Source organism: Streptococcus milleri, from assembly GCF_900636525.1.
Taxonomy (GTDB): domain Bacteria; phylum Bacillota; class Bacilli; order Lactobacillales; family Streptococcaceae; genus Streptococcus; species Streptococcus hominis.
The window spans coordinates 1,349,628-1,390,000 of sequence record NZ_LR134288.1; the positions used below are offsets into that span (position 1 = coordinate 1,349,628).

Sequence of the window (40,373 nt, forward strand, 5' to 3'; positions counted from 1 at the left end):
AAAAGTAAGAATGATTGCACAAGGTCGCGTGCAAGGAGTTGGCTTTCGTTGGGGTGTTTACACACTTGCCACAGAAATCGGCGGTATCACAGGGCGTGTCTGGAATAATGAAGACGGGACCGTAGAGATTTTAGCACAAGCGAAGAATCCTGCCCTCATGGCAAAATTTATCCAAGAAATCCGCAAAGGACCAACGCCATTTTCAAAAGTCAGCTATTTAGATGTCACAATGGCTAATTTTGATTCCTATTCAGATTTTAAAATTGCAAATTAGGTCCCAAGAACTATTGTATATTTAGGAAAAAAACAGTAGAATAGAAAGGTATTATTTTTTAGAAAAAGGAAACAAACACGTGAAAAAATTAAATCGTATTTTATTCTCAGGATTAGGGTTATCTATGCTTCTGCTGCTCTCAGGATGTGTGCAAGTAAAAGATGGTAAGCCTGCTGGGTTTGTCTGGGATATCATTGGAAGACCAATGAGCCTTGCCATTCAGTATTTTGCTAATAATATGGGACTTGGTTTTGGTATGGCCATTATCATCGTCACCTTGATTGTGCGCTTGATTATCCTTCCACTTGGACTTTATCAGTCTTGGAAATCAACTTATCAATCTGAAAAGATGAATTACTTGAAACCTATTTTTGAGCCAATCCAAGAACGCATGAAGAATGCGGAAACACAAGAAGAAAAACTGGCTGCTCAACAAGCTCTCATGGCTGCTCAAAAAGAAAATGGTGTCAATATGCTCGGAGGTATCGGATGTCTTCCTCTCCTGATTCAATTACCATTTTTCTCTGCCCTTTATTTCTCTGCTCAATACACTGAAGGAGTGGCTAAGAGTGTCTTCCTAGGAATTCCACTCGGAAAAGCCAGCATTCTCCTTACCGTTATCGTCGGAGTTTTGTATTTTATTCAATCTGCTTTGACCCTTGTCGGTATTGACGAAGTTCAAAAAGAGCAAATGAAGAAAATGATGTACATGAGCCCGCTCATGATTGTCATCTTCTCGTTCACGGCTCCAGCAGGTGTCACACTTTATTGGGTAGTCGGTGGTTTCATCATGATTATCCAACAATTGATTATCAATCATTACATCCGTCCTCAGCTCAGAAAACGCGTAGCTGAAGAATACAAAAATAATCCGCCTAAAGCCATTAAAAATTCTGGTCGTAAAAAAGATGTGACACCTCAAGCACAGGCCGTTATTGAAAATAGAAAACAAAATAAAAAGAAAAATCGTAACGCTGGAAAACAACGTTCAAGATAAGCAAAAAAGCTGGAACAATCATTCCAGCTTTTTGCTTGCCGTTCAATTTAAATGTTCTCATTCAAAAATAAAATTACCAAAATTCGCGAACAAAATCATTTTCTAAACGTTCACTATAAAACAATTCTGACAACGATTTGTCATCAAAAATACGTAGCAAATTTTTTAAATCATAAGCCAATTCGAGAGTGTCCAACTCTTCACGCGCCACCCACTTAACTTCACCTTCTTCTGATGAACGAAGATGTCCTGAAAATTCATTTGCGCGATAAAGAAAGACCAGATAACGAATGCCTTCTGCCGTGTACCAATGTTTCATACCAACCAGTCTAGGATGATGGATTGTTAGTCCCGTTTCTTCATAAATTTCACGCACAACTGCTTGGTGGAGGCTCTCCTTTTCTTCTATATGTCCGCCGGGTAAGGCTGCTCCTGACCAAGAATACATCTTGGGATCACGAATCTGCATGACAATGCGATTTTGATTATCTTCAATCAGACACATATTGGTTAAAATTACTTGAGACTTACGAGCCATATTTCTCTCCTCTATGTTTTGCAGAGACAACCCCCGTGGTACTATTACAATCACGGGGGCTCATCTTACTCATTTTTAATTATGCCGTTTTTTCGACTTTTAGGATTTTTACATCATAACTGCCAACAGGTGTTTCAACAGTAGCTGTATCGCCTGTTTTCTTGCCAATTAGAGCTTGTCCAATAGGGCTTTCATTAGAAACTTTTCCTGCAAAAGCATCTGCTCCTGCTGCACCAACAATCATATAGACTTCTTCGTCCGTTTCGCCAACTTCTTGAATTGTAACAGTCTTACCAATAGCGACTTCATCTTGCGCCACTGCATCGCTATTTACAATTTCAGCATAGCGAATCTTAGTTTCCAGACTTGAGATTTGACCTTCAACAAAAGCCTGCTCATCTTTGGCTGCTTCATACTCACTGTTTTCTGATAAGTCACCATAAGAGCGAGCAATTTTAATACGTTCTACCACTTCTGGACGACGAACTAATTTAAGTTCTTCTAATTCTTTTTCAAGTTTTTCCTTTTCTTCAAGGGTCATAGGATAAGTTTTTTCTGCCATTATTTTTTCTTCTTTCTATTTTTAAAATAAAGAGGGAGTGGGACAGAACTCATCTTGAAAATTTTAGTTCCTAGTCTCACCCCCGCAGGGTTGCTCAACAGTCTCCCAGACTGTTGAGGTGGTGGATAAAGAAAACAAAGTTTTTGTCAAAAGTGTTCTTCCGAACTTGAAAAGCAAACAGCTTTGAGATTTGCTTTTCAAGTTCTATCCGCCACCTCAAAGCAATGCTTTGAGCAATCAGCAACTGCGTCGTTGGTTTATTATAACTATATACTTTATACTTTGAAGCTGGGAACTTTCGTCCCAGCTTCTTTTTAATATTCGCTTGCTTTGCAAGGTGCATTCTTCATCTAGTCTAAAATACACTTGTAGCAATCTTTTTAGACTTATACATCATTGCTCAGAGATGAAACAAAATCGAGTTCTAGGAGTTACGATTTTGTCCCGCTTCTTTAATTCGAACTACTTGATTGTGTCAATTTACTATTAACATGTTCTTGAACATTTTTTTCATGTTCTTCATAGGTATTTGCGAAATAAACATTTCCTGTTTCTGTATTAGCTACGAAGTAAAGATAATCCGTTTTAGCTGGATTAACAGTCGCTTCAATAGCAGAAAGACTAGGATTATCTACAGGACCAGGCATTAAACCGGTATTTTTATAGACATTGTAAGGCGAATCAATATTAGTATCAATCGCAGCGTCTTCTGCTAGGGTTGTCTTTTGACCAAGCTTCCCTTGAGCATACAAAATTGCAATATTACTTTGCAAAGGCATGTTTTGATTTAAACGATTGTAAAAGACACTTGCAATGTTTTTTCGGTCTTGATCTGTTGAACCTTCTTTTTCAACCAAGGACGCAATTGTCAAAACATCATGCACAGTCAAGTTCTTTGAGGCTAAAACATCATAATATTGCGACATGGTTTTATCCATTGCTGCTAACATTTGGTCAATGAGCGTTTCAGATGTTGTGCTATCGGTCACATTGTAAGTAGCAGGGAAAAGATAACCTTCTAAGCGATACTTAACACCGCTCTCTTTTTTCGCTAAGTTGCCTAATAAATTTGGATATTTTGCAACTTCCTGAGTGATAAAATTATCATCTTGCACTTTCTTTAAGAACGTATCCGAAGACAATTTACTTTTCTTCAACTTCGCAATCGTTTTTGCAATTTGGTCAATCGTATATCCTTCGGGAATGGTTAATTTTTCCATTGAGGGATCCTGCGGAGTGTCCGTTCCACCTTGCTGTAGCTTTTTAGCAATCGTATCCAAACTCATGCTCTTTTGCAGATTATAATAACCCGATTGAAAATCTGCATAGTTATTAAACTTAGCATAATAGCTAAAAATCTGAGCATTTTTGATCAAACCAGCTTTTTCCAAGACCGTTCCAATTGCTTTGGTGCTCGATCCAGTCGGAATCTTAACCGTCACATACTTTGTATTTTTCGCATCAACTGGTTGTAAAGCTGATGTAACATAGCGATAAGCAAAGAAACCAGTTAAACCAATCCCTAAAAGTAGCAAAATTAAGACCGTTTTGACGATTTTTCCGGCGATTTTGTTTTGACGCTTCTTCGTGTTAATCGTTTGAGCAGTCCGATTTGAACGAGAAAGTTTCTTTGTGTCTTGCTCTGTTCCGTAAACTGCAGGTTGAACCAATTCTTCCGGAGCTTTACTTTCTTCAACCGCTTGATTGGTTGGGTAAGAAACAGGAACTTTCGTTGTATGAGTATTAAACTCTTTCTCTTCCCTAGCTGCCGTTTCGGCTTCTATTTGTTCAACGGTTGGAAGGGGACTTTCTAAAGGAGCTGGCTCTGGTTCGCCACTTTCTTCTTTTTGAACTTTTGGTATATCCGTTTCAGAAGCAGTTGTTTTCTCCTCTTCCTGTGCAGAAGGAAGCACAGATTGACCCAAACCTAACTTTTCCTGCAAGTCATTAGATTCTTCTACAGGTTTTGGTTGTTCAGTTCCCTTTGCTTTTGCCAAGTCGCGCAGAATCTGCTCTTTAAAACTCAGCCCTTCTTTTTCTTGTGAATCTTCAGCCAAATAGTTGACCTCCTTGTTCAATATCCCTACTATTATATCTTAAAAGGTAAATAAAAGCAATAAGAGAATGCCTTTCTTTCAAGCATTCTACAGAATAATCAATTCTTTTCTCCACTATTGGGAGTTTTCCAAAGCATATCATACCAAACTTCACCTGCATAGGTAGATTGGGATACACCCTCATTGATAAAACCATGTTTTTCATAGTAAGCGACCAAATAATCATGACAGGTTAAGTTGATCCCCAAACGCTGGTCGCGAACAGCAATATCCTTCATTGCATTTAACAAACTTCGACCTAACCCTATATTTTGAGCATTTTTAGCAATAGATAAACTGGTCAACGAAATATAATGGTCTGTCAAATGACTATAATCTTCTACCTCAGAAGTAAAGGATTGGTCTACTAAATGGCGCTCAGGACGAACAGGTCCTTCAAGGTAGCCTAAAATCTGACCGTCTCGTTCAGCGACTAAGAAACTGGTTGTTAGTTTTTGGATATGGGCTTCTAAAATATCTCTACTCAGAGCTTCTTCTGGTCCAAAGTTTTCCCATTCAATAGTTGTAATAGCATCCAAATCTGCTAAATTTGCCTGTCTAATCTTCATTTTCCCTCCTTAAAATATGGATTTTCCCAAACGAATTCATGTAAAATAGCATGGCTATCTCCCCTTTCAGAAATTCCTTCATTTATGAAAGCATTCATTTCGTAGTAAAAAATCAAATCATCTGAACAAACTAGCTGAAGACCTTTCTGATTTTGTGCAACAGCTATTTCTTTGCAAGCAGCTAAAAGCAAAGTTCCCAGCCCTTGACCTTTAAACTCTGGATGAATGGACAAGCGCTGAATCGTCATAAAATCAGAATCTTGCTGCTGTTTTGACGAATTATCTATCATTTCATTTGTCAAATGATGTGAAAAAACGGCTGGCCCTACAATGTAGCCAGCTATTTTCTCATTTAATTCTGCTATTAAAAAGTTCGTTTGACCCTGTTCAATCCATTTTTGGAGCGTTTCTGCACCAGCTGCTTCTGTGGAGAAATTCGCCTCCTCAATCGCAACGATTGTCTCCCAATCTTCCGAAGCAGCTTCTCGAAAGGTAACTTGTGTGACTTGTGGTATTAGATTACTGGACATTGCTTGTCAAATTAGATAGCAAACGTTCAAAAGAATATTCATAAGTCTGAATATCCCCAGCTCCCATGAAAACATAAACAGCATTTGGGTGTTCTAACAATGGCGAAACATTGTCAACAGTAATAATTTCTGCCTTTTTGATAATTTTTTCAGCCAAATCTTCTACTTTGACATCTCCGTGATCCACCTCACGCGCAGAACCATAGATTTGCGCCAAATAAACAGCATCGGCTTGATTCAGGGCTTCGGCAAATTCGTCCAAAAGTGCAATGGTTCTAGTAAAAGTATGTGGTTGGAAAATCGCAACAATTTCTTTACTTGGATATTTCTGGCGAGCTGCATCTAAAGTTGCAATGATTTCAGTAGGGTGATGAGCAAAGTCATCAATAATTGTCGTTCCATTGACCACTTTTTCAGTGAAGCGACGTTTCACACCACCAAAAGTGACTAAATGCTCCCGAACTAAATTCAAATCAAATCCAGCGGTGTATAACAAACCAATGACTGCTGTTGCATTCATAATATTATGACGACCAAAGCTAGGAATCTTAAATTCTCCTAATTCTTCGCCATGGAAAGAGACTTTAAAGCTAGAGCCTGTCGTAGAACGGAGTAAGTCATGAGCGATAAAGTCATTGCCTTCCTTAAAGCCATAGTAATAAATAGGAGCGTTAGCTGTGACCCGGCGCAATTCTTTGTCTTCACCGTAAACAAATAACCCTTTGCTAACCTGCTTAGCATAATCATTAAAAGCATTGAAAACATCTTCTAAGCTGGTGAAATAATCTGGGTGATCGAAGTCAATATTCGTGATAATTGAATATTCAGGATGATAAGGCATGAAATGACGCTCATATTCATCTGCTTCAAACGCAAAATATTTCGCATTTGCAGAGCCACGTCCCGTACCGTCACCAATCAGATAACTGGTATCCGTAATGTTTGACAAAACGTGTGCTAACATACCCGTCGTTGATGTCTTTCCATGTGCCCCTGCCACTCCCATGCTGACAAAATCACGCATAAAGGTCCCAAGGAATTCATGGTAGCGCTTATAAGAAATTCCATTGGCATCAGCGTAGGCAATTTCAATATTATTATCTGGACGGAAAGCATTTCCCGCAATGACTTCTACATCTGCTTGAAGATTTTTTTCGTCAAAAGGCAGGATTTTAATCCCTGCTTGTTCTAAGCCACGTTGTGTAAAATAATATTTCTCCACATCGCTTCCCTGAACGTGATGTCCCATTTGATGCAGCATCAATGCTAAAGCACTCATTCCAGAGCCTTTAATCCCGATAAAATGATAGGTTTTTGTCATAATTTCTCCTTAAATGCTAAGAGCGTTAAATTTAGTGAAACCAAGTTCACACAAAAATATTTGGCTCTTGTCAACGTTCGATTATTTTTCTTCCAGCCGTGTTAAATTTAGCTCTTGCGCTATCCGGCGCTCTCTTTGGCTTTGTAATTCTTTTTTATTGTAAATTTGACTTGTCTTTAAAAAGTCATAATTATTTTTAGCTTTTTTGGGCAATTCATTTGGTTGATGTACAGAAGGCTCCGTCTTGATATCTGCCAAAATATATTGGTCCTGTTTCAAATTCCGACTGTATTTTGCCAGTTCACTACCATTTTCCTTTTGGAAAAATGCTGTTGGTTGATGTGAAATAGCTGTGTTACCATTCGTAACGGCAGGATAGGAGCGCTTTTTAGCAGTAAAATCCGATGTCAAATAAGCTGCCGAACGTTTCTTTTTCAAATCCGCTCTGGCTTCTTCTCTAGCCAATTCTGCATAACTTTTTGAAGCAGACTTTTTGTCTTTGACAGATTGAACAGCTGAAGTCGCTTGATAAGACTTTGCCTGTCCTTCTTTTACTTGACTGTCTGCAATTTTCTTTACAATTGGTTCCCATTCTAAATAATTTTTATCGACATAGTCACCATTAATATTGCTGATAAGATCGCTTTCATCATAAAGGTTCATACGCGGCATTTCTGATAGCATGACTTCATCGTCAGAAATCAATGGAAAAGATTTTTCTTTCATTAGCACATTCCTTTCAACACTTCATTATAACCTATTGATGCTATTTTTCAAGTGTTTCTGGAGAAATTCCTAGAATTTCTCGTATTTCAGCAACGGTTAGGCTGCTGCGCGACTCCGTTCCGTCTAGGATAGTTGACACGAGATGGCGCTTGCTTTCTTGCAATTCTTGAATTTTTTCTTCAATTGTGCCTCGCGTAATCAGGCGATAGACTTCTACATTTCTTTCTTGTCCCATACGGTGAGCTCGACCAATTGCCTGAGACTCTACTGCTGGATTCCACCAAAGGTCAACTAGAATAACGGTATCTGCACCTGTCAGATTTAAGCCAACGCCACCAGCTTTTAGGGAGATTAGAAAAGCGTCTCCTTCTCCATTGTTGAAAGCATTTGTCATCTCTTGACGATCTTTTGCTGGGGTGGAGCCTGTAATTTTAAACGTCTCCATTTTCATCTTTTTCAATTCTTTTTCGATAATATCGAGCATGCCTCGGAATTGAGAAAAAATGAGCACACGGTGGTTTCCTGTCTGAATCTGCTCTAATAGTTCCATCAAGCTTTCTAGTTTGCCACTCTCGCCATGATAATCTTCCATAAAGAGTGCTGGTGTATCACAGATTTGTCGTAAACGCATCAAGCCAGATAAGATTTCCATTTTGCTGCGATTGAGTTCTTCCTCTGTAGAAGCAAGCACGCGCTCCCGCATTTGTTTTAGCTGCGCTAGGTAGATAGCCTTTTGACTATCTGCCAGTTCATTGCGATAAGACACTTCGATAAGATCTGGCAATTCTTGCAAGACATCTTCTTTCTTTCGCCGCATGACAAATGGTTTGATAAAACGAGCGACAGTTTCTGCAGGCAATTTCAAAAAGTTCTTTTTGCTAGGTAATAATCCTGGTAAAACAATTTGAAAAATAGACCATAATTCGCCGAGATTATTTTCAATCGGCGTTCCAGAAAGAGCAAAGGTATTTTTGACCTCAAAATTTCGTAAATGATGAGCAATCTTGGTCTGTGCATTTTTCATGACCTGCGCTTCATCTAAAAAGAGATAATCGAAGTTCAATTGACTATATTCTTCAACATCTTGACGGAAAGAAGCATAGCTTGTAATCATCACCTGATGACTTTCTGCAATCAAGTTATCTCTGACTGGTTTTAATCCATAAATGACCGCTACATCCATTTCTGGTGCAAATTTCGCAAACTCATCCAGCCAATTGTAAATCAAACTAGACGGAGCCAAAATCAAGACATTGATCTCTTTTTTTAGCTGACTACTTAAAAAGGCAATGGTTTGAAGGGTTTTTCCCAACCCCATATCATCTGCTAAAATACCACCAAATCCGTAATGATGAAGCATAGACATCCATTTGACACCAGTTTCTTGGTAATCACGCAAAGTTGCTTCCACTTTTAATGTAGGTAGCGCAAACTCCTCTGGATGCGTCAAGTCAAAGGCTAAATGGCGGAACTCCTCTGAAAAGCTAACTTTTTCTTGGTCTTTAAACAATTCAGATAGCTGATAAGCAGCAATCTTCTGCGTTTGGAAAATGCCGTCTTTTCCTTTTTTAGCTCGTAAATCCTGTAAGGTTTTGCTGACTCTTTTTGTTTCTTCGTCAAAAACGAGCACCTTGCCAGAGCGACTAATGAAATAATCATTAGCCGAAAAAAGAGCTTCTAACGCATCGTCCACTTCTGTCTGGTCAATACTTGTAAAGTCAAACCCGATATCCAACAAGCCACCATTTGTCTGAACAGAAACTGCTGGTCTTTCCACTTGGTACAAGGTTGTCAGGTTTTCTGCCACAGATACCCTTCCCAAGCGTCTAAAATGAGGCAGAGCCACTGTGAAAAAGGAGTAGATTTCTTGTGGTTGCAATGGCGGACGGGTGCTTGTGAAATCTGCTTCAAAACCAGCAGACAGAGCTTGTTGAAAAACCTTTTGTTCTAACTGGAAATCGCTGGCAAATGGCAATTCTTCCAATTCAAGACGAGTATCCACAACACAATTTCCATAGTCAAACTGGATTTTGAGACGAATTTCCTGAGTATCCAATAATTCGAAATCAAACAGCGGAGTAAAAGTATGAATCACCAAACTTTCTGGTGCTTGAATAGAACCGACTTTACCAAATTCTAATAGTCCTGAAGCCAGTTTGGCTTGATCGCTTGTATCAAATTGAAGGCGTTTTTTGCGATCGGTATCCACAGGTAATTCTCGAATCACCTGAATCATCCGCTTTTGTTGCTCCGTCAGTTGATAAAAATGATCTCCATAAAAAATAAAGTCACCACCATATAAGATTTTATAATTTTGCTCTGTAATGATGAGCTCAAAATAATCCGAATTTTCCTCTACTGTAAAATCATAGATGCCTACTTCAGCATGCAAATCTTGAAAAAAGATTTTGTCATAGTCATAAAGACTGTATTCTAAGCGGAAATGCGGCAAATTCATAAGTCGATTCACGCCTTCTTCAAACAGACTAGACGGAAAATAAAGATGTCTAGCTGCATTTGGAAAGATAAAAGAAGCATCTTGATCATGCTGATAAGAAACAAGTCCTCGTAAAAACTGAATCACCTCTTGGCTAGCTTCATCGAAAGCGGCTAATTGCATTTTTTCATAATAGTGCTTGCCGATTTGATAATAATCGCCTTTTTCAACAATCTTTAAAAAAGCACGAATATCTCGGATAACATAGGAGCGCTCATCTGGTAAACGACTGATACGCAAGGTCCACAAAAATTGTCCTGTATAATCATCTTCTTGCCCGACAGCAGACAGTTCATAGCGAACGGCTACATCTTCTGTCTGGAGGATTTTATCCAAGAAGAGACTGCCAAATGAGACCTTCGTTTGAGTTTCTTCTGAAGTTGTCTGCTCCTCTTCTAGATTTGCCAAAACGACTTTCCCTTCAGGATCATTTTTTAGAAAATATTCTAAGCCTGCTAGATGAGCACAGTATTTCTTTTTTTGAAAAAAATCACAGGCGCAAAAAATGGCTTCATCATCCAAGCTATATCGCAGATTGTGATTTTCCACTCGGCTGTAAATCATCTGATCTTTCACTTTGAGAATTTCAATTTTCCCTGCTTCGTAAAGAGCAATTCCTTCTGTCCGAATCTTTCCAGGAATCAATTTTGCCATAAGTACCACCTTTATTTTATCTATTCATTATACCATATTTTCAGTATAAAGAAAAAAAGCAAGGTTCGCCTCGCTTTCTTTTAGAAAATATCCTTGTTGAGCTTTTTATAGTGCTTAGTGCGTGCAATCAACACTTTCATAAAACCGACTAGCAATATTGTATTTCCTATTACTAAGAATACTAAAAGGAGCCAAATTCCCAGTAAAAGTATAGAGAATTTTGTTATCATAAGCCAAATGACGCCCAATGTTATAGCAGCCAAGAAAAGATGTGCAATTCCTACAACTATCAGACTAAAAAGTGATAACCAATAGCGAAAACCAAACGGTTTGTACTTTCTATCATCATAGTGAATATTCACATAAGCTGCACTTGCAATTCCAATGAGCACCACTTTAGCAATATTTATCCAATTCATATTTCTTTCTCACATAAGTACATTAGACTAGTTATCTTGTACTGTACCACTTCTACTATTTTTATGTTCAGCCTTATTTAGCTAGCTCCGCCCTACTTCCGCTTTCTGGCAATGAGATGAATTGGTGTCCCTTCAAATACGAAAGCCTTGCGGATTTGATTTTCTAGGAAACGCATATAAGAAAAGTGCATGAGCTCTTCTTCATTGACAAAGATGACAAAGGTTGGTGGTTTTGTCGCAACTTGTGTCGCATAGAAGATTTTCAGCCGTTTGCCTTTGTCGGTCGGTGTCGGATTAATCGCAATGGCATCCATGATGACGTCGTTGAGAACAGCTGACGGAATGCGAGTATTTTGACTTTGACTAATTCTCTTAATCATGCCTGGCAATTGATGCAAACGTTGCTTAGTCAGAGCTGATACAAAGATAATCGGGGCATAAGACAAGTACTGGAACTGGTCTCGGATATCGGCTTCCCAATTTTGCATGGTCTTGTTATCTTTTTCCAGCGTATCCCACTTGTTAACAACGATAACAATTCCTTTACCTGCTTCATGAGCAAAACCAGCAATCCGCTTATCATACTCGCGAATGCCCTCTTCAGCATTGAGCACCATAAGCACCACATCAGATCGGTCAATCGCTCGCATAGATCGCATAACAGAATACTTCTCTGTATTTTCATAGACCTTGCCTGACTTGCGCATACCTGCTGTATCAATCATGGTAAATTCTTGTCCCTCATTGTCCGTAAAGACCGTGTCAATCGCATCACGAGTAGTTCCAGCCACAGGACTAGCAATCACACGGTCTTCTCCTAAAATCGCATTGATTAAGCTAGACTTGCCGACATTGGGACGACCGATGAGGCTGAATTTAATCATGTCTGGATTTTCAACGGCTTCTTCATTAGGGAGATTTTCAACAATGGCATCTAAAATATCCCCCGTTCCAATCCCATGAACAGAAGAAACGGGATAAGGGTCACCCAAACCAAGCGCATAAAAATCAAAAATTTCACTACGCATCTCTGGGTTATCTACTTTATTAACCGCTAGAATAATCGGCTTGTGGGTCTTGTAGAGCATACGAGCCACATATTCATCCGCATCTGTAATACCTTCTTTTCCAGACACCACAAAAACGATGACATCCGCTTCCTCCATAGCAATCTCTGCTTGGTGCTTGATTTGCTCCATAAAAGGCGCATCTACATCATCAATCCCGCCTGTATCAATCATGCTAAACTTGCGATTCAGCCACTCAGCCGTTGCATAAATACGGTCTCTGGTCACTCCTTCAACATCCTCAACAATCGAAATCCGCTCCCCGGCAATCCGGTTAAAAAGTGTTGATTTGCCGACATTAGGACGGCCGACAATGGCAATAGTTGGTAAAGCCATAGTGTTCCTCTTTCTATTCCAAGAAGCTGGGACAAAATGCTCAGCTTCACTTGTTTATGTAGTTATAATTACAGGACGCAGCGATTTGGAGAAACTCTGTTGACTTTAGTCAATTTAGAATTTCCCATGCACAATTGATTAGCACCTTAGTGCCAATCAATCACTGCTAAGTGGGGGCTAATGTGCTGATAAATCAGCTTTTACAACTCTTTTGACGTCAAGTTTCACTTGACTATTTCCAACTTCGAAAGATTCCCCAAACCTTTCGAGCTGTGCGGGGTGAACCAACAAAATCGAATTGCTTCGAAATGACTGTTTTTGGTCTCACTTCCTTTACTTTATAATAATTTCTTGTCTTGTAATAGATTCTGGCTAGCAGGATTGGGATTTTGAGCAAATTGATTCGTCAACCGCTCGCTCCATGTATCAGTTGCTCGATCTCCAGCATAGTCTGCCTGAATCTGATTATAAGCCTGAATAACAGACGCATCCTGTTCTTGATAATCTTCCTCAAAAACGACTGTTTCATACGGCAGGCGTGGTTTAACAGCATGGTGCTGAGCTGGCTTTCCCAAAGCCATTCCAAAAATAGGATACGTATAATCTGGTAAATTAAACAGCTCTGCTATTTCCCTAGAAGCATAGCGAATCAAGCCAATGATGACCCCGCCATATCCCAGACTTTCAGCCGCCAAAAGAGTATTCTGCGCGACCAGACTAGCGTCAACAGAACTAATCAGAAGATTTTCCACTCCTTGTGGGTAAAAGGCATTTGTGTGAAGTCGCACACCTTTCTCAGCTCGATTGAGGTCTCCGATAAAAAGAAGAAAAACAGACGACTGACGAATAGCCTCCTGAGGCACCAAATCAAACAAGGCTGCTTTCTTTTCCTGACTACGAACAACGATAATCGAATAAGACTGGAAATTCTTCCAGCTGGAGGCTGCCCGACCAGCATCAATAATCGCTTCCAAATCCTCATCTGAAATCTGCTCCTCTGTAAAACGACGAACAGAAGTATGTTTTTTCATCAAATCAATCGTTTCATTCATCGGCGATTTTCTCCTTCCAGACGAACTTCCTCTGCTAAAAATTTTATTCTTTCCATGACTCGACGAGCCTGCCAAGTTTCATCTCCGTTTTTGGATGTCGCAAAATGCCGTTCCAAATCCGCAAAATTAAAATTCGATGTAAAGAAAGTTGGCAAATTTTCCTGCATCCGGTGCTGCAAAATAACCTGCAAAATCTCATCTCGCATCCACGGACTTGATTGCTCCGCACCAATATCATCCAAAATCAATACTTGCGCTACTTTTACTTCATCAATCTTTTCCTTAACTAGACCGGAAGAAATAGCATTCTTTACATCCAAAACAAAACTAGGATAATGAAGCAAGGTCGTAGAAACACTACGTTTTTCCGACAAATCATGTGCCAAAGCCGCCATCATGTAACTTTTCCCTACGCCAAAATCACCATAAAGGTAAATCGCTTTTTTGTAGTTTGGATAATCTGCCACAAAATTCGTCAGCAACTCAAAAGCCTTGTAACGACCAACATCGTCCAAATCCACTTTTGCCAAACTAGCTTCCTTGAGACTAGCAGGAAGACTAATCAAGTTTAAACGTGCATTGATGGTTGCCTGTTTCTGCGCTTCAACTAATTCTGGAGTTTCTTCATAAGAAACATCCGCATAACCCTCATTTTTCACCAAGATTGGCTTATAGCCCTTAGCAATATACGCTTCATCTCCCAGTAAGAATCGATTGCGTTCAGAAATATACTGATTAAACTTAGAAATGCTTCGTTTGATTTCAGCAGGTGTTAATCGCTCAGACTGGATAAAAGCCACTACATCTGGATCGGCTACGATTTGCTTCACCAACTCTTCATAGTTAAATTGACGAGCTTGTTTCCTATGCGCCATCGTTTGTCCAACACTCTCCATCTAGTCACCTCCTTGGTCTAATTTCGCTAAAAGTTTTCTCTTTTGCTCCTCTAGCTCAGCCTGCTTTTCAGCACTTGTTTCATTCTTATAGTCAGGATTGCTCCAGTCGGGAACATTGCTCTTTGAAGTAGCCGTTTGATTTGCTTTTTTGCTTGGTTGTTGATTTCGCTCACGAATTCGCAAAACTGCCTCTTCTGCTGATGTCACTTCTTGATATGAAAAATCATTTGCTACTTTCAAAGCGTATTTTTCATTGAGATTAGCCGAATCCACTTTGTTAAAAGTCAACAGCAAAATCACATTAATCACTTCATCTAACAGTCCCAAATTTGCCAATTCTTGCAAACACTGACGTTCTCCTCGTGTGATTGTCGCATACTTAGTTTTTTTAATTTCTGCTAAAAACTGCATGGCTGACTTACTCTTAGCCTCTCGAATAATCGTTTGTTCAGCGTTAGAAAATCCGCTTGCAGCAGGCTTTTGATTTAATTTTTGCTTCATTCGCTTGGTTGAAATCACATGACCGACAGCCGTCTCCTTAGCCAACAAGTAGGTCTCATACCAAGTCCAATTTTGTTGCTCTGAAATAGCAAAAAGTACCAGCAAATCTTCTTTTTCGTTTTCAAAACGCAAGTTTTCTCGCGCCATCAATTGTTTAAAGTAATCCAAGTCAAAATGATTCTGTTTTGATTGCGTCTCTGCCTTTGCATCTTCCACTTGAAAAATCTCTGACAGCTTCACATCTTGCTTCTCACCATTTGGGTGACTAGGTAACAAAGCCTCTACCGCAGCTTCACCAATCTTCTTTTCTAGCAGGCGCTTGTAAACAGGATTGCTTAAAAATTCACCAGACGATAGTGTGGGCTGCAAATAGACCTGAAAATGATTCTCCGTATGATAAAGCTCTACTAACTGCATAGCAGACAACATTTCTAAACTTTTTTGCAAGGCATTCATCCCCAGATTGAGATGATTCAAAATGTGCCCAAAGGTGTAAGATGATTTCCCATTGTCCCAAAAAGCAAGAAAATACTGATAGATAGAGGTCGCTTCAAGCCCTAAAATTGGCAAATACAGACGAATCAAATTGGTGCTGTCCTGGCTAATCAGATTATTCTTCACAAAAGAAAATTGATCATTCGGTTTCATCTATTGTTCCTTTTTCTTTTTCGCTGTTTTTGTAATCTGTTTCAAGAGGTTTTCCAACTCGCTCACATCTTTAAAGCTACGATAAACACTAGCAAAACGAACATAAGTAATTTCATCTAAATCCGCTAACTCTTCCATTACTAAACCACCGATATACTCGCTTGCAATCTCGTTTTCATTGCTGCTGCGCACTTTTTGCTCAATTCTGCTGACAATTTCCTCAATCTCATCACTAGAAACAGGACGTTTTTGCGCCGAACGAATGATTCCATTAAAGATCTTGTCTCTTGAAAATTGTTCCCGCGTGCCATCTTTTTTAACGACAACGAGCGTCCGTTCTTCTACACGTTCATAAGTCGTAAAGCGATACTGACATTCATCACACTCACGACGACGACGAATTGTATTACCATCTTCTGCTTGCCGACTGTCAATAACACTTGATTTACTACCACCACACTTAGGACAACGCATCTGCTTCCCTCCTGAATTCTTAATACTTCATTATACCATGTTTTAAGAAATAACAAAAGATAGGACCTTCCTCACGAAAACATATAATAATCCGTTATCCTATTTACTTCTCTCGAGAAATTTTATATAATAAATTGTAAACGTTATCATTTTAAGGAGAATTATGATGAAAAGATTTTTTTCTGTTGCCTTTTTTAAAGACAAAAAGAATATCGCTATTCTAACGCTAGTAGTTCTTTTATTGGGATCGTTTTCTGCCATGGGAAACCAGCAGAAGGACGAGAAAGAATATAAGGTACAGATTCAAAAATTAACAAAAAGCAATGAAGAAGCCGCGAAAGACTACAAAACATTAAAAAATGAGTTTGACTCCTACAAAAAAGAAAACGAGCAATATATTGCTCTAGGTAAAAAAGAGGAACAGACAAAGAAAGAGAAAGCCGCAGAGGAAAAGAAGAAAAAGGAAGCGGAAAAAGCTAAGCAAGAAAAAGAGGCTGCAGAAAAAGCAGAAAAAGAACAAGAAATAGCTAGACAAGCAGAAGAAAAACGAAAACAAGAAGAAGCAGCTGCCGCTCAAGCGCAGCAACAACAAGAGGCTGCTACAGCACAAGAAGCTCAACAGCAGGAACGAACCGTTTATGTAGCTCGTAACGGAACTGCTGATGTTTATTGGTACAGCTTAGATAATATGCCACGCAATACACGGTTTGACAGAGTAGTCACCATGACCGAGGCCGACGCTATCAATGCTGGAAAACGACACACCTCTAAAGAATGACAACCAAAAACGGGAAGTTTTATCTTGAACTTCCCGTTTTTGGTTGTTAAAATGCAACTTCTGCTTCTAACCCAAAATGGTCACTAACAACAGGTGTTGCTTTGCCGTCAAAAACAACAGCAGATTTTTCAATGTTGAAATCTTTACTTGTAAAGATATAATCAATTTTTAGAGCTTCCTTATTTCCAGCCCAGCCAGCAATATCGCCTTCAACCGTTGCTGTACCAACGACTGTGTCAGCAACAGCATGACTATCTTGCAAAGCAAGTGGACTTCTTAGAATGTGCTGATAGCCTTCATAACCGACAGGATTGTTAAAATCTCCCATCAATACCAAAGGCATGTTGCATTGTAACAATTCTTCTTCTATCTGTGCCCACTCTTCTTGGAAGCCTTTATTCCACCAGGAAAGATGACAGGAAGCCACCGTTACAAGCCGTCCATCAACTTCTGTTTCCGCCAAAAGTACTTTTCTAGTGTGATAATCCGTTGGATCGTTGGCATTTGAAACCAATAACTCCCTTGGTTTCAATGGATTTAAGGATAAAATAGCAACTCCCTCATGAAACCGATCAAAACCAATATGATTATAAGCCCAAGACCAATGATAAATAAGACCTTTCTCTACCAATCTCTCCACAAGACAATGTGCAAAGTGGTCTTTATGAATCGCAATGGCGCCATCTACCGCATGATAAAATGGAGCCTGAACAACCTGTTCAGACTCCATTTCTTGATTGACTTCCTGCAGGCAAATGACATCATATTTTTCTTGAAGAATCCGCTCAGCTAGTTGATCTAGCTTTTTTCCTTGCTCATCTTCCATCCAACTATGAGTATTTAAAGTCAGGAATTTTGCCATGATTTCTCTTTTCTATTTACAATTCTACTTTAGCAACAACCGTTTTCACTGCTACTTTGCCGAATGTTTCAACCGTTACAGATTTAATAGCTTGTGCATTTGTGAAGACAACAACTGTTGAAGTTTCACGACCTGCCGCTTTGATAGCTTCTAAATCAGCTGTCACAAGAAGATCACCTGCTGCAACTTTTTGTCCTTCTGCAACATGTACTTCAAATGGTTTACCTTCAAGACTGACTGTATCAAGTCCGATATGAACAAGCACTTCAAGACCATTATCAGTCAAGAGACCAAGAGCGTGTTTTGTAGGGAAAATGCTTGTAACAGTACCTGCTACTGGTGAGTAGATATTCCCATTTTCAGGTTCAACTGCAAATCCGTCACCCATCATTTTTTGTGAGAAGACAGGATCTTTCACATCAGAGATAGCAATGACTTCACCGTCAGCAACCGTTTCAACTTCTTCTGTTACACCTTTGTAGCTCACTTCCGCAGCTTGTGAAGCTGTCATTTGACTCGGAAGAGTTTCGGGAATCACTTCACCTGAGTCAAGTAAGTCTTGAATATCAGATTTCAGAACGTCCGCTTTCGGACCATAAATCGCTTGAACACCTTGGCCTTTCATCACCAAGCCCATTGCTCCTTCAGCTTTCCATTGTTCTTCTGTACCAACTTTTTCAGCATCTTTGACAGTTACACGGAGACGTGTCATACAAGCATCTACATCAACGATATTTGCGCGTCCGCCAAGAAGGTTAACGATATTTACAGCTTGGGATGCTTCTGCTACTTTGCCACCAGCTTGAGCAGATGAATCACTATCTTCCCCATCAGCTGTTTCATAGTTACCATTACGTCCTGGAGTTGCGTAGTTAAATTTCTTAATCATGAAGTTGGCAATAAAGTACATTCCAACTGCAAAGAGAACTGTTACCCAAATAAAGTTAATGATATCCATACCCAAACCAGCGTTGATTGCAAGTGGGGTACGAGTCAAGAATTCAATCGAACCAAATGAGTGCATACGCAAGTGAACAATATCTGCCATAGCAAAGGCTAACCCTTGCACAACAGCATACACCAAATAAAGAGGTGTTGCAACAAACATAAACATGTATTCAATTGGTTCTGTAACACCTGTTAAGAAAGTTGCAAGTCCTGTTGCAATCATCATCCCTTTGTATTTATGTTTCTTATCATCATCTACATTTCGATAAATTGCAAAGGCAACCCCCATCAAAATACCAAATGAACCAATCATTTGCCCAACTTTAAAACGAGCTGGAGTAATACTATTTAGAAGATGTTGATATTGGTCAGCGTGTGAACCTTTTAAATTAACAAGGTCTGTTACCCAAGCCAACCATAATGGATCTTGACCAAATACAGTCGTTCCTTTAGCAGCCCCTGTCAACACTTCATATGTCCCACCTAATTGAGTATAGTTGATTGGAATTGTCAACATATGGTGAAGTCCAAATGGTAAAAGAAGACGTTCTAAAGTACCAAACAAGAATGGTGCGAGAATTGGAGCTGTCTTTTGAGAGTTAGCAATCCAAATACCAAAATTGTTGATCCCAGTTTGAACAACTGGCCAAAATACTGCAAGAATCAAAGCCACAATTGTAGAACGCAAAATAACAACGAATGGCACAAACCGTTTACCATTAAAGAATGAAAGCGCATCTGGTAATTTACGGTAATTATAATATTTGTTGTAAGCAGTTGCTCCAACAAAACCGGCAATGATACCAACAAACACCCCCATATTAAGGGCAGGAGCTTCAAGTACACTTACAAAATAATCAGCCACCTTAATGGTTCCACCAAAGACAGTTTTTACAGTAGCTCCTTGTTTTGTAAGAAGGTCTGAAGTTACTCCAAAAAAGACCCCTGTAATACGGTTAATTAAAATAAATGAAAGTCCGGCCGCAAATGCACCACCAGCACGTTCTTTTGCCCAGCTACCTCCAATAGCTAATGCAAACAAAATGTGAAGGTTTCCGATAACTCCCCAACCAATTTGCTCAAGAATACCGCCTGTTGTAACAAGAGCAGCTACATTTGGATTGATCATTGGAATGGACTTACCAATACTGATCATCAAACCAGCCGCAGGCATTACTGCGATAACGACCATCAGAGCTTTTCCGAATTTTTGCCAAAATTCGAAACTGAATATGTTTTTGAATGTCTCTTTCATCATTCATATCTCCTTATAAAAATTCCACAAACGTTTTACGAAAACGTTTGCATTTATTTGACTCTTTAATTATATCATATATTTCTATTTTGTAAAGCGTTTTTATATAATATTTTAAAAATTTTTCCTATTTCTTGCTTGCAAATTGTAATAGACTAGGGAAATACGCCCATTAGAAAAGTGCAGAAAAACGATATTTCCTGCACCTCAGAGTTATTCTTGCATAGCATAACCAACACCACGCACGGTTTTTATATAACTTTTTTGCCCCGCTATATCAATTTTACTACGAAGATAACGAATATAAACATCGACAACATTTGTTTCAACAGCTCCTTCGTATTTCCACACGCGTTCTAACAACTGTTCACGGCTTAAAGCCTGATGACTTCCCATCAATGTTGCTAATAAATCATACTCTCTTCGAGTCAAAGCAATCACTTCTTCACCTCGATAAACTGTATGATTTTGCACATCAATCCGAAGATTCCGATAAGATGTTGGAACTTTCATCTGACTACAATGCTGGTCAATAAAATCACGCCCACGAAAAATGGCAGAAATTTTTTCAACTAAGTCCGTCACAATGAATGGTTCTACCATGTAAGCAACAGCAAAGCGTTGGATTTCCTCAGTATATTGAAGAATATTATCACGATTATCCAATACAATGATGACCGAAGCAGGCTTTATCACACTTAATTGTGCGGCAAATTCTGTTCCTGTCATATCGTCAAGCATAAAATTCAACAGGAATAAATCGTATTGATTCGCTCGCACAGACGCCAAAGCATCTTTTCCCGTTTCGAAAAGATCAACCCGATAACCTTCTTTTTGTAATTCTAAGCCAATAAATTGCGCTAATTTTTTTTCTTTCTCAACTAATAAAATCCGCTTCGCCATAGCCTATCCTATTTTTCATCATACCAAGAATAGTGGTAAATTCCTTCTTTGTCCTTGCGCTCATACGTATGCGCACCAAAGTAATCGCGTTGCGCTTGAATTAAATTGGCTGGCAAGTTTTCTGCACGATAGCTATCAAAGTAAGCAATCGCACTAGAGAACGTTGGTACCGGCACACCTGCTTGAACAGCCAACGCCACTACATCACGAACAGCTTGTTGGTATTTGGCAGTGACGTCCATAAAATATTCGTCAAGCAGTAAGTTTGCAAGATCTGGATTACGTCCGTATGCATCTGTAATTTTTTGCAAGAAACGAGCACGAATGATACAACCAGCACGCCAAATAGAAGCAATTTCACCAAACGGAAGATTCCAATCCTGTTCTTTAGATGCTACACGCAATTGTGAGAAACCTTGTGCATAAGACATAATTTTCGAGAAGTAGAGGGCTTGACGAATTTTTTCAATCAATTCAGCCTTGTCTCCTTCAAATTTAAATGCAGCTGGTTTTGGAAGAACCTTGCTTGCAGCCACACGTTCATCTTTATAAGCAGAAATATAGCGTGCAAAGACAGACTCTGTAATGAGCGGAAGCGGTACACCAAAGTCAAGAGCTGATTGACTCGTCCATTTACCAGTTCCTTTATTTCCAGCCGCATCCAAAATGTAATCAACGATTGGTCCATCTTGACCTTCATCATCTTTACGAGTCAAAATATCAGCAGTGATTTCAATCAGATAGCTATCCAACTCACCTTTATTCCATTCTGTAAAGATGTCAGCCATTTCTGCTGCTGAAAATCCAAGCAAGTGTTGCATTAAATCATAGCTTTCCGCAATCAATTGCATATCACCATATTCAATCCCATTGTGAACCATTTTTACATAATGACCTGCACCGTTTGGACCGATGTAAGTCACACATGGCGCACCGTCTTCTGGTGCTTTCGCTGAAATTTCTTCCAACACATCTGCTACTAATTCATAGGCTTCTTTTTGCCCACCAGGCATGATAGACGGTCCTTCAAGCGCACCTTTTTCGCCACCAGATACACCTGTTCCAATGAAATTGATTCCTGAATTTGCCAATTCTTCTGAACGACGAATGGTATCTTTATAGAAAGTATTTCCACCGTCAATCAAGATATCTCCCTTATCAAGGAAAGGTAAAAGTGCCTGAATCGTTGCATCAGTTCCTGGTCCAGCTTTGACCATGAGCATGATACGACGTGGTTTTTCGATAGAATTTACAAAACTTTCCACATCATAACTTGGAACAAAGTTTTTTTCAGGGTGAGATGCAATCACATCTTCTGTTTTATTCGCTGAGCGGTTGTAAATTGCTACTGTATAGCCACGAGATTCAATATTAAGGGCAAGGTTACGACCCATGACGGCCATACCAACAACACCAAAATTCGCTTTTGTCATTTTGTACTCCTCTTTTTAGTTTGTTTTATTTTATCATTTTTATGCGTGAAAATAAAGGATTTGTTATTTTACATGAAACTATTTGCTAGCATAAATAGAAAAACATATAAGTAAAATAATTCTTAGAGCCTGTCCCCGCAAAGATAGTTTTGTCAGACGAAGATTCACTCCTCAGTTAATCTAGATAAAAATTTGCAAGAATACTGAATATATTTCAAAAAACTTTAATAACGGACGAGTGACGGAGAATAGTCTTTTATATATGAAAAAGTTGTCTATAGAATACAAGCCCTTATATTTATATATGTGTGCTAATGAATTTACTAGCTAATTGATAAACCTGTCGCTCTGCTTTATTGGTTCCCCACGTCTTGAGTTCCGATTTTACAAGTTCTGGAAATTTTTTACTAATATCTTTTAAAGCATTCCCTACGGACTTTCTTACGTATTCACTAGAGTCTAATCTTAAGTTCGACAATCTTTTTATCGCTTCCTGAGGATTCTCATTAAAATAAGGTCTGCTAGTCCATATTCTTAAACCTTCTGTTACTGCTCTTCTTGTATTTGGCTGTTCTGCATGTAGCCACTCATCAATTATATCTAGAGATTGCTCATATCCAACTCTTTTGCAATACTCATCAAAGGATTTTGCTAGAATTTCCTGAACTCTCCAATTCTTATCTTTCGACACTTCTTCTTTCATAAAATGCAAAACTGCCTTATCATCAGACAAATATCCGAATAAAAAGACAGCATACATCCGAACTTGATATACCTCTGATTGATAAGCTAATTTAGCTAATGCACGCACTTCTTTTTCTTCATAACTTTCAAAATCTAACTGCGCTCTTTTCTCAAATTCTTTAAAACCATTTTTTATTTCAGAAAAATCATGCTCTAATCTTTTTATGTATTTTTGCATATTCTGCTCCTTTTTCCAATAAAAAATATGGCAAACAAAAATTAGATTTTTCACTCCTCATCAAATAGACCTTGCAGGCTAGCAAAAGGACTGTTCTTCTCTTTTTGCTCTTGTTTACTTTGCTGATACTCTTCTTCGGTCATGACCTGCCAATCATTTCCTGAAGGCATGCTATCACTCGCTTCCTCCTCGGCTGTCAGCACTTTAAGAGGGATATGCAATAAAATATTATCTGCCACACTTTCAGCTAAATCGATTTCTTCATTTTCAATCGGCAACACCAAGTCATCCGCTATCAAATCCTGATCTACTTTTCCACTATGCGCATCGGCAAAAACTTCATTCACCAAGTAGCTCTCTTTTTGCTCTACCGGCTCCATACTACGACTTGACGCCAGTGTAATGGTATAAGACAAATCATAATCTAAAAAGTAAAGACCGTCCTCATATTGCACTCTTCCACTTGCAAAAATATCTTGGACATTTAAAATTTCAGGATTGCGCACTTGCAATTCTTGTGTCAAATCAAATCCTTGCTCAAAAGCAAGACCATCTGGATTTTTACGAATTTCTTGAATATGTAACATCATTTCCTCATTTGTATTTAAATTTCTAGATTTATTATACCATTTTTGAGATGATAAATAGGAGAGAAACTATTATTTTGTTATAATAATAACAATCAAAAGGAGGATTGCGATGGATAATTTAGGTCGTATATTTAAATCTTTCCGAGAAGCTAGACATATTTCATTGACAGAAGCAACCGGAGGAGAATTTTCAAAGTCTATGCTGTCACGTTTTGAAAATGGTCAGAGTGAGCCTTCTGCTCAAAAATTATTTACAGCTCTTGAAAACATCCACACAGATGTGAAAGAATTTACTCTAGCAGCTCATGGACATCAAAAAAATTCCGAACAACAACTAATTGACACCCTTCAAGAACAGTCTGATAATCCAGATTTTATCGAAGCTTTTTACTTAGAAAAACAAGCTCTATATCAAAAATCCAGAAAAAAAGAAGATATGATTGAAGCTATTATTGTCAAAGATTTTCTTTGTGCCCTAAAAGATGGAGTTACAGCTTCCACAGAGGAAAGTAACTTTCTTCATAATTATCTCTTTTCTGTGGATATTTGGGGTTTGTATGAACTTAAACTTTTCGCCTTTTGTACAACTATTCTCTCCTCAAAACTTTATACACAATATACAAAAGAAATGGTCAACAGAAAAGATTTTTTAGGCTTATTTGAGAGCAATCGTTATACTATTCATACCATTTTTATAAATGGCTTCTTTCTAGCTATTGAATCAAGACACTTTGCAAAAGCTACTTTCTTCGAAAACTGGATTAAAGCTCATTTTTATAAGGAAAATGAAGCCTATCTACGAATCGTTTTTAAATTCGCTCAAGGAGAACTCCTATTCCTTCAAGGAAATAAAGAAAACGGATTGAAACAAATGAAGCAAGCTGTCCATATCTTGCAACTATTAGATTGCCAGACTAGTGCCGAATACTATCAAAATGGAATTGAAAAGCTCCTCAAAGAAAATTAACTTTTGTTGAATATGTGCAACGTTTTGCTAACGTTGCCTTTTTTCATTTATACTAAAATACATAAAGTTTGCTTGCAAGTTACTTTTCCATATCGTTCACTTACTTAGGATTTATTCCCACTTGCGAAAAGGTTATTGAATTTACTATTTTGCTTGTTATAATCATTGCAACACATATAGGAGGTTATCATGAAACTTATTTTGAGAAATAAAGTATTTGCTTTTATTAGTCTGTCACGCATATTCAATATCTTGGGCTCTTCCATTTATAATATTGTCTTTGTTGTTTTTGCTTCTAGTCTGCCACATCCAAAGTTTGCTGTTGGAATTGCTAATTTTATCGTTCTCGTTCCAGTATTTTTTACTATCTTTGTGGGAATGAAAGCTGATCAAACAGCCCATAAAGCTCGTTGGCTCATTCACATGGGCTATCTCCAAGCCCTGCTTTTTGTCTTTGTAGCATGTCTAACTCGCTCAACTTCTTATCTAGCTTTTTCTGTCGTTTGTTTGCTAAATATCGTATCAGATATGATGAGTGATTATCGTAGTGGCCTGCAAATGCCTATTTTGAAAAAGAATCTAGCAGAGGAAGAGATGATGCCGGCTTTCTCCTTTATGCAACTAATTGCTTATCTCTGTAATCTAGCTGGACAAGCATTAGGTGTTTGGCTTCTTGCTGTCAGCAACCAACAATTTGCGTTGGTCGCCTTCATCAATGCCTTAGCTTTCCTACTTTCTTCCACTACTCTTTATTTTGTTCGTCATAAACTCACCCATGACCCAGTCAAAGAAAATGAAAATCCTCTTCCTCTCAAACAACAATTCCTAGAAATGTATCAAAGTTCTAAATTAATTTTTGAGCAAAACGGAGATAGCCATTTTTTGACTTTACTCTTTCAGATACTAATACTCAATGCACTCGGCGGCTCTATTATGGCCATTTACAATCTTTATTTATTGGATCATCCTTTATTTGGACTCCCTTTCGGCCAATCTCTTCTCATTTTTGAAACAACAATCATTCTAGGAATTGTTTCTGCCAGCCTGACTCCCAATGATTATTTTAGTAAACTTTCCGTCAATAAAATTGCTTTTTGGGCTACTTTAACCATTGCTCTAATTGGCTTCATAAATCTTCTCCAGCTACCTGTTTTCCTTACTATTTTTGCTGTTTTCTTTATCATGTATCTTTCCGGAAAAGTCAATCCAAAAATCAACAGCATGCTCCTCAGCAAACTTCCATCAGATATCTTAGCACAGACTTCTAACTTTCTGAGTTTGCTATTTAGTTTTTCTGTCCCATTTGGAACAATGATCTTTACCAGTCTCGCTATTTGGAATATGAAAGTTACTTGGATTGTGTTTACAATCTGTGGCGTGCTATCTCTCTTACTCTCATTCCAAAAACAACATAGATAAGGCTATCGTAACTAAAATTTATATGGTGAAATACAAAAAAAGATTGGGACAGACAGTCATGATTGCTGCACAACCATATAGTCTATCTCAACCTTTTTACATTTTTCTTAAGCGCTCTACTCGCTCTGAAATCGGCGGATGAGTATAAAATAACTTTTGAAGTCCACCTTCTTTTTTCGGATCATTGATATAGAGAGCTGCACTAGCGTCATCTACTTTATGGTGCATCGGCTCGCTATTTTCCAATTTCAAGAGAGCGTTAATCATCCCTTGTGGATTGCGAGTTAATTCTACACTTGAAGCGTCTGCCAAAAATTCACGCTGACGAGAAATCACCAACTGAACTAAAGTAGCTGCTAAAGGAGCCAAGATAATCGCAATAAGCGACAGAATCAGCATCAAAATCCCTAAACCGTTGTCATTATCTCGACTATCACGCCTGCGACCACCGCCACCAAACCACATCATACGCCCAGCTAAGCTAGATAGCATGGTCACTGCACTAGCAAGTGCTACCGCAATCGTTGAAATCCGAATATCATAATTACGAATATGGCTCACTTCATGTCCAATAACAGCTTCCAGCTCTTCACGGTTCATTAGATTTAACAGCCCTGTCGTTGCGGCAACTGCTGCATTTTCAGGCTTTGAGCCCGTCGCAAAGGCATTAGGCGATGAATCCTCTACAATATATACCCGTGGCATCGGAACTTGCGCTACCATCGCCATATCTTCTACCACATGGTACAAATCAGGTGCTTCAGCTTCAGTGACTTGTCGAGCACCGTTCATAGACATGACAACCTCAGTAGACTGAAAAATCATGCTAAAAGCATAAATGCCGCCAATGATAAAGGCAATTATCACACCACCGAGAGTTGAATCTAACCATAAATACCCTACCGCAGCACCAATAATCGCTAACAGAGCAAAAAAAGCAATTAAGAGAACCCTCGTTCGTCTTTTATTACTAGCAATTTGATCAAAGAGCATATTAGTCACCTAGACCGCTAAAATCAACTTTTGGTACGGATTTTTCTTCTTCTGGGACAGCTAAGAAATCTGCCGGCTTAAAGCTAAACATTCCGGCAATAATATTACTTGGAAATGTTTCCAGCTTCACATTGTAATTGCTTGTTACACTATTATAAAGTTGACGAGAATACGAAATTTTATTTTCAGTATTGGTCAATTCTTCTTGCAATTTTACAAAGTTGGCACTTGCTTTTAACTCTGGGTAATTTTCTGCAACAGCAAAAATTCCTGAAATCTGACGCGTCAAGGCATCACTTGCTTTCATAGCTTCTGCTGGAGTTGTTGCAGCAGCCACCTGCCGACGCAGTTCTGTTACTTTTTCAAACGTTGATGCTTCATATTTGGCATACCCTTTGACCGTTTCAATCAAATTTGGCAGCAAATCATTTCGACGTTTTAACTGAACATCAATTTGACTCCAGGCTTCTTTGGTTTGCATCCGACTTTTCACTAGACCGTTGTAACTAGCAATCACAAACAATATCAGTACCACAACAATGGCTAAAATAATCATCCACATAATCATTCTCCTTTAAATTTATTATAGACATTATACCAGAAAAATGAAAAGAATAAAAATTTAGACTTCTTCAAAAGAGAAATTTTGAAGATTCTCTTCTGATTATCTGGTATAATAGAAACAAGAAGATACAAGTAAGGACAAATGATGACACCCGAAGAATTTTATGAACTCTTAAAACAACACCAGATTGAACTCACAGACCGACAAAAGCAGCAATTTGAACGCTATTTTGAACTGCTCGTTGAATGGAATGAAAATATCAACCTGACAGCTATTACTGACAAAAAGGAAGTTTATCTCAAGCATTTTTATGATTCCATTGCGCCAATTTTACAGGGATTGATTGACAATAAAGGCATTAAACTGCTGGACATTGGAGCTGGAGCAGGTTTTCCGAGTCTTCCGATGAAAATCCTCTATCCAGCGTTAGATGTGACGATTATTGATTCTCTAAACAAGCGTATTCTATTTTTAAATCACTTGGCTGACGAGTTAGGTTTGGAAAAAGTTCATTTTCATCATGGTCGGGCAGAAGATTTTGCTCAAGATAAAGACTTTCGCGCCCGGTTTGATATTGTCACTGCACGCGCTGTTGCTCGTATGCAGGTCTTAGCCGAGCTGACCATTCCCTTTCTTAAAGTTGGTGGTCGCCTTTTAGCACTCAAAGCCAGCAATGCTCCTGAGGAATTAACGGAGGCTAATAATGCTCTTTCTCTTCTTTTCAGCAAAGTCGAAGAAAACATTCACTACCAACTTCCCAATGGCGACCCGCGGTATATCACGGTTGTTGGCAAAAAAAAGAAACTCCCAATAAATACCCGCGCAAAGCAGGGATTCCTAATAAACGACCGTTATAAAAAGAAAAGCCAACCATTTTTAATTGGTTGGTTTCGTTTTTATCTGCCAACTTTTCGGCTGCGATGTTGGTAATGCTTGTAAAGTGCGGCATAGCGTCCGTGGTATTCTGTCAGCCAAGGCTTATCTCGACCGCAAAAGTGAAGAAAAACGGTGTTCTCAATCACCCAATCCAAGTCCCACTCTCCTTTACTCCGAGCATAATACAGCACATTGTAGCGTGCATCATAATTATACAATTCATCTGGAATTTGAATTGTCAAATGCCCATATAAGGCATTTAGCACATCTTGATCCGGTAAAAAGAGTTTAAAACTATTTTGAGCAATGTATTCTAAAATCTTTTCTCGTTTCACTTCTTTTCGAATGGCGGTCAAATTCATAAGCAAAACGCCTGAATTATAATAACTTTCTGCCTCAAAATTTTGTAAGCGCAGCTTATTGACTAAATCTGTCATATTGTCATCTGATCCATGACTAGCCGCAGCATACAAAGAAGCTCCCAACTCCATTTCATAAAGAGGACAAATGTCGTTCAAACATAAAATATCTGCATCCAAATAAAGAATCCGATCCAAATCTTGAGGAAGGTATTCATGTGCCAGCAAGCGATAGTAGATTGTTTCTGGATACCGATCAGTACTTGGAGCATCTTCAAAAGCTTTTTCACCAATCACGACTGGTTCATAGATGATCCCTAGTACCTCACAAAATTCCTCAATCTCCGCATTCTTTTCTAACAATTGTTTTTGCAAGACAAATACATGCAGCAAAGTTGAAGGTGTATTCAAATAAACTGAATACAAAGTCGTTTTAAATTGCTCTACATAGCGATCATCAATTGAAAACAAAAGGTTTATTTCTGTCATACTCTCCTCATTCTATCTCATCTATTCTTCTCGAAAAACAGGCTGCGCTCCAAACGTTTGTGAAACAGGCATGATTTCAATCCGGTTGATATTGACATGAGGAGGCTGTCCAACAATCCAAGCAACAGTATTGGCAATATCAACTGGCTGAATAGCATGAGCTCCTTCATACAATTTTTCAGCTCGTTGATCGTCCCCTTTAAATCGGACATTTGAAAATTCTGTTCCCTCACAAAGGCCGGGTTCAATGTTAGTAACACGAATATGATGTCCTGCCAAATCAGCACGTAAATTCAAAGAAAATTGCTTCACGAATGCTTTACTAGCTCCATAGACGTTGGCACCTGGATAAGGAACCGTTCCAGCAGTCGAACCTAGATTGATAATCAATCCGCTATCTCGCTCTACCATTTGCGGTAGGATCTGACGTGTTAGATAAACCAAACCAATAATATTGGTCTGAATCATCGTCAGCCAATCTTGCATATCTGCCTCATAAGCCTTGTCTAAGCCCAATGCCAGACCTGCATTGTTGACCAAAATATCAATCGTTCGCCAATCCTCTGGCAAACTTTCTAAGGCTTGATCCACGCTTTTTGTATCCGACACATCCATTTGAAGCGGATAAAAATTTTCAAGACCTAATTCCTGCTGAAGTTGTGTCAGCTTTCCCAATCTTCTCGCTACTCCAATCACTCGGTGACCTTCTGCCACCAAACGGCGACAAATAGCTTGACCAAAACCAGCTGAAGCTCCTGTTACCAATGCAATCATTTTCTTCCTCCTATGTACATTTCAATTCTCATTTATAACCAAGGGTTGTAAAAGCGACCGTGATTGACAAAAAAGAGTAGGAAGCTCAGCAGTAAAAATAAAATAGCCAGCAAAATCACTTCAATATCCAACCTCTGAAAAGCCTGATAAGTGTACCAAGTCCGCTTTTTATTTTTACCAAAACGCCGCAATTCCATGGCTGTTGCAATCGTATCAATCCGCTCCAGTGAGCTAAAAATCAATGGAATAATGATTTGCAGGTTCCCTTTGATGCGCTGGCTTAATTTTGCTTTTTTGGACAATTCCAGTCCACGCGCTTCTTGCGACATTCTAATTAGGTAAAATTCCTCCTGCAGGTCAGGAATATAGCGCAGCGTCAAACTGACAGAATAGGCAATTTTATAAGGAATTCCGATTTGATTCATACTGGACGCAAACTGACTAGGGTGAGTGGTCATTAGAAAAATAACTGCCAAAGGAATGGTACAGAGATATTTCAAGAACAGATTAAACAGATAAAAGATTTCCTGCGCAGTTACGGTATAACTGCCCAATCCGCTGAACCAGACCGTTTGTTGGCCATAAATCTCCACTCCGTACTGTGGAGCAAACAGATAGACCATGATAAGATTCAAAGCGGCAAAAACACCTGCAAAAGCCAAAACAAACGATACATCTTTAAAATGAATGTTCGAAACTCTAAAAAGAAAGAGTGAGCCAATCGCAATGACCAACAGCAAGCGAGTATCGTAACTAATCATCGCTGCAGTTGATACCAAAATGAAAAACAGTAACTTACTCGCTCCGGATAGGCGATACAAAAAGGTCGTTCCCGCATGGTAACCAATAAGTTTTTGCTGATTAAGCATGGCTTTCCTCCCTTTCTTGCATATAAAATTCTGTTAAAGCTAGTGGATCAACGTTTAATTTCTTAGCCAAGGAAAAGATAGACGTTTCCTTAAGGTTCGCTGCATGAATCAAAGTCTTATCTGTCAAAACTTCGGCCGGTGTTTTGTCTGCCAAGATCTTTCCGTCTAACATCACAACCGCACGGTCAGAATAATCCAGCATCAGCTGCATATCATGCGTAATCATGATAATCGTATGCCCTTTTTGGTTCAACTCATCTAAGAAATTCATGATTTCTGTATAATTGCGTTGATCTTGGCCAGCCGTTGGCTCATCTAAAAGGATAATCTCTGGATTTAACACTAAAATCGAAGCAATGGTCACCCGCTTCTTTTGCCCAAAAGACAGAGCAGAAATGGGCCAATGCCGAAATTCATATAAACCACAGGTTTTCAGCACAGCCAATACACGCTCTTTTATCTCATCTTCTGCAATCCCACGCAGCTTCAAGCCCAAGGCAACCTCATCAAAAATCATGGTCGTAGAAATCATCTGATTTGGATTTTGCAAAACGTAACCAATCCGTTCTGCCCGCTCCTTAATGGAATCGCCTTTGATGTCTCTTCCCTGCCAAGTATAGCTTCCTTCTGTTGCGATAAACTGGCAGAGCGCTTTGGCTAACGTGGATTTTCCAGCACCGTTTTTCCCGACAATGGCAATTTTTTCGCCTTTAGAGATTGTAAAATTAATATCTTGTAAAACCTTTTTCTCACCGTAGGCAAACTGGACATTTTTCAACTCTAGCAAATCATCCTGTGCCTGTGATTTTTGAATAGAAACTTTTTCACCCAAAAACTGAATATCAGAGACATCGATCTGTGCTAAATTTGCCAACTGTGCAGAGTTCTCTAGCTGAAAACCAAGCTGCCGCAAGGTTGTCAGATAAAGCGGCTCTCGAATCCCATTCTCAGCTAACAACTGCGTATGCAGCAGGTCATCAGGACTGCCGTTAAAGAGAATTTGCCCGTCATTAATGAGGACAATCCGATCAATAGACCGATACAGCACATCTTCCAGACGGTGCTCGATAACAATCGTTGTCGTTCCTGCTTCCGCATGGATCTGGTCAATCAGCTCAATCGTATCCTGTCCCGACTTCGGATCTAAGTTTGCCAAAGGTTCATCAAAGAGCAAAATCGGACTTTCGTCAATCAGCACCCCGGCCAAACTGACCCGCTGCTTCTGCCCACCAGATAAGTCTTGAGGACGTTGGTGTAACAGCGATAACAAATCCAATTTCTCCGCCCACAAATGAACCTTTTCTCTCATCGTCGGCAAATTCACCATGTCATTTTCCAAAGCAAAAGCCAAATCTTCTGCAACACTCAGCCCGATAAATTGACCGTCTGTGTCTTGCAAGACGGTACTGACAAGATTGGACAAGTCATAAATGCTGCTGCCAAACGCAGACTTCCCTTGAATCCACAGATTCCCAGTCATTTCTCCATGATAAATAGTTGGAATAATGCCATTTAAGCATTGTCCAAGAGTGGACTTTCCCGAACCAGAAGGGCCGACTATCAAGACCTTTTCGCCCTCATAAATCGTCAAATCAACATTTTTCAAGGTTGGTTCTGTCTGCGCTTGATACTGAAAACTAAAGTTTTCAAATTGAATAATTGGTTTTTTCATAGCATGTTCTCTATAAATCAAGGGCGAGCTGAATCGCCAAGTTAGCCACTTTGTCTTTTTCGTCTAGGTCTGCATGATTGGCTAAATTGCGCATATCCCAGGCTTCTTCTGACAAGTGATCCGCCGCATAAAAGAAATGGCAAACGGAAATCTCACGAAAAGCTGCCAAAGCTGCAACTGCTGAACATTCCATGTCTACACAAACAGCACCCATTTCTTTTCGCTTACGGAGTTTCGCAGCCGTTTCCCGATAAATACCGTCTGTCGTCCAAACTTTTCCAACTGTATGAGAAATTCCTTTAGCAGCTAAAAATGACCGTAAAAAATCCCACAAACCGACATTTACTTCTATCTCATCAGAAGCCGGCAGGTAATGATAACTGGTCCCTTCATCACGAATCGCAGTATGGGGCACGATAATAGACGTTTCCCTAATCGTTTCATCTAAAACACCACATGTTCCAAAAAGAACCAGCTTCTTCATTCCAAAGGCAATCAAATCTTCCAAAATCGCCACACAAGCAGATGCCCCGACTGGTGCATTAAACAGAGCTATTTCTCTTTCTTCCACAAAAACCTTGTAAATGGGAATCTCAATATTTGCCATGGAAGTGGAGGTCAATAACTCATGCTGAAAATCAGCCAGCATGCGCTTAAAGGTCTCACGGGTAAAGCAAGACACCACTATTTCTGGAAAATCTGGCAACGCCTCAACCAAATCTTCTGGATTGATAATCGCCTGACGGTTTTCATCAAATTCCTCTAAAATCATCCACTTCTCCTCTTGTACTTACTCATTCTATTGTAGCATAAAAGAAAATAAGATGAAAATCAATTTTGAAGTCCGCTAACACTGCCGCAAAATTAAACCTTGAACGTGAAAAAAATCTGACCAAACAAGAAGCGTTCAGCTTCCTGCCAAACCCTACACGGTTAATGAGAAAGTGCGACAATGGTTAAAATGCTCGACTCGATCGACGAAGCAAACCAAAACTCGTTGAGACTATCGACCCAGTCAACGAAGCAAACTAAAACTCATTAAAAGTATCGACTCGGTCGACGGGACAAACAAGAACTCGTTTCTTCTGTCTGAGCCTCGAATGACATGAACCAAAATCAGTTTGCTCCGTCCGAGCCTCGGATGACATGAAGCAATACCAGTTTGCTCTGTCCGAACCTCGGATGACATGAACTAAAACCAGTTTACTCCGTCTGAACCTCAGATGACATGAACCAAAATCAGTTTGCTCCGTCCGAACCTCGGATGACATGAACTAAAACTAGTTTGTTCCGTCCGAGCCTCGGATGACATGAAGCAATACCAGTTTACTCCGTCTGAACCTCTGACAGCTTACCCAGACAATATTTTCCGTATTAGGTGCTTTCTTAAACCTAAAAAGCAAATGAAAAGCTCAATCACAGCGCGTTTTGCCATTATAAAGCAAGGCAGGGAGCATATTGTCCCTGCCTCTGTATCCTAATAATGAACTGTTTCTCTCCCAAAGGAGTTCCACCCTCTTTTATTCAGAATCTTCTATTTCCATATCAATCTTGTCTCGACGGTGTTGATTGTATTTATTTAAAAGCCAATTGAACACATCCAGCAAGCAAAACAGCTGCTAATTCATCAACATAACTTTCTATTGGAGAATCAAGAAAGAAAAACTTGATACTGATTGCAATTATCAAAAATACCAGTAAAAATCGAAACGCATAGGCTTCAGCCTTGTATGTCCCTTGCCGAATACGCTCGTCCTTTTCGCCGCCAAAACAATCCTTTATTTTGCTCATGATTCATCTTCTAAATCCGCTAAATATTTCTCAAATCGCATCTTCTGCCATTTCCCAATAACTTCTAGTATCAGATTGAACACTATCATGATTGGAAGGTAAATCAGAAACGTAATCGGAATCACAACTAAAAACTTGGCATGCAATGGATTATTCTGATAAACAGTATGATTGATTTGAAAATTCTGCACCAAAATCACAACCGTCACCAAAGCCGTCATTGCCATAACACCCCAAATAGTGAAGGTAAAACTATTAAAATAATTAGCTCCTAGCCGCCAGCAACGTTCCAAAAAGTATAGGAATGCAATGAGACTTGAGAACAGGAATAGCTGTGTATAGACCTTGCCCGAATGGATAAAAATACTTCCAATATAAAAGATAAGATTACTAGTCATCAGAAAACTAAAAGCTTCCATTCCTGCTTTATTGACCAGTTGCTCTTCTCGCTCATCCAAAATCTGACGTTTTATGAATTTCATCTGCTCTCCTTTGCTATTCTTCTAATTCTTTTTCCAATTGTCTCTGGCGTTTGATATTCAACCAATCAACTCCTCTATCCAAAAGACAAGAAACTAAAGCAATCGTCACTAGAATAACTAAAAATTTTAAAATTGAGTGCTGATTCAAATATAGCTGTATTTTAGAGAACTTGCCAACAAAAGAAGCAGATAAAATAATAAATGCCACCGTAAATCCGTTTACTAAACGACTTTTCAATCCTTTTTCTGAATCATACTGACGAATTGCCAAACCAAGCTTCCAAGAACGAATAATCGCATAAAGCTCCATTCCTACTATTATCACAATTTCCGATAAACACGCTTCAATTGATAGATGCAAAAATATCAATTTAATAAAGATAGAAGTCAACAACAAGATAACCACTAAAAAAGCAACCTCATTACCTAATTTTTGTTCCATCTGTATCGTTCGCTCATCTTGAAAGACTCTTTTCTTTTTAATTTCCATCTTTAGCCTCCTCCCAAAATAATTGATCTAATGTTTTATCCAATCGTTTACAAATTGCAATACAGAGACCGAGACTAGGATTGTATTTCCCCGCTTCAATTAAACCAATCGTTTGTCGCGTGGCACCAATCGCATCTGCCAAATCTCTCTGGGTCAAATCATGCTCGACCCGAGCCATTTTTAGTTTAAGATTTTTTACCATTCTCTTTATCCTCTGAGTCAGAACCATTTTTCTTTGTAGCGTGCAGAGTGAAATCATGAGTTAAGCAACTAAAACTGAGACTCATGAAAATAAAAATCTCTTACTTTTTGAATCATTTTCATGATCCACTCTCCTTCTTCACTACTATTACACACTATATTATATAAAATGCAATATATAAATTACATTTTGTGTGATATTTTATTGAAATTAAAAATAAAAAAGCTGGAACAAACATCTCCAGCTTCAAAGCATACTGTGCAATAAACCAACAACGCAGTGGTGAGAGTAGGAAGAATCATTTTCAAACCTTCACTCCGTCTCATTCTCGCTTCATGTCACTAATCCTTTTTCAAACTTCCTGATTTGGTTTGCGTGCGGGCATAAGCCAGCAAAAGCGCTGTCCCTGCAATAGCAACGGTCAAACCATTAGAAATCGTTGCAACAAAGCCCTGTACAAACACCTTGTTTACAGGCTCATTGTAAATCAAAATATCACCAAGCGGCGCGATGACAATCCATACCACAGCATTAGCTAATAATTGAATCACATTGAACGATACAATATCTTTTGCATCAAAAATACCTTGCACAACACGGATTCTTTTCCGAAACAGTCCAACAATCAAGCCAAACAAACCGCTGGCAATCACCCATGACCACCAAGGATTTCCATATTGCAAAGAGTCCTTTAAGGCATGCCCGATGAAACCCGTTAAAAATCCAACAACCGGACCAAAAATCACGCTAAACAAGGCCTGCAAAGCATACTGCAATTGAATGCTGGTATTTGGCACAGGAGTTGGAATGCTAATCATTCCAATAACGACGAAGAGAGCTGCTCCAATCCCCGTTGCGACAACACTTCTTATTGAATTATTTTTCATAATAATCTCCTTTATTATTTATTTTTCAATCCGCTTGATTTCAATACTCCATTGCGCTCCGACTCCTACATTGTAGGCCTTCGCAAAAGACCCCTGATTGATCGCCAGACCAACACGATAAAGAGAATTGATATACAAAATCGGCTGACCAATCCGTACATCCGCAAAAGATTTCCCATAAGTCACCTGGTTCTGATAGACTAGCATATCGTTATTGTAAATCGTGACCTCAAACCGATCACCAAATTCAGGACTGAGAGTATAAAATTCCTCACGTGTAATAGACGTCCATAGCGAACCAAAACGAACATCTAAAATATCAATAGCCCCACTAACAAAATCATTCCCAATTGTCGTTTCCACAACAGGAATTTCTACAATTTCATCTATACTTAATTCTGGGCCCACTTCTTCAAATGTAATGTGTCCGCTTGCTAACTTCGCACCAGTATAAGCATAAACATCTCGGCCATGAAACGTGTAAGAATGTTCCGTATTCTTCCGCCGGTTTTCCACCTCCGAAATCTCACGAATCGCAACAATTCCCACATGTTTCTTGATAAACGAAAGCGTTCCGTTATTTGGCGTGACAATATACTGATTTTGTACAGTTTTGGCAACCACGCTTTTACGCTTAGAACCGACACCTGGATCCACAACGGATACAAACGTTGTCCCTTCCGACCAATAATTCACCGTTTGAAACAAACGATAGCTTCCCTCAAAAATATTATAAGGCGTAATATCATGGGTCAAATGATGTATTTTTAACGTTGGGGATTCCTCTAAGGCCACACCGACCATTGCTGATACAGCCCCATCTACCAAACCAAAATCTGATTGCAATACAAGTAAATTATTCTGCATCTTCTCTCCTTTATTACACTTATATCATAACATAAATTAAGTTTCTTATCCATATCTATTCTTTATCACGTTGATAAATACTCTCTATAGCTATTTGCCCATATCCCCCAATAACTAAATACAGAATAGCTACTTTAACAAAAAATATCATTCTAATTCAAACTTGGTACAAATCTCTAATATTAAAAAATAACATTAACCCGTGGTGCTAGTTAAACTCAAAACACTATAAAAAGCCCAAAAGGACTATACTGTAAGTGACGAAACAAACAGGAGGTTGTCCAAATGAGACACTTACAGTATACCGCTAAATCCCATCATTTACAATGGAATATGAAGCAATTATCCAAAATTTGTCATCAGCTTTATCGGGATTATTACCCTGATTCATTGAAACATCGTCATAATGTCAGCTTGTCAAAAGTTTCGGATGAATCTCTATTAGTCTTACTGCTCTTGCAAGCTGAACTAAGAATCAAATCCCAACATCATTTTCACCGAATCTGCCAACTATTTCCCTGTGGTCGACTGCTTGAAAGAAGTCGCTTTAATCGTCGCTCAAGACAGTTGATTTGGTTGCTACAACTCCTTCGACAGGCGATGAATGACCAAGTGTCCTCTAATAATATTGTTATCATGGACAGTTTCCCTCTACCACTTTGTCAGTCTGTTCACAACCATAGAGCAAGCATTTTCGAAGGAGTGGCAGACATTGGCTACAATGCGTCAAAACACCAGTGGTTTTACGGTTTCAAAGTTCACATGCTCGTTACCTTATCTGGCTATATTCTGAACTATATTGTCACCTCAGCTTCTGTTCATGATATCAAAGCGGTGGAGGATTTATTGGAAGGCTGCCAACAATCTGTGATTTTAGCAGATTTAGGGTATCTCAGTCAGGCTCTTAAAAATCGGTTGAAACAGAGAGGGTATCACTTATGGACCCCACTGCGTCAGAACATGGAAGGAGCGAGCCAGCATAACAACTGGAGATTACTGGCTATGAGGCGAACCATTGAAACGCGCTTTTCTGAGTTATGTGCTCTCTTTGATATGGAACACACCTTCGCCAGAGGAATAGTTGGACTACAGTTGAGGATTGAACAAATCCTATTGGCTTATAATTTGAGCTATTTTGAGTTTAACTAGCACCATGGGTAACATTACTATTAAAATATAATAATTTCTAACATAATATTTATAAAATTTCAGATCTCTCCAGAATGTAACATATGATTCAAGAAATTGATAACAAATCAGCCAGCGACATTTGAATATAGAAAAGAAAAGCAAATTGTTTCACCTCTATTCAATATTCGCTGGCATCTCCCCGCTACAATTATATTGAACAAAAAGAAAAAGAGCCTGAGACAAAAAGATTTCTCAGCTAATAAAAGAGAGATTCACATTTGGTGTAAGTCTCTCTTTTAGTTTTTAGTTAATTTCTTGTTATATTTCAGTAGGTTATTGGCCATGAGAACCAAGCCCATGTCAATTTTAACCTGACGTTTGCCTCTGAGATTACATCGTTTGTACCCCAAACAAGCCTTTATCTGACCAAAGACAGGTTCCACATCAACTTTACGTTGGGCAAAGATGTGACTGCCTTCGTCAGATAAAAGCACTTGGCTTTCTTTTCGTTTTAAGACTTGATATCGCTCATTGACATAAAGTCCCTTTTGCGGAGCCAAGTCAGGTTGTTCTGCCTTATAAACCCTGATTTCCTGCTTGAAACCTATCGTGGTATGGCTGTGTTTGAGATGGTCAAACTGGTATATCCAACCCTTTAGATGGGTGTAGGAATCAGCTGTTCCATCGTAAGTCCAGTTAGCCAAATTCCTATTAGATTCTTTGTGTTTTTTCTTCTGTTCCTTGTCAAAAAGACCATATTTAATCAAGTGGTCAACGCCCATCCTATCCAAGGTGAGAAGATTCTCCTCGCTACCATAGCCCGCATCTGCGACAACCGTTTTTAACTCATGTGGATACGTTTCTAAAAAAGGCAAGAGCGTTCTGGTATCTGTTGGATTTGGATAAATGTCATAGTGAAGGACGAACTGATTTTCAGTGGCGATTTGTAGGTTGTAGCCAGGTTTGAGTTGTCCATTTCTCATAGGATCTTCTTTCATTCTCATGAAAGTCGCATCATGATCCGTCTTAGAAAAACTCTTTCGACCTTGGAAGGTCTCTTGATAAATCTCGTATTTTTCGGCCCGCACTGAAAAATCATCCTTGACTTTACGCAGGACTTTCTTGAACTTGCGGCGTTTGGTCTTACGCTCGTCCTTACCTTTAACTGGTGTTTCCTCAATGTCTTGGCTCAGTCCAGCCAATTCTTCTTCAAGAAGTTGAGCGAACTCAGTCAACTGTTCTGAGGAGATGGACTCTTGTGTATCCAGTTCAATGGCTTGATGGATAAGAGGGGTGATTTCTTCTTGGAAATAGACCTGCATCTGTTCTTGAAGTTTAGCGGAGAATTTCTCTGTCGCTTTCTTCCAAACGAAACTATACTTATTGGCGTTGGCCTCAATCTTAGTGCCATCAATGTAGAGACCATCAAGTGTTACCAACTTTTCCATTTTCAACTGAAGATTGAGCTCGATAAAGAGTTCTCGCAGCAGATTTTCCATCCCGGCAGCTACACGGAAACGGCTGATGGTCCGGTAGCTGACAACCAACTGCCCTGTCAAGTACTGCATGGCTAGATTTTCTGCCATCATCTTTTCAATCTTACGGCCAGAGAAACTTCCTTGGGAATAAGCAAAGAGGAGGACAGACAGAAGTAACTTTGGGTGATAGGAAGGGCGACCAAAATCATGTAGA

Annotated in this window: 38 protein-coding genes and 4 pseudogenes (2 of these 42 cut by a window edge); 7 read left to right on the plus strand and 35 right to left on the minus strand. The window is 39.1% G+C overall.

All coding sequences use genetic code 11. The features are described 5' to 3' along the window. Positions 1-274: the 3' portion of an acylphosphatase gene (locus tag EL087_RS06600; protein ID WP_003038610.1), read on the plus strand. It extends 5 nt beyond the left edge of the window; 274 of the gene's 279 nt are visible here — the last part of the coding sequence; the start codon falls outside the window, past its left edge; the stop codon is at positions 272-274. Between the two features lie 79 nt (positions 275-353). Continuing rightward, positions 354-1,271: a membrane protein insertase YidC gene (gene yidC / locus EL087_RS06605; protein ID WP_126407603.1), complete on the plus strand. Its 918-nt coding sequence runs from the start codon at positions 354-356 to the stop codon at positions 1,269-1,271. A gap of 73 nt (positions 1,272-1,344) precedes the next feature. On the opposite strand, the gene EL087_RS06610 is transcribed toward yidC, so the two are convergent. From EL087_RS06610 to nrdR, 14 genes are all read right to left on the minus strand, one after another. After that, the gene (locus EL087_RS06610; RefSeq protein ID WP_003041300.1) at positions 1,345-1,809 is read right to left on the minus strand and encodes an 8-oxo-dGTP diphosphatase; all 465 of its coding nucleotides are present in this window, start codon (positions 1,807-1,809) and stop codon (positions 1,345-1,347) included. 79 nt (positions 1,810-1,888) lie between these two features. Further along, on the minus strand, positions 1,889-2,371 hold the full coding sequence (gene greA, locus EL087_RS06615; RefSeq protein ID WP_003029952.1) for a transcription elongation factor GreA: 483 nt from the start codon (positions 2,369-2,371) through the stop codon (positions 1,889-1,891). A 452-nt stretch (positions 2,372-2,823) separates the two neighbouring features. Then, complete coding sequence (gene mltG / locus EL087_RS06625) at positions 2,824-4,428, minus strand: endolytic transglycosylase MltG (protein WP_126407605.1); 1,605 nt, start codon at positions 4,426-4,428, stop codon at positions 2,824-2,826. A 98-nt stretch (positions 4,429-4,526) separates the two neighbouring features. Then, positions 4,527-5,036, minus strand: a complete 510-nt coding sequence (locus EL087_RS06630; RefSeq protein ID WP_126407608.1) for a GNAT family N-acetyltransferase — start codon at positions 5,034-5,036, stop codon at positions 4,527-4,529. Beyond that, complete coding sequence (locus EL087_RS06635) at positions 5,033-5,566, minus strand: GNAT family N-acetyltransferase (protein WP_126407610.1); 534 nt, start codon at positions 5,564-5,566, stop codon at positions 5,033-5,035. Before EL087_RS06635 ends, EL087_RS06630 begins: the two co-directional genes overlap by 4 nt. Further along, the gene (murC, locus tag EL087_RS06640) at positions 5,556-6,887 is read right to left on the minus strand and encodes a UDP-N-acetylmuramate--L-alanine ligase (RefSeq protein ID WP_126407612.1); all 1,332 of its coding nucleotides are present in this window, start codon (positions 6,885-6,887) and stop codon (positions 5,556-5,558) included. Before murC ends, EL087_RS06635 begins: the two co-directional genes overlap by 11 nt. A gap of 81 nt (positions 6,888-6,968) precedes the next feature. After that, the gene (locus EL087_RS06645; RefSeq protein WP_106388364.1) at positions 6,969-7,613 is read right to left on the minus strand and encodes a cystathionine gamma-synthase; all 645 of its coding nucleotides are present in this window, start codon (positions 7,611-7,613) and stop codon (positions 6,969-6,971) included. Positions 7,614-7,653: 40 nt separating this feature from the next. Beyond that, on the minus strand, positions 7,654-10,764 hold the full coding sequence (locus EL087_RS06650; RefSeq protein WP_126407614.1) for a DEAD/DEAH box helicase: 3,111 nt from the start codon (positions 10,762-10,764) through the stop codon (positions 7,654-7,656). An 80-nt stretch (positions 10,765-10,844) separates the two neighbouring features. Beyond that, on the minus strand, positions 10,845-11,183 hold the full coding sequence (locus tag EL087_RS06655; RefSeq protein ID WP_180363196.1) for a hypothetical protein: 339 nt from the start codon (positions 11,181-11,183) through the stop codon (positions 10,845-10,847). A gap of 92 nt (positions 11,184-11,275) precedes the next feature. Next, on the minus strand, positions 11,276-12,586 hold the full coding sequence (der, locus tag EL087_RS06660; protein WP_126407616.1) for a ribosome biogenesis GTPase Der: 1,311 nt from the start codon (positions 12,584-12,586) through the stop codon (positions 11,276-11,278). A gap of 338 nt (positions 12,587-12,924) precedes the next feature. Next, entirely contained in the window at positions 12,925-13,638 is a 714-nt protein-coding gene (locus EL087_RS06665) for an NADPH-dependent oxidoreductase (protein ID WP_126407618.1), read from the minus strand. Then, positions 13,635-14,534 carry a primosomal protein DnaI gene (gene dnaI, locus EL087_RS06670; protein ID WP_003029939.1) on the minus strand — a complete coding sequence of 300 codons (900 nt, stop codon included), beginning with the start codon at positions 14,532-14,534 and terminating at the stop codon, positions 13,635-13,637. Before dnaI ends, EL087_RS06665 begins: the two co-directional genes overlap by 4 nt. Next, entirely contained in the window at positions 14,535-15,683 is a 1,149-nt protein-coding gene (locus EL087_RS06675; protein WP_003041438.1) for a hypothetical protein, read from the minus strand. Beyond that, positions 15,684-16,157 carry a transcriptional regulator NrdR gene (gene nrdR, locus EL087_RS06680; RefSeq protein ID WP_003029936.1) on the minus strand — a complete coding sequence of 158 codons (474 nt, stop codon included), beginning with the start codon at positions 16,155-16,157 and terminating at the stop codon, positions 15,684-15,686. It abuts the gene before it with no gap. A 166-nt stretch (positions 16,158-16,323) separates the two neighbouring features. On the opposite strand from nrdR, the gene EL087_RS06685 reads away from it, so the two are divergent. Further along, positions 16,324-16,935: a hypothetical protein gene (locus EL087_RS06685; protein ID WP_126408161.1), complete on the plus strand. Its 612-nt coding sequence runs from the start codon at positions 16,324-16,326 to the stop codon at positions 16,933-16,935. 46 nt (positions 16,936-16,981) lie between these two features. Here EL087_RS06685 and EL087_RS06690 read toward each other — a convergent pair whose 3' ends face one another. The 6 genes from EL087_RS06690 to EL087_RS06715 form a co-directional block, all read right to left on the minus strand. Next, the gene (locus EL087_RS06690) at positions 16,982-17,797 is read right to left on the minus strand and encodes an endonuclease/exonuclease/phosphatase family protein (RefSeq protein WP_126407620.1); all 816 of its coding nucleotides are present in this window, start codon (positions 17,795-17,797) and stop codon (positions 16,982-16,984) included. 16 nt (positions 17,798-17,813) lie between these two features. Further along, positions 17,814-20,003, minus strand: a complete 2,190-nt coding sequence (locus tag EL087_RS06695) for a PTS transporter subunit IIBC (RefSeq protein ID WP_126407622.1) — start codon at positions 20,001-20,003, stop codon at positions 17,814-17,816. Positions 20,004-20,213: 210 nt separating this feature from the next. Beyond that, positions 20,214-20,903, minus strand: a complete 690-nt coding sequence (locus EL087_RS06700) for a response regulator transcription factor (RefSeq protein ID WP_126407624.1) — start codon at positions 20,901-20,903, stop codon at positions 20,214-20,216. Between the two features lie 8 nt (positions 20,904-20,911). Continuing rightward, complete coding sequence (gene gndA / locus EL087_RS06705; protein ID WP_003030963.1) at positions 20,912-22,336, minus strand: NADP-dependent phosphogluconate dehydrogenase; 1,425 nt, start codon at positions 22,334-22,336, stop codon at positions 20,912-20,914. Positions 22,337-22,634: 298 nt separating this feature from the next. Further along, the gene (locus tag EL087_RS06710) at positions 22,635-23,258 is read right to left on the minus strand and encodes a DNA alkylation repair protein (protein WP_126407626.1); all 624 of its coding nucleotides are present in this window, start codon (positions 23,256-23,258) and stop codon (positions 22,635-22,637) included. 50 nt (positions 23,259-23,308) lie between these two features. Beyond that, positions 23,309-23,845 (minus strand): DUF177 domain-containing protein, encoded by a 537-nt coding sequence (locus tag EL087_RS06715; protein ID WP_021001984.1) that lies wholly within the window; start codon positions 23,843-23,845, stop codon positions 23,309-23,311. A 112-nt stretch (positions 23,846-23,957) separates the two neighbouring features. Between EL087_RS06715 and EL087_RS06720 the strand changes: the two genes are divergently transcribed. Together EL087_RS06720 and EL087_RS06725 are read left to right on the plus strand one after the other, a co-directional pair. After that, positions 23,958-24,815 (plus strand): Rgg/GadR/MutR family transcriptional regulator, encoded by an 858-nt coding sequence (locus EL087_RS06720; RefSeq protein WP_126407628.1) that lies wholly within the window; start codon positions 23,958-23,960, stop codon positions 24,813-24,815. A 189-nt stretch (positions 24,816-25,004) separates the two neighbouring features. Beyond that, positions 25,005-26,234, plus strand: coding sequence for a transporter (locus EL087_RS06725; protein ID WP_126407630.1), 1,230 nt, complete (start codon positions 25,005-25,007; stop codon positions 26,232-26,234). Between the two features lie 96 nt (positions 26,235-26,330). On the opposite strand, the gene htpX is transcribed toward EL087_RS06725, so the two are convergent. Both htpX and EL087_RS06735 read right to left on the minus strand, forming a co-directional pair. Further along, positions 26,331-27,227 carry a zinc metalloprotease HtpX gene (htpX, locus tag EL087_RS06730; RefSeq protein WP_126407632.1) on the minus strand — a complete coding sequence of 299 codons (897 nt, stop codon included), beginning with the start codon at positions 27,225-27,227 and terminating at the stop codon, positions 26,331-26,333. 1 nt (position 27,228) lies between these two features. Continuing rightward, on the minus strand, positions 27,229-27,789 hold the full coding sequence (locus tag EL087_RS06735) for a LemA family protein (RefSeq protein ID WP_126407634.1): 561 nt from the start codon (positions 27,787-27,789) through the stop codon (positions 27,229-27,231). 147 nt (positions 27,790-27,936) lie between these two features. Here EL087_RS06735 and rsmG point away from each other — a divergent pair. Further along, positions 27,937-28,649: pseudogene (gene rsmG / locus EL087_RS06740) on the plus strand (16S rRNA (guanine(527)-N(7))-methyltransferase RsmG). Positions 28,650-28,688: 39 nt separating this feature from the next. Here the strand turns inward: rsmG and EL087_RS06745 are convergent. From EL087_RS06745 to EL087_RS06795, 12 genes and pseudogenes are all read right to left on the minus strand, one after another. Beyond that, the gene (locus EL087_RS06745; protein ID WP_049513928.1) at positions 28,689-29,516 is read right to left on the minus strand and encodes a glycosyltransferase family 8 protein; all 828 of its coding nucleotides are present in this window, start codon (positions 29,514-29,516) and stop codon (positions 28,689-28,691) included. 21 nt (positions 29,517-29,537) lie between these two features. Next, entirely contained in the window at positions 29,538-30,290 is a 753-nt protein-coding gene (locus EL087_RS06750; RefSeq protein WP_126407636.1) for an SDR family oxidoreductase, read from the minus strand. A 32-nt stretch (positions 30,291-30,322) separates the two neighbouring features. Next, positions 30,323-31,159, minus strand: coding sequence for an energy-coupling factor transporter transmembrane component T family protein (locus tag EL087_RS06755; RefSeq protein WP_126407638.1), 837 nt, complete (start codon positions 31,157-31,159; stop codon positions 30,323-30,325). After that, a pseudogene (locus EL087_RS09540) lies at positions 31,152-31,955 on the minus strand (energy-coupling factor ABC transporter ATP-binding protein); the annotation flags it as partial. The pseudogene EL087_RS09540 and the gene EL087_RS06755, both read right to left, overlap by 8 nt. 24 nt (positions 31,956-31,979) lie before the next feature. Then, positions 31,980-32,831 (minus strand): annotated as a pseudogene (locus tag EL087_RS09545) (DUF3744 domain-containing protein); the annotation flags it as partial. Between the two features lie 10 nt (positions 32,832-32,841). Beyond that, complete coding sequence (locus EL087_RS06765) at positions 32,842-33,603, minus strand: nucleoside phosphorylase (RefSeq protein ID WP_126407642.1); 762 nt, start codon at positions 33,601-33,603, stop codon at positions 32,842-32,844. An 803-nt stretch (positions 33,604-34,406) separates the two neighbouring features. Continuing rightward, positions 34,407-34,622: a DUF6773 family protein gene (locus EL087_RS06770; protein ID WP_003029907.1), complete on the minus strand. Its 216-nt coding sequence runs from the start codon at positions 34,620-34,622 to the stop codon at positions 34,407-34,409. Next, positions 34,619-35,104 carry a DUF6773 family protein gene (locus EL087_RS06775; protein WP_126407644.1) on the minus strand — a complete coding sequence of 162 codons (486 nt, stop codon included), beginning with the start codon at positions 35,102-35,104 and terminating at the stop codon, positions 34,619-34,621. The genes EL087_RS06770 and EL087_RS06775 overlap by 4 nt, the downstream gene beginning before the upstream one ends. A 13-nt stretch (positions 35,105-35,117) precedes the next feature. After that, positions 35,118-35,594, minus strand: coding sequence for a DUF6773 family protein (locus EL087_RS06780; protein ID WP_106083236.1), 477 nt, complete (start codon positions 35,592-35,594; stop codon positions 35,118-35,120). After that, a complete protein-coding gene (locus tag EL087_RS06785; protein ID WP_126407646.1) occupies positions 35,584-35,796 on the minus strand; it encodes a helix-turn-helix transcriptional regulator in 213 nt (70 codons plus the stop codon). The genes EL087_RS06780 and EL087_RS06785 overlap by 11 nt, the downstream gene beginning before the upstream one ends. A gap of 341 nt (positions 35,797-36,137) precedes the next feature. Then, a complete protein-coding gene (locus EL087_RS06790) occupies positions 36,138-36,683 on the minus strand; it encodes an ECF-type riboflavin transporter substrate-binding protein (RefSeq protein ID WP_117644207.1) in 546 nt (181 codons plus the stop codon). An 18-nt stretch (positions 36,684-36,701) separates the two neighbouring features. Next, positions 36,702-37,550 (minus strand): SAM hydrolase/SAM-dependent halogenase family protein, encoded by an 849-nt coding sequence (locus EL087_RS06795; protein WP_126407648.1) that lies wholly within the window; start codon positions 37,548-37,550, stop codon positions 36,702-36,704. A 285-nt stretch (positions 37,551-37,835) separates the two neighbouring features. Here EL087_RS06795 and EL087_RS06800 point away from each other — a divergent pair, with 285 nt between their 5' ends. Further along, on the plus strand, positions 37,836-38,699 hold the full coding sequence (locus EL087_RS06800; RefSeq protein ID WP_126407650.1) for an IS982 family transposase: 864 nt from the start codon (positions 37,836-37,838) through the stop codon (positions 38,697-38,699). A gap of 278 nt (positions 38,700-38,977) precedes the next feature. On the opposite strand, the pseudogene EL087_RS06805 reads toward EL087_RS06800, so the two are convergent. Next, positions 38,978-40,373: pseudogene (locus EL087_RS06805) on the minus strand (IS1182 family transposase); it runs 97 nt beyond the window's last position.

What these genes read in the sequence shown, in the direction of transcription:
- EL087_RS06610 (WP_003041300.1), bottom strand. Translation starts at nt 1,809, where the DNA reads ATGGCTCGTAAGTCTCAAGTAATTTTAACCAATATGTGTCTGATTGAA.
- greA (WP_003029952.1), bottom strand. Translation starts at nt 2,371, where the DNA reads ATGGCAGAAAAAACTTATCCTATGACCCTTGAAGAAAAGGAAAAACTT.
- EL087_RS06630 (WP_126407608.1), bottom strand. Translation starts at nt 5,036, where the DNA reads ATGAAGATTAGACAGGCAAATTTAGCAGATTTGGATGCTATTACAACT.
- EL087_RS06635 (WP_126407610.1), bottom strand. Translation starts at nt 5,566, where the DNA reads ATGTCCAGTAATCTAATACCACAAGTCACACAAGTTACCTTTCGAGAA.
- murC (WP_126407612.1), bottom strand. Translation starts at nt 6,887, where the DNA reads ATGACAAAAACCTATCATTTTATCGGGATTAAAGGCTCTGGAATGAGT.
- EL087_RS06645 (WP_106388364.1), bottom strand. Translation starts at nt 7,613, where the DNA reads ATGAAAGAAAAATCTTTTCCATTGATTTCTGACGATGAAGTCATGCTA.
- EL087_RS06650 (WP_126407614.1), bottom strand. Translation starts at nt 10,764, where the DNA reads ATGGCAAAATTGATTCCTGGAAAGATTCGGACAGAAGGAATTGCTCTT.
- EL087_RS06655 (WP_180363196.1), bottom strand. Translation starts at nt 11,183, where the DNA reads ATGAATTGGATAAATATTGCTAAAGTGGTGCTCATTGGAATTGCAAGT.
- der (WP_126407616.1), bottom strand. Translation starts at nt 12,586, where the DNA reads ATGGCTTTACCAACTATTGCCATTGTCGGCCGTCCTAATGTCGGCAAA.
- EL087_RS06665 (WP_126407618.1), bottom strand. Translation starts at nt 13,638, where the DNA reads ATGAATGAAACGATTGATTTGATGAAAAAACATACTTCTGTTCGTCGT.
- dnaI (WP_003029939.1), bottom strand. Translation starts at nt 14,534, where the DNA reads ATGGAGAGTGTTGGACAAACGATGGCGCATAGGAAACAAGCTCGTCAA.
- EL087_RS06675 (WP_003041438.1), bottom strand. Translation starts at nt 15,683, where the DNA reads ATGAAACCGAATGATCAATTTTCTTTTGTGAAGAATAATCTGATTAGC.
- nrdR (WP_003029936.1), bottom strand. Translation starts at nt 16,157, where the DNA reads ATGCGTTGTCCTAAGTGTGGTGGTAGTAAATCAAGTGTTATTGACAGT.
- EL087_RS06685 (WP_126408161.1), top strand. Translation starts at nt 16,324, where the DNA reads ATGAAAAGATTTTTTTCTGTTGCCTTTTTTAAAGACAAAAAGAATATC.
- EL087_RS06690 (WP_126407620.1), bottom strand. Translation starts at nt 17,797, where the DNA reads ATGGCAAAATTCCTGACTTTAAATACTCATAGTTGGATGGAAGATGAG.
- EL087_RS06695 (WP_126407622.1), bottom strand. Translation starts at nt 20,003, where the DNA reads ATGATGAAAGAGACATTCAAAAACATATTCAGTTTCGAATTTTGGCAA.
- EL087_RS06700 (WP_126407624.1), bottom strand. Translation starts at nt 20,903, where the DNA reads ATGGCGAAGCGGATTTTATTAGTTGAGAAAGAAAAAAAATTAGCGCAA.
- gndA (WP_003030963.1), bottom strand. Translation starts at nt 22,336, where the DNA reads ATGACAAAAGCGAATTTTGGTGTTGTTGGTATGGCCGTCATGGGTCGT.
- EL087_RS06710 (WP_126407626.1), bottom strand. Translation starts at nt 23,258, where the DNA reads ATGCAAAAATACATAAAAAGATTAGAGCATGATTTTTCTGAAATAAAA.
- EL087_RS06715 (WP_021001984.1), bottom strand. Translation starts at nt 23,845, where the DNA reads ATGTTACATATTCAAGAAATTCGTAAAAATCCAGATGGTCTTGCTTTT.
- EL087_RS06720 (WP_126407628.1), top strand. Translation starts at nt 23,958, where the DNA reads ATGGATAATTTAGGTCGTATATTTAAATCTTTCCGAGAAGCTAGACAT.
- EL087_RS06725 (WP_126407630.1), top strand. Translation starts at nt 25,005, where the DNA reads ATGAAACTTATTTTGAGAAATAAAGTATTTGCTTTTATTAGTCTGTCA.
- htpX (WP_126407632.1), bottom strand. Translation starts at nt 27,227, where the DNA reads ATGCTCTTTGATCAAATTGCTAGTAATAAAAGACGAACGAGGGTTCTC.
- EL087_RS06735 (WP_126407634.1), bottom strand. Translation starts at nt 27,789, where the DNA reads ATGTGGATGATTATTTTAGCCATTGTTGTGGTACTGATATTGTTTGTG.
- EL087_RS06745 (WP_049513928.1), bottom strand. Translation starts at nt 29,516, where the DNA reads ATGACAGAAATAAACCTTTTGTTTTCAATTGATGATCGCTATGTAGAG.
- EL087_RS06750 (WP_126407636.1), bottom strand. Translation starts at nt 30,290, where the DNA reads ATGATTGCATTGGTAACAGGAGCTTCAGCTGGTTTTGGTCAAGCTATT.
- EL087_RS06755 (WP_126407638.1), bottom strand. Translation starts at nt 31,159, where the DNA reads ATGCTTAATCAGCAAAAACTTATTGGTTACCATGCGGGAACGACCTTT.
- EL087_RS06765 (WP_126407642.1), bottom strand. Translation starts at nt 33,603, where the DNA reads ATGATTTTAGAGGAATTTGATGAAAACCGTCAGGCGATTATCAATCCA.
- EL087_RS06770 (WP_003029907.1), bottom strand. Translation starts at nt 34,622, where the DNA reads ATGAGCAAAATAAAGGATTGTTTTGGCGGCGAAAAGGACGAGCGTATT.
- EL087_RS06775 (WP_126407644.1), bottom strand. Translation starts at nt 35,104, where the DNA reads ATGAAATTCATAAAACGTCAGATTTTGGATGAGCGAGAAGAGCAACTG.
- EL087_RS06780 (WP_106083236.1), bottom strand. Translation starts at nt 35,594, where the DNA reads ATGGAAATTAAAAAGAAAAGAGTCTTTCAAGATGAGCGAACGATACAG.
- EL087_RS06785 (WP_126407646.1), bottom strand. Translation starts at nt 35,796, where the DNA reads ATGGTAAAAAATCTTAAACTAAAAATGGCTCGGGTCGAGCATGATTTG.
- EL087_RS06790 (WP_117644207.1), bottom strand. Translation starts at nt 36,683, where the DNA reads ATGAAAAATAATTCAATAAGAAGTGTTGTCGCAACGGGGATTGGAGCA.
- EL087_RS06795 (WP_126407648.1), bottom strand. Translation starts at nt 37,550, where the DNA reads ATGCAGAATAATTTACTTGTATTGCAATCAGATTTTGGTTTGGTAGAT.
- EL087_RS06800 (WP_126407650.1), top strand. Translation starts at nt 37,836, where the DNA reads ATGAGACACTTACAGTATACCGCTAAATCCCATCATTTACAATGGAAT.